47 protein-coding genes and 2 tRNA genes (2 of these 49 cut by a window edge) are annotated in these 57671 nt (G+C 47.6%); 23 read left to right on the top strand and 26 right to left on the bottom strand.

Annotated features, from left to right (window positions below; all coding sequences use genetic code 11):
• The 5 genes from BM099_RS00500 to rhlP form a co-directional block, all read right to left on the bottom strand.
• Window positions 1-469, bottom strand: partial view of a Tle-like phospholipase domain-containing protein gene (locus tag BM099_RS00500; RefSeq protein ID WP_090723041.1) — the 5' portion only. It extends 260 nt beyond the left edge of the window; the window shows 469 of its 729 coding nt (coding positions 1-469); it begins with the start codon at window positions 467-469; the stop codon falls past the left edge of the window.
• 801 nt (window positions 470-1270) lie between these two features.
• On the bottom strand, window positions 1271-3028 hold the full coding sequence (locus BM099_RS00490; RefSeq protein WP_090723036.1) for a S8 family peptidase: 1758 nt from the start codon (window positions 3026-3028) through the stop codon (window positions 1271-1273).
• Between the two features lie 681 nt (window positions 3029-3709).
• On the bottom strand, window positions 3710-4126 hold the full coding sequence (locus BM099_RS00485; RefSeq protein WP_090723033.1) for a YybH family protein: 417 nt from the start codon (window positions 4124-4126) through the stop codon (window positions 3710-3712).
• Window positions 4127-4185: 59 nt separating this feature from the next.
• Window positions 4186-4779, bottom strand: a complete 594-nt coding sequence (rrtA, locus tag BM099_RS00480) for a rhombosortase (protein ID WP_090723031.1) — start codon at window positions 4777-4779, stop codon at window positions 4186-4188.
• Between the two features lie 7 nt (window positions 4780-4786).
• Entirely contained in the window at window positions 4787-5620 is an 834-nt protein-coding gene (gene rhlP / locus BM099_RS00475) for a rhombotarget lipoprotein (protein WP_090723029.1), read from the bottom strand.
• A gap of 499 nt (window positions 5621-6119) precedes the next feature.
• Here rhlP and BM099_RS20760 point away from each other — a divergent pair, with 499 nt between their 5' ends.
• Window positions 6120-6248: a hypothetical protein gene (locus BM099_RS20760; RefSeq protein WP_269750461.1), complete on the top strand. Its 129-nt coding sequence runs from the start codon at window positions 6120-6122 to the stop codon at window positions 6246-6248.
• Between the two features lie 226 nt (window positions 6249-6474).
• Here the strand turns inward: BM099_RS20760 and BM099_RS00470 are convergent.
• The 3 genes from BM099_RS00470 to znuA form a co-directional block, all read right to left on the bottom strand.
• Window positions 6475-6561, bottom strand: a tRNA-Leu gene (locus BM099_RS00470).
• 86 nt (window positions 6562-6647) lie between these two features.
• Window positions 6648-6734: transfer RNA gene (locus BM099_RS00465), tRNA-Leu, on the bottom strand.
• 110 nt (window positions 6735-6844) lie between these two features.
• The gene (znuA, locus tag BM099_RS00460) at window positions 6845-7780 is read right to left on the bottom strand and encodes a zinc ABC transporter substrate-binding protein ZnuA (RefSeq protein WP_090723027.1); all 936 of its coding nucleotides are present in this window, start codon (window positions 7778-7780) and stop codon (window positions 6845-6847) included.
• 99 nt (window positions 7781-7879) lie between these two features.
• Here znuA and BM099_RS00455 point away from each other — a divergent pair, with 99 nt between their 5' ends.
• From BM099_RS00455 to BM099_RS00440, 4 genes are read left to right on the top strand one after another with little or no spacing between them, the layout of a single operon-like run.
• Window positions 7880-8374 carry a Fur family transcriptional regulator gene (locus BM099_RS00455; RefSeq protein ID WP_090723025.1) on the top strand — a complete coding sequence of 165 codons (495 nt, stop codon included), beginning with the start codon at window positions 7880-7882 and terminating at the stop codon, window positions 8372-8374.
• Window positions 8371-9183 carry a zinc ABC transporter ATP-binding protein ZnuC gene (gene znuC, locus BM099_RS00450; RefSeq protein ID WP_090723022.1) on the top strand — a complete coding sequence of 271 codons (813 nt, stop codon included), beginning with the start codon at window positions 8371-8373 and terminating at the stop codon, window positions 9181-9183. The genes BM099_RS00455 and znuC overlap by 4 nt, the downstream gene beginning before the upstream one ends.
• On the top strand, window positions 9184-9984 hold the full coding sequence (gene znuB / locus BM099_RS00445) for a zinc ABC transporter permease subunit ZnuB (RefSeq protein WP_090723019.1): 801 nt from the start codon (window positions 9184-9186) through the stop codon (window positions 9982-9984).
• Window positions 9984-11357, top strand: a complete 1374-nt coding sequence (locus tag BM099_RS00440) for an MATE family efflux transporter (RefSeq protein WP_090723018.1) — start codon at window positions 9984-9986, stop codon at window positions 11355-11357. The genes znuB and BM099_RS00440 overlap by 1 nt, the downstream gene beginning before the upstream one ends.
• Before the next feature lie 32 nt (window positions 11358-11389).
• On the opposite strand, the gene BM099_RS00435 is transcribed toward BM099_RS00440, so the two are convergent.
• The 3 genes from BM099_RS00435 to prlC all read right to left on the bottom strand — a co-directional run bounded on the left by BM099_RS00435 (window position 11390) and on the right by prlC (window position 14498).
• Window positions 11390-11983 (bottom strand): DNA-3-methyladenine glycosylase I, encoded by a 594-nt coding sequence (locus tag BM099_RS00435; protein ID WP_090723016.1) that lies wholly within the window; start codon window positions 11981-11983, stop codon window positions 11390-11392.
• 46 nt (window positions 11984-12029) lie between these two features.
• Window positions 12030-12287, bottom strand: a complete 258-nt coding sequence (locus tag BM099_RS00430; protein ID WP_090723013.1) for a YheV family putative zinc ribbon protein — start codon at window positions 12285-12287, stop codon at window positions 12030-12032.
• 180 nt (window positions 12288-12467) lie between these two features.
• Entirely contained in the window at window positions 12468-14498 is a 2031-nt protein-coding gene (gene prlC, locus BM099_RS00425) for an oligopeptidase A (protein WP_090723010.1), read from the bottom strand.
• Between the two features lie 170 nt (window positions 14499-14668).
• Between prlC and BM099_RS00420 the strand changes: the two genes are divergently transcribed.
• Window positions 14669-15211, top strand: a complete 543-nt coding sequence (locus BM099_RS00420; RefSeq protein WP_090723008.1) for a gamma carbonic anhydrase family protein — start codon at window positions 14669-14671, stop codon at window positions 15209-15211.
• 159 nt (window positions 15212-15370) lie between these two features.
• On the opposite strand, the gene BM099_RS00410 is transcribed toward BM099_RS00420, so the two are convergent.
• On the bottom strand, window positions 15371-15658 hold the full coding sequence (locus BM099_RS00410; protein ID WP_090723003.1) for a hypothetical protein: 288 nt from the start codon (window positions 15656-15658) through the stop codon (window positions 15371-15373).
• A 230-nt stretch (window positions 15659-15888) separates the two neighbouring features.
• Here BM099_RS00410 and BM099_RS00405 point away from each other — a divergent pair, with 230 nt between their 5' ends.
• Window positions 15889-16935, top strand: a complete 1047-nt coding sequence (locus BM099_RS00405; RefSeq protein ID WP_090723000.1) for an NAD(P)H-dependent flavin oxidoreductase — start codon at window positions 15889-15891, stop codon at window positions 16933-16935.
• A 197-nt stretch (window positions 16936-17132) separates the two neighbouring features.
• On the opposite strand, the gene BM099_RS00400 is transcribed toward BM099_RS00405, so the two are convergent.
• Both BM099_RS00400 and BM099_RS00395 read right to left on the bottom strand, forming a co-directional pair.
• Complete coding sequence (locus tag BM099_RS00400) at window positions 17133-17435, bottom strand: hypothetical protein (RefSeq protein WP_090722998.1); 303 nt, start codon at window positions 17433-17435, stop codon at window positions 17133-17135.
• Between the two features lie 127 nt (window positions 17436-17562).
• Window positions 17563-18804 (bottom strand): cytochrome-c peroxidase, encoded by a 1242-nt coding sequence (locus tag BM099_RS00395; protein WP_232348933.1) that lies wholly within the window; start codon window positions 18802-18804, stop codon window positions 17563-17565.
• A gap of 111 nt (window positions 18805-18915) precedes the next feature.
• On the opposite strand from BM099_RS00395, the gene BM099_RS00390 reads away from it, so the two are divergent.
• The 7 genes from BM099_RS00390 (at window position 18916) to BM099_RS00360 (ending at window position 29858) form a co-directional block, all read left to right on the top strand.
• The gene (locus tag BM099_RS00390; RefSeq protein ID WP_090722995.1) at window positions 18916-20181 is read left to right on the top strand and encodes an imelysin family protein; all 1266 of its coding nucleotides are present in this window, start codon (window positions 18916-18918) and stop codon (window positions 20179-20181) included.
• Window positions 20182-20188: 7 nt separating this feature from the next.
• The gene (locus tag BM099_RS00385) at window positions 20189-21679 is read left to right on the top strand and encodes a di-heme oxidoreductase family protein (RefSeq protein WP_090722993.1); all 1491 of its coding nucleotides are present in this window, start codon (window positions 20189-20191) and stop codon (window positions 21677-21679) included.
• The gene (locus BM099_RS00380) at window positions 21679-22818 is read left to right on the top strand and encodes an imelysin family protein (RefSeq protein ID WP_090722990.1); all 1140 of its coding nucleotides are present in this window, start codon (window positions 21679-21681) and stop codon (window positions 22816-22818) included. Before BM099_RS00385 ends, BM099_RS00380 begins: the two co-directional genes overlap by 1 nt.
• A complete protein-coding gene (locus BM099_RS00375) occupies window positions 22805-23929 on the top strand; it encodes a DUF1513 domain-containing protein (protein ID WP_090722987.1) in 1125 nt (374 codons plus the stop codon). The genes BM099_RS00380 and BM099_RS00375 overlap by 14 nt, the downstream gene beginning before the upstream one ends.
• A 141-nt stretch (window positions 23930-24070) precedes the next feature.
• Window positions 24071-27793, top strand: coding sequence for a pyruvate:ferredoxin (flavodoxin) oxidoreductase (nifJ, locus tag BM099_RS00370; RefSeq protein WP_232348883.1), 3723 nt, complete (start codon window positions 24071-24073; stop codon window positions 27791-27793).
• A complete protein-coding gene (locus tag BM099_RS00365; RefSeq protein WP_090722984.1) occupies window positions 27790-28791 on the top strand; it encodes a dihydroorotate dehydrogenase-like protein in 1002 nt (333 codons plus the stop codon). Before nifJ ends, BM099_RS00365 begins: the two co-directional genes overlap by 4 nt.
• Before the next feature lie 176 nt (window positions 28792-28967).
• A complete protein-coding gene (locus BM099_RS00360) occupies window positions 28968-29858 on the top strand; it encodes a DMT family transporter (RefSeq protein ID WP_090722980.1) in 891 nt (296 codons plus the stop codon).
• Between the two features lie 91 nt (window positions 29859-29949).
• Here the strand turns inward: BM099_RS00360 and BM099_RS00355 are convergent, their stop codons facing one another.
• From BM099_RS00355 to BM099_RS00345, 3 genes are all read right to left on the bottom strand, one after another.
• The gene (locus BM099_RS00355) at window positions 29950-30402 is read right to left on the bottom strand and encodes an Lrp/AsnC family transcriptional regulator (RefSeq protein ID WP_232348884.1); all 453 of its coding nucleotides are present in this window, start codon (window positions 30400-30402) and stop codon (window positions 29950-29952) included.
• 58 nt (window positions 30403-30460) lie between these two features.
• Complete coding sequence (locus BM099_RS00350; protein WP_090722978.1) at window positions 30461-31336, bottom strand: DUF2971 domain-containing protein; 876 nt, start codon at window positions 31334-31336, stop codon at window positions 30461-30463.
• Between the two features lie 225 nt (window positions 31337-31561).
• Window positions 31562-36325, bottom strand: a complete 4764-nt coding sequence (locus tag BM099_RS00345; RefSeq protein ID WP_090722974.1) for an NAD-glutamate dehydrogenase — start codon at window positions 36323-36325, stop codon at window positions 31562-31564.
• 477 nt (window positions 36326-36802) lie between these two features.
• Here BM099_RS00345 and BM099_RS00340 point away from each other — a divergent pair, with 477 nt between their 5' ends.
• Window positions 36803-37186 (top strand): c-type cytochrome, encoded by a 384-nt coding sequence (locus tag BM099_RS00340; RefSeq protein ID WP_090722971.1) that lies wholly within the window; start codon window positions 36803-36805, stop codon window positions 37184-37186.
• Between the two features lie 75 nt (window positions 37187-37261).
• Here the strand turns inward: BM099_RS00340 and BM099_RS00335 are convergent, their stop codons facing one another.
• From BM099_RS00335 to BM099_RS00310, 6 genes are all read right to left on the bottom strand, one after another.
• A complete protein-coding gene (locus BM099_RS00335; RefSeq protein WP_090722968.1) occupies window positions 37262-39643 on the bottom strand; it encodes a Lon protease family protein in 2382 nt (793 codons plus the stop codon).
• A 98-nt stretch (window positions 39644-39741) separates the two neighbouring features.
• Entirely contained in the window at window positions 39742-40566 is an 825-nt protein-coding gene (gene aroE / locus BM099_RS00330; protein WP_090722965.1) for a shikimate dehydrogenase, read from the bottom strand.
• A gap of 3 nt (window positions 40567-40569) precedes the next feature.
• A complete protein-coding gene (hemF, locus tag BM099_RS00325) occupies window positions 40570-41484 on the bottom strand; it encodes an oxygen-dependent coproporphyrinogen oxidase (RefSeq protein WP_090722962.1) in 915 nt (304 codons plus the stop codon).
• A gap of 30 nt (window positions 41485-41514) precedes the next feature.
• Complete coding sequence (tsaC, locus tag BM099_RS00320) at window positions 41515-42072, bottom strand: L-threonylcarbamoyladenylate synthase type 1 TsaC (RefSeq protein WP_090722959.1); 558 nt, start codon at window positions 42070-42072, stop codon at window positions 41515-41517.
• 83 nt (window positions 42073-42155) lie between these two features.
• Window positions 42156-43304, bottom strand: a complete 1149-nt coding sequence (dprA, locus tag BM099_RS00315) for a DNA-processing protein DprA (protein WP_198064084.1) — start codon at window positions 43302-43304, stop codon at window positions 42156-42158.
• A 13-nt stretch (window positions 43305-43317) separates the two neighbouring features.
• Complete coding sequence (locus tag BM099_RS00310) at window positions 43318-44358, bottom strand: LysM peptidoglycan-binding domain-containing protein (protein ID WP_090722956.1); 1041 nt, start codon at window positions 44356-44358, stop codon at window positions 43318-43320.
• A 160-nt stretch (window positions 44359-44518) separates the two neighbouring features.
• Here BM099_RS00310 and def point away from each other — a divergent pair, with 160 nt between their 5' ends.
• The 5 genes from def to BM099_RS00285 all read left to right on the top strand — a co-directional run bounded on the left by def (window position 44519) and on the right by BM099_RS00285 (window position 50244).
• A complete protein-coding gene (gene def / locus BM099_RS00305; protein ID WP_090722953.1) occupies window positions 44519-45031 on the top strand; it encodes a peptide deformylase in 513 nt (170 codons plus the stop codon).
• A gap of 66 nt (window positions 45032-45097) precedes the next feature.
• Window positions 45098-46090 carry a methionyl-tRNA formyltransferase gene (fmt, locus tag BM099_RS00300; RefSeq protein WP_090722951.1) on the top strand — a complete coding sequence of 331 codons (993 nt, stop codon included), beginning with the start codon at window positions 45098-45100 and terminating at the stop codon, window positions 46088-46090.
• Window positions 46087-47391, top strand: coding sequence for a 16S rRNA (cytosine(967)-C(5))-methyltransferase RsmB (gene rsmB / locus BM099_RS00295; protein ID WP_198064085.1), 1305 nt, complete (start codon window positions 46087-46089; stop codon window positions 47389-47391). Before fmt ends, rsmB begins: the two co-directional genes overlap by 4 nt.
• A gap of 12 nt (window positions 47392-47403) precedes the next feature.
• Window positions 47404-48780: a Trk system potassium transporter TrkA gene (trkA, locus tag BM099_RS00290; protein ID WP_090722948.1), complete on the top strand. Its 1377-nt coding sequence runs from the start codon at window positions 47404-47406 to the stop codon at window positions 48778-48780.
• Window positions 48781-48795: 15 nt separating this feature from the next.
• Window positions 48796-50244 carry a TrkH family potassium uptake protein gene (locus BM099_RS00285; RefSeq protein ID WP_090722946.1) on the top strand — a complete coding sequence of 483 codons (1449 nt, stop codon included), beginning with the start codon at window positions 48796-48798 and terminating at the stop codon, window positions 50242-50244.
• A gap of 2 nt (window positions 50245-50246) precedes the next feature.
• Here BM099_RS00285 and BM099_RS00280 read toward each other — a convergent pair whose 3' ends face one another.
• Window positions 50247-51143: a lysophospholipid acyltransferase family protein gene (locus BM099_RS00280; RefSeq protein ID WP_090722944.1), complete on the bottom strand. Its 897-nt coding sequence runs from the start codon at window positions 51141-51143 to the stop codon at window positions 50247-50249.
• A gap of 223 nt (window positions 51144-51366) precedes the next feature.
• On the opposite strand from BM099_RS00280, the gene glyQ reads away from it, so the two are divergent.
• The 3 genes from glyQ to BM099_RS00265 all read left to right on the top strand — a co-directional run bounded on the left by glyQ (window position 51367) and on the right by BM099_RS00265 (window position 55415).
• Window positions 51367-52344, top strand: coding sequence for a glycine--tRNA ligase subunit alpha (gene glyQ, locus BM099_RS00275; RefSeq protein ID WP_090722941.1), 978 nt, complete (start codon window positions 51367-51369; stop codon window positions 52342-52344).
• Window positions 52344-54395 (top strand): glycine--tRNA ligase subunit beta, encoded by a 2052-nt coding sequence (gene glyS, locus BM099_RS00270; protein ID WP_090722939.1) that lies wholly within the window; start codon window positions 52344-52346, stop codon window positions 54393-54395. Before glyQ ends, glyS begins: the two co-directional genes overlap by 1 nt.
• Before the next feature lie 618 nt (window positions 54396-55013).
• On the top strand, window positions 55014-55415 hold the full coding sequence (locus tag BM099_RS00265; protein WP_090722936.1) for a Rap1a/Tai family immunity protein: 402 nt from the start codon (window positions 55014-55016) through the stop codon (window positions 55413-55415).
• An 11-nt stretch (window positions 55416-55426) separates the two neighbouring features.
• Here BM099_RS00265 and BM099_RS00260 read toward each other — a convergent pair whose 3' ends face one another.
• Both BM099_RS00260 and BM099_RS00255 read right to left on the bottom strand, forming a co-directional pair.
• Window positions 55427-56827, bottom strand: a complete 1401-nt coding sequence (locus BM099_RS00260; RefSeq protein ID WP_090722935.1) for an efflux transporter outer membrane subunit — start codon at window positions 56825-56827, stop codon at window positions 55427-55429.
• A gap of 3 nt (window positions 56828-56830) precedes the next feature.
• Window positions 56831-57671, bottom strand: partial view of an efflux RND transporter permease subunit gene (locus tag BM099_RS00255; RefSeq protein WP_090722932.1) — the 3' portion only. Its footprint extends 2330 nt past the window's final position; the window shows 841 of its 3171 coding nt (coding positions 2331-3171); its start codon lies off the right edge, out of view; it ends in the stop codon at window positions 56831-56833.

Raw genomic sequence — 57671 nt, 5'->3', positions numbered from 1 at the left:
AAACTCGTGGGGATGGATCAAATGCGAAAGCTTTAACGCCAAGACGTACCGATACACTCAGTGCCAAACCACCACCGAGAGAATGTCCTGTAGCAACCACATCTTTATTACGATGCTCAATAAGATATTTCCTTATAGCCTTTCTCGCTTGACGATATTGAAAATTAAAAGGTGGGACCGATAAATTTGCCCAGAGATAATCGTTCTTGCTATCTGTACCTCGAAAAGCAAATACAACTTTATTTGTACCTACTTTTTCATAAATATTGTAAGCCAAGCCTGATATCTTGTGCACTTTTGCTGGCTTATCGGTTAGTTTTCCATTTAGATCTACTTGCTGCCATCCAAGTTTATTCAAATCAAAACGAACACGTTTAGCCTTTTTTTTATATGCATTTGCAGACATCATTGCATAAATTGCGAGATCTCCAGCGACTTCCGCTGTCATCGATTGAATCTTTTTCTTCATTGATATCTTCTATGTATAGTTAATGTTCAAGGTCCAACATTTTATTAGAGTTATTTAGATTAGCCCTACCTGAAGCTGTGAGTTATCGTTTTAATCTTCGATACCTCTAACGATACTGTCGGATTCATCATCTCTAAAAAAACACAGCCCTTCCTGGTTTATTATTAATCCCTGAGCGACTATGTATTCGCTCACTTTTATCGATTCAAACACGCTTAAATTCATTCAGATATTGGCTATTAGGCTTACTCTGGTCGAAAGCCGCCTGAGCCTTCCATCAATACCTCATTTCTCCCTGGCTAGCGATTATGTCGATATTATTTACCAGGCAGTACATTAAACACTAAGCGTTCATTTTCTTTTTGCGCTAAGTGTCAAACGCTCTAATCCTTTGTCGCCTTCAAGACTGTACTTTGTGCCGTGCTGAATTTGGCGGTTAACTTTTAACTGCCGTGCGCGTTGACCGAAGCGTTCAGGTTCGGTCCCTAAGTAATTTTCGTCAGGCGGTTTTTTTTGTATATTTTTTTATTATTAATATTGTTTTGGAGACCATTTCAAAGCTTCTTTTTCGCCGCGACTGACACCGCGCCCAAAATCAAATGAACTAGCAGTTTAAATTTTACCTCAGCATGATCCGTATTCTCTGAATTAATTAAAGCCTGAATTTCTGGACTTAGTTGTGAGATTGCGTAACACATGCAGACAGTATTGTTGCTAGAAAACAAATTGATAGGAAAGTGATGGCTGTCATATGTAGCTCTCCCTTTCTTTTTAAGCCTACACTTGAGAAAACCATATGTATCAGTTTTCACTTGCTATTTTCAGCATCCTCCCGGCTTTAGATATTTCTGTTTGAAGTAGTAATTGTTGTTCCAGAATATCCGGTGTTATTCGGGTTTTTGATAAAGCAGCAAGATTCGCTGCAATTGCTGATGCAATTGCTACTGAATACGAGGTTCCAGTCATTCTTGCTAATTTCCCACCGTGATCAAAGGTCATTACGGATCCAGGCGCATAAAAATCGACACCCTTGCCATAGTTAGAATACCCTGCAGGTGCGCCTTCGTTCTCCGCGCCGACAAACACTACTCCAGGTATTTTTGCATGCTCCATCTTTTCTCTCTCATTACCTGCGGCAACCAGGACTAACGAATTTTTGGCCGCTTGAGCAAGGCTTCTTTTCACAATGTCTGAGATTGGCCCTAACGGAATGACTATGACTTCAGGTTTGGCTGCAATAGCGCGATTTATTGCTTCAAGTATTTTTGCTTCTGTTCCACCACCGCTTCCATCGAGTGCTTTTACTACTTTCACGTTTGCTGAAGGTGCTAATGTTGCTATAACAGACGCAACGCTTTCGGTATGTGGAAGTAAGCTATCATTCACATCTCGATCCTGCTCAGATAATGGCGCCACTCGGCTTCCGAACGGAGCTAGCTTATCAAATGCACCAAGTACGAGAATTAAATCTGGTTTCCTTGCAGAATCCATATGCTGAATTACCTGAGAAAGCTGGCTAGCACCCATTGCACTGATCAAAGGATCTGAAAGAATGCCGGCTTCAAGTTCGGTGAACCCTGGGTATGCGGTGGACACTAATGATTGCGAAGATGTCGTCGCTTCTATGTCAATGTTCGACCGGGCATCAGCCTCAAGAGCAGACACCATTCCATAAATTTTATTTTTTTCTTCATCACTTTGAATTGAATCACTTAAAAATCTCAAATGTGTGATTGCTTGTGCATAATCTTCGCTAACTGACGACAGGTAGGCAGCCAGCTTCTGCAATTCTGGACGCTTGGTGTAACGATGTACTAAATGCTTGATACTATCATAGGCATTTTTTGCTTCTTGTTGGACTGATGCATCATTTCCACTAGATGCTTTAATAGCAATTTCTGCTGCGTTTTTGCGGATCATCCAGAATGTACGAAAGTCTGTTGGTTCGAGAGCAGAGTAAAAAGAATCTTCTTCTGCATAATGGGCTTGCACGAAACGCATTGCTATTTCTTCAGCTATTGTTTGCGCTTTACCCTCAATAGGTATGGCAAAACCATAGGCGTTGTTTGATGCAAAACTGGAAGAGGCAAGACCAATAAATTTATCTCCCTGTTTTTCGAGCAACAAAGCAATTGAAAGCGCCCCTTTATGCTGTGAGTCGATGCTTAAAAGGCTATTCAAACCTTTAGTTTCTACCTTTGATCCAGCGAACTCGATAGCTATATCTAATGCTTTTGGTTGTCCTGAGGCTTGCAATAAAGATGGCGCTGGCTGGGATACACGAGTCAACGCCTGTATACCATATGCATCAACAGCAGTAACCGCTGCTTCATTAATAAACGCTACATTTCGCCCGTGTTCCGCAATACGTCCGATAATGCCAACTGCAACGGCATCGGCAAGTCCTAATGCGTCGCTTTCCGGAATCCCGTGTACTAGAATTTGGCTGAGTTTTTCAGGCACTTCGATCGATCGATTAGAATCCCATACCCAATGCCCCCAACCCACGGCAGCCGCGAGAATGAAGACGAAAGATACAATTTGTAGGAATAATGTCATATTCAGACCTGGTGATTATCTTAGAAATAATTCCGTTCACGTTCCGATAAAATTGAATTTCAACGTAATTAAAACTAACGCGGCCAATAAGCGTTACTTTGGCTTAATTACTTGAGAAAGCTCAAACAACTCACTTCTCTACTTACAACGAGCAATACAAGTTCCGTGCCAGCAGTCATCATTACCTAATGAGTTGAAATAAATGGAAATATCCAATATGACCTGATTATTCACTCACCTAAGCGGGTCAAAATTCACCCACCATCTTCAGTAAATAATCACAACAGCGTAATCTTTTTACGGGCAATCAAAGGGTTACTGTTCGGCTGAGCCGGGGTATAAACAACCCGCATATCGATAAAACGATCATTGCCTAAAACCAAACCTTTATTTGTCGCCCCAATATAGTCTGCAAGGTCTTGCGACACTTGGCGCAAACAGGGTTTTCTGTCCAAAGATAAAGATATAACAGATACTCAGGTGCATGAACTAGCAAAACAGATTTAATGATGATTTTCAGGCTGGAAAATATGCTGATGTATATCAGCCGATAAAACCCCACACCCTTTGTGATAGTCCAATGTTAAAAAGACTGGACTCAATACGTGCACTAACACTCTTTATTAAAGTATTTCAGTGAGCCCAAAAAAGCGCCCTCGTTAAGGATCGAGGGTCTGGCACTTACGGCTCACCCATTATTAAAGCAGGCACCCCTTTTTCAAAGTCAATCGGCATGGAAACATGCTCATGCACGACGAACCACTCGCCGCTTAACTTTTGAAAACAAACAGTCGTACGACACCAGGGCTGTTCATCTGGATTAGCTATTTTGCTGCCGCTAACCTTTGAATAGAAATGCATAAAAGCCAGATCGTTGCCTGCATATAATTTAACTTTTCTTCTGCTTACTTTCGGTGACTTTCCAAAATACGGAAAGCAGGAATTCCATAACGCTTTATATTTCTCACATCCAACCAGTTGAGTTCCTATATCAAATACTTCTACGTTTTCGATATAGTCTTTTGCTAGTGAACCTGAATCGCAATTCGCTACTGATTTATCCCATTGTGAAGTTAAGTGAATAATTTCAATATTCATTTTCAAACCTATATTTGTCTAATGAAAGTGATTACTGACTGCAGGATGTCGCTTTTCCTTTATTTACTTATTGATTTAAGTTCAGGTTTGTCTTTCCCTCGCCAATACACCATACAAATCAAGGCTGTGACAGTACCAAAAAATGCACCTATCAGATGAGCCTCGGTTATCACTGACATATCGCCAACCAGACTTTCATAACCAAGGTGTGAACGTATCGCCTCAACCAATACTTTCAGCCATATAATGACCAAGCCTGCCCAAAATACCTTGTCTCCATCACTGGCCAGGCGCACCGAGAAATAGGCCACTAGTGCGTGTAGCAGACCTGACAGGCCGTTATACCAACCGAGACTTGGGTAGATATATAATAAAGTTACGCTGATTAGCGCCGCAAAAATAAAACTATACAGCAACAGTTCGCCTGATTTTATCCTCAGAAAAAACGTGAAGTAGATAATGATTGCCGCCGCAATATTTAGAGCGAAATGAAAGCTGTTGGTGTGCACTAAATGGCCGGTCCAGATTCGCCAAATCTCTCCAGATAATAGTTGCTGTCGGTCGAGCTCCAACACCTCCCGATAGCTCTGGAGTAGCCAAAGACAAAAAACAAACGCACTCGCACCCAGAACTTTGCCCCTTGCCGCCCGCATAAGACCGCTACCTTTTAGCCATCCTTAAAATTGCCAGTCCGGCCAAGATCAACAAAAATGGCCATTGAATTCCGCCACCCCCGCCATATCCCTGACTGTGTGTTATCTGCACACTCTTATCCTCTTTTATCTTTTCCTTGAATCGGTCAAGTTCGACGGCCAGATTATTTGTCATGTCTGCCACAGCTAATTCGAAGCCCTTTTCTCTCACTCCTCTGTTCACCTGATCCACTTCCACCAACGAAGAGGATTGTTGAACATCACTGACGCCTGGCGCACGGAACAGCATTTTTCTGGAATTGACATCGAATACAGCGGTATCGACAAAAGTAGTCGCCTGATTCTGGTTTCCCTTTATGAAATAAGCGCCAACAATGGTCCAGTACAAGACGGAGCTTTTCGTTTCCGAGGTAACGGCGACCTGGTCATAGGATACCAACGCAACTATGTCTAAACCGTATAACCGCGCTATCTGCCCCACGCCCTCAAACCCTTTAGAGGAGCGCATGTAGGTTTCTGGAACAATGGTTATTTCTTTTACGTAATCCAGTCCAACAAATTTCTGTTTAACCACTTCAAGCAGTTGGGTTTTTTTGGCTTCTGGCAGCGAAAAAGATGTACCTTTCTCCGACGGAACAAACGCCAAACCAACGGTAAGCGGAAGACGCAGATGCGGTGTGGTTTCATCATGCTTTGGAGGGACCTGACCATCTGGATACAGATAATCGACGAGACTACTGGAAACGCCTCTACGCCCCTCCAGCCCAAAATATGATGCACATGAGGTTAAAAACAAGGCGATAACCGCAAAGAAGCACACTTTACTAATCAGGGTTTTCATAGATTCTCCTTAGCAAAAATATTTGCAGCGCCTAAGCCTCAAACAGCTTTACCAAGTCCGCCTGCTTTGACTTGATACTTATTCAGTCTTCTCCCCCAGCCACTGCAGTCGCGGTACGCAGGAAGACAACCAACCAAAAAAGAAGAAGACCTATTAATTGCTACAATACCACTCATCCCTAATATTATGGTATCGATTTAAGTGTCAGATCTCTGTATTTATGCAGCGTCAATTACGCAGCTAAAGGTAGGCTAAATGGACGCTTCAGCAACAAAACAGATCAGAGGAATATTTCCAGAAAAACCACAAATCCAAATATGACAAAAAATGCCATATTTGGCGTAATTCATGTCACTTTATTTTATTTCACTGATTTAACCAACCGCTAAATAATTCCATAAAATACATTAAAAACAATTAGTTAAATATATATTTCAAAAGCTGGCACTGTCATTGCTATATCTATAGTAATTAAACAAAGATACGTGGAGATACAACAATGACAGATTCACATGTAGAACAAGGCGTTGAAGTAATCGGTGTAGTTCCATCAATTCTGATGGTGGTGGGAGGCTTGGCTATCGCTATTTTGCCCGCCATTGTGCAGGTTGTTATTTTAATGAAATAGACACCCTGCCCACCCATTTTTTGCCGGGGCCGCCCCGGCTTTTTCACGTCTGCTATTTGTATGAGCCAGGTATACAAGCGCGATATAAGTAAGGCAAAAAAAGAAATAAGGCAGCAGCGGCTATTCACGCAAAAGAGATATAGATAACAAAGAAGATGAAAGAAGAATTAGGGGTTGGAAGTGGCTCGTTAAATGAAACGCTTATGGGACATAAAGGTTAACCGATTGGTGCAGATGGGGAGACTCGAACTCCCACGCCCGTGAAGGCACTAGCACCTGAAGCTAGCGTGTCTACCAATTCCACCACATCTGCATCGGTCGTATTTAACCTGTGTACGTTTAAAGAGGGTACACTCTGAGGATTTTTACTTTCAGCACCCGCCCTGAAGAAACAGGACGTGGTGCAGATGGGGAGACTCGAACTCCCACGCCCGTGAAGGCACTAGCACCTGAAGCTAGCGTGTCTACCAATTCCACCACATCTGCTCGAAAGTGGGCGGTATTATATAGACCGAATTTCTGTTTGGGAAGCCGTTTTGCCGTAATTTGGAAAATTCAGCACCGACAACACTTTTAGACCGACAGCCAGACCAGCTTCAACTCTGTAAACACGCTTTAAACGCTTCTGCAAAGTCAGCGAGAAATGCTAAATAAGCCCCTTTTCCAGGCTCTATTTTTTGCCCCAGCGGATCGAGCTCAGCCGTACGAATAGAGGTTCCCGAAGTAATGGTTTTTAATACCGCGGCATTGAACTGCGGCTCACTGAACACACACACTGCTTTACTTTGAATGACGGCCTCACGTAGCTCTATTATGTGCTTTGCGCCTGCCTTGCGGGAAGGATCAACGGTGACTGCATCCAATTGCAACAGATTATAATGCTCAACAAAACCACTGTAAGCATCATGAAAGACGACAAATCCCCGCTGACTCAACGGCGCTAATTCTGTCATTATGCGCTTATCCTGTTGCAACAGCGCCTCAGCAAACTCTGCATAATTTTTGTCGAGTATTTGTTGCTGTTCAGGTGCCGCGTTAACCGCTGCATCACGGATGACTTCGGCTATTTCCAGTGCATGCAGTGGATCGAGCCAGATATGCGGATCTGAATCACCATGATGATGGTCTTCATGCTGCTCTTTGTGTTGCTGACTGCTGGCTAACAGATTATCAGAGGCATCCTGATGTTGTGATTCATGCACATGCGCATGCTCACTATCGGATTCCAATAATTGCACCACCCTTGCATCGGTTAAACGTAATGTTTTTTCCAGAAACCGCTCTAACCCGGGTCCTACCCAGAAGATGAGATCCGCCTGCTTCACTTTGCGCACATCCGAGGGGCGCAAAGAGTATTGATGCGGCGATGCGCCAGCAGGTAATAAGACATCCGGCTTAGTGACGTCTGCCAGAATTTCACTGGCAATCAGCTGTATTGGCGCAATACTGGTCAGTACTTTCAGCTCCGATGCGGCGGCAACAGGAAGAAATACGGTGAATACTAATGACAAAAGGAAACTTTGTGGACGCATGCTCTTCTTCCAGTCTAATTTGATGTTACAATATAACAAAACTAAGACTTATTGCCCATAATTTATAACCTATGACTCATTATCTATGAGCGATGACCTATGAACAATGCCGAAGTCGCTTTTCTACCCGAGCACGATCATAGTCGCTGCATTACTCAGGCGTTACAGGATGCGGCTGAGCTTTGCCGTGGCCGACAACAACGCCTGACGCCCGTGCGTGAGCTGGTACTAAAGCTCATTTGGCAAAGCCATAAACCGCTCGGTGCTTATGATATTTTACCGGCGCTGGCAGAGGCCGGTTTTAATTCGGCTCCGCCTACGGTTTACCGGGCATTAGACTTTCTTCAGGAGCAAGGGCTGGTTCACCGCATTGCCTCGCTTAACGCGTTTATCGGCTGCAGCCATCCTGAACATCATTGCAATAACAGCTTTCTGATCTGCACCCGCTGCCACAGTGCGGTTGAGCTGGAATCCGAGGCCGTGTCTAAAGCAATTAAAGCATCGGCAAATGCCGTAGGTTTTAGCGTGCTAAGCGAAATGCTGGAAGTCGCCGGCATCTGCCCGAACTGCCAACAAGAAGACAATACCCTATGAGCCATCCCGTAGACTTAGTCAGGCTCGACCAGATTAATGTCCAGTTTGGACACAACCATGTGCTGCAAGACGTCAACCTGACACTGCATAAAGATTGTATTACCACGTTGATCGGCCCCAATGGCGCCGGTAAAACCACCCTGGTACGCATAGTTCTTGGCTTGATCAGGCCCACGCGTGGCAACGTCTGGTTACAACCGAACCTACGTGTCGGTTATATGCCGCAAAAATTGCATATTGATCGCACCTTTCCGCTCACGGTAAAGCGATTTTTACAAACCACACGCGTCAAAGATGCATCACAGATGCAAACAGCACTGGACGATGTCCGTGCCGGACACCTGATGAACCACTCAATCCATGATCTTTCCGGCGGCGAAACACAACGAGTAATGCTGGCGCGGGCACTGCTGCGTGAACCCGAATTATTAGTCCTGGATGAGCCCGTGCAAGGTGTTGATATTAATGGCCAGGTAGAACTCTATGACTTGATAGCCCGCATCCGCAAACAACGTCGCTGTGGCGTACTGATGATCTCTCATGATCTGCATCTGGTGATGTCATCAACCGATCATGTGGTCTGCCTTAATCATCACATTTGCTGCTCGGGGCATCCTGAACATGTCAGTAACGACCCGTCTTTTATCGAGCTGTTCGGCAAACAGGGCGCAGCCAGCATGGCGCTGTATAACCATCGCCATAACCACAATCATGACACGCATGGCGATGTCATTGCTGACCATCCGCATCCCGAAGAAGCACAAAGAGCATTACACAAAGAAGCGCATAATAAAGAGTGTAACCACTAAATGACTTACGATTTTCTTATTTATGCCATTATCGGCGGACTGGGTGTAGCGGCAGTCGCAGGCCCTCTGGGCGCATTTGTGGTGTGGCGACGCATGGCCTATTTTGGCGATAGTCTGGCGCATTCGGCGCTCCTGGGCGTGGCACTGGGTATCTTGCTGGACCTCAACCTGAATCTGGCGGTGATCGTCTGCTGCGTATTATTAGCACTCCTGCTGGTTGCGTTACAAAAGCAACGCCTTATCGCCACCGACACCCTGCTGGGCATCATGGCACATAGCACCCTTTCTTTAGGTTTAGTCGCCATCTCCTTTGTCGACGATGTCCGGCTTGACCTTATGGATTACCTTTTTGGCGATCTGCTCGCCATCGCCCCGGCCGATCTGGTATGGATTCTTGCCGGCGGCGCAGCGGTTTTAATCACCATACGTATATTCTGGGAGCCATTACTCGCTATCACCATCAACGAAGAACTGGCACAGGTCGAAGGGATCAATGTCAGCCGCACCCGTCTCATTTTAATGGTGCTTATCGCCATTGTGATTGCCGTGGCGATGAAAATCGTCGGTATTCTGTTGATTACCTCGCTGCTGGTTATACCTGCCGCTGCCGCGCGTCGCCTGTCAACAACACCGGAGCAGATGGCCATTTACGCCTCGCTTCTGGGCTGCTTTGCTGTTTTATTAGGTATTTGGGGCTCATGGACATGGGATACTCCCGCCGGCCCCTCCGTGGTGGTTGCGGCGCTGTTTGAGTTCATGGTTATTTATCTACTACCATCCCGACAGACATCCAACGCCTGATGTCCAGGGCCGCTCACATCAATTGGACTGCTTTGCGCCCCTCCAAACGCGACCATAAAGAAGTCTGGTCGCTGGCATGGCCGATGATTCTTTCCAATATCACCGTCCCCTTGGTCGGCCTGGTCGATACGGCTGTTATCGGCCACCTGCCGGACGGCAAGCACCTCGCCGCTGTTGCTATCGGCAGCATGATCTTCTCAGTGGTTTACTGGGCCTTCGGATTTCTACGCATGGGCACCACCGGCCTGACGGCACAGGCTGTCGGCGCAAATGACGCCACCGCCAATCGCACCCTGCTGGCACAATCACTGGTGATGGCCTCGGGTATTGGCCTGTGTATTATTCTGCTGCAAGGGCCCATCATAGAGCTGGCACTGCAGTGGATAGCCGCCGAGCCATTAGTCACCGAAGAAGCTCGCCAATACGCGTCGATTCGCGTCTATGGTGCGCCCGCGGTGCTGTGTAATTTTGCATTACTCGGCTGGTTTCTCGGCAATCAGAACAGCAAAATCCCGCTCCTTTTGCTGACGGTCACTAATCTGCTGAATATGATCCTGGATATTATTGCCGTTTACGGGCTGGGGATGCATGCCGATGGTGTCGCACTGGCGACGGTATTGGCAGAATATGGCAGCTTGTTGCTCGGCTTGTACCTCTGTCGGCGCCTCTTAAGACCGATGGGCGGACAACTGCTGGCCGCATCACTCACCCGGATCAAACACTATACCGCTTTGTTTCAGGTCAACCGATATCTGTTTATCCGCACCCTTGCCCTACTCTTTTCGATGGCATTTTTTACCGCACAGGGGGCACGCCAGGGCACTGATATTCTGTCTGCGAATGCGGTATTACTCAACTTTATACTGCTGATCTCGAATGGTCTGGATGGCTTTGCCCACGCAACAGAAGCCTTAATCGGTAAACGCACCGGCCGCCAGGATATGGCTGGCTTTTATCGCACGGTCACGACTGCTGCCATCTGGTCAGTGATAACCGCCCTACTCTTTACACTGTTTTTCTGGGTCGCCGGTGGCTGGGTTATTCAGCTGCTAACCTCCATTAAAGAGGTACAGCAGCAAGCCATGATTTACCTGCCCTGGTTAATCATCTTACCCCTGATTGGCGTGTGGAGCTTTTTACTGGATGGGATTTTTATCGGGACTACGCAGGTAAAAGCGATGCAGAACACCATGCTACTCTCGGTGTTCGGTGTATTTATTCCTCTGTGGTGGTTACTCCTGCCCCTGGGTAATCATGGCCTCTGGATCGCCTATCTGAGCTTGTTTCTCGCCCGCGGTATCAGTGGTGGCTGGGTTTTCTGGCAATTGAGCCGTAAACAGCAGTGGTCAATCATACGAAAAACCGCTGCCTGAACGCGCTGAGTTTTTGCTTTCATAAAGCGCTATTAAGCCAAAGAAAATGTGGCACCCGCCTCCCGACAGGCCTGATATCGGCAACAACTCACTTCATGATCATTCACCATGCCCACCGCCTGCATATAGGCGTACATGATGGTGGGACCAACAAAGCGCATCCCCTCTTTTTTCAATGCTTTAGAGAGCTGTTTGGATATCTCTGTTTCAGCGGGTACTTCGCTGTGATCGTTCCTGCTGTTTTGAATCGGCCGGTTATCCACAAAGCTCCACAGATAACGGGCAAAACTTCCATGCGCCTGCTGTAAGCGCAGAAACTCACGCGCATTCGAGACAGATGACGCTACTTTAAGTTTATTTCGGATAATAGCAGGATCTGCCAGCATTTTTTGCTGCTCGGCATCGCCAAATGCAGCGACAACCAAAGGATCAAAATCATGATAGGTGCGGCGGTAGCCCTCGCGTTTTTCGAGAACCGTCCGCCAGCTCAGGCCTGCTTGCGCGCCTTCTAAAATCAAGAATTCAAAGAGTGTCTGATCATCTGTTTTCGGAACCCCCCACTCCTCATCATGATAAACAGCCTCTAGTTCGGTAACTCCTGTCGCCCAAAAGCAGCGCTGACACATTACCCTCTCCCTTTACACGTTTGATTAAATAAGCAGTGAGTCATGCCTAGTGCTTTTTACTCGGTTTCGGGTTTGCCATAATTTGAATAACTTGTGTATCAGGCGTATCTTCTTTTTGCTGATTCACCCGAGTTACCAGCTCAGCCTCATCCTCTGGCGAACCGTCCAGGTTTTGTCCATCGACATAATCACACTTAATACATTCACGATATTCACGAATCTCATTACGATAAACGCGAATCGTGTCCATTTCGCCACAACGAGGGCATACAGCCCCCGCCACAAAGCGTTTGATAACCGACATAATAACCTCTCTTTCTCAGGAATCCGGGAACTGAATATTAAACGATACTTTTGCACGCACCGAAGCTTTGTTTTCTGGCCAGGCAAAAACGCACGCAATAAGGGAATTTATGTTTATAAATAACCATTGAGTACGTTTCTAGCACCGCCAGCAGACAAAGGAGCCATCGTGCAAAAGTTTCTAAACATTGATGCCGGAATGTTTTAGCAATGCGTCCACTTTTGGTTCTCGCCCACGAAATGCGACAAACAGTTCCATCGGCTCTTTAGAGCCGCCGTTTTCCAAAACGGTTTTAAGGAAACGCTGGCCTGCCTCCTGATTAAAGACGCCTTGCTCTTCAAACATTGAAAATGCATCGGCGGATAACACTTCAGCCCATTTATAGCTGTAATAACCCGCCGCATAACCGCCACCAAAAATATGACTAAAGCTATGCTGAAAGCGATTGAACTCAGGGGGTGTTATCGCCGCAACCTGCTGGCGAACGCCGTTTAATAACCCTTGAATATCGGTTTTACCCGCTTCAAACTCATGATGCAGTTTTAAATCAAAAATTGAAAACTCTAACTGACGCACCATCATTAATGCAGACTGGAAGTTTTTTGCAGCCAGCATCTTATCCAGTAATTCAACCGGCAGTGTTTCGCCCGTCTGATAGTGCCCTGAGATAATCGCCAGCGCTTCAGGCTCCCAGCACCAGTTCTCCATAAACTGGCTAGGCAGCTCTACTGCATCCCACGCGACACCGCTAATACCACTCACATCCGCATATTCCATCTGCGTCAGCATGTGATGTAAGCCGTGACCAAACTCATGAAACAGCGTGGTTACCTCATTATGCGTCAGCAATGCCGGGTCCTTACCCACCGGCCCGTTAAAGTTGCATACCAGGTAAGCCGTTGGCAGCTGCAAAGCGCCATCTTGCAAACGTCGACGCGTGCGACACACATCCATCCATGCACCACCGCGCTTATTTGCACGGGCAAAAGGGTCCAGATAGAAACGCGCAATGATCTCGTCATTACGCTTAATGACAAACAGACGCGCATCCGCATGCCAGCTATCCATCTCAGCAATTTCTTCAATATCGATATCAAATAAGCGATTGGCAACCTCAAACATTCCCTGCAGAACTTTAGGAAACGGAAAGTAAGGACGCAACATCTCTTGTGATAACGAATAACGTGCTTGTTTGAGTTTCTCAGAATAGTAAGCGACATCCCAGGACTCAACACTCTCTGCAGCAAACTCCTCTTTAGCAAAGGCGCATAACTCTTTATATTCCTGACGTGCGACCTCTACGCTTTTATCTGCCAGATCATACAGGAACTGCAACACTTGCTCGGGTGTGTCGGCCATTTTAGTGGCGAGTGAGTAATCGGCATAACTGTCAAAACCGAGTAATGCCGACATCTCCTGACGCAGGGTCAGAATTTCCGTCATTACTTCTGAATTATCCCACTGGCCAGCGGTGGGTCCCTGATCAGATGCACGTGTCGCATAAGCCTCATACACTTCACGGCGCAAGGCCCTATCATCACAATGCGTAATCACCGGAAAATAGGACGGAAATTCAAGCGATAACAGATAACCCTCTTTGCCCTTGGCTTCAGCCGCTTGCCTGGCCGCCGCCAGCGACATTTCAGGCATACCTTTTAGCATCTCGGGATCAGTAATCAGCTTTTCCCAGCCCTGCGTGGCATCCAACACGTTTTCAGAAAACTTAGTGCTGAGTTCAGATAAGCGCTGGCGAATATCGGCATAACGCTGTTTTTTATCCACAGGCAGATCAATACCGGATAAACGGAAGTCGCGCAGACTATGTTCCAGGACTTTTTTCTGAGCCGTATCTAAACCGGAGGCTTGTTCCGATACCCGTCGATAAGCATTAAACAAGCCTTCATTCTGACCCATCTCCGTCCAATAGGCCGACAGCTTTGGCAGATTTTCGTTATAGGCTTCTCGCAATTCATCGCTGTTCAGTACCATGTTCAGATGTGACACAGGGGACCAGGCCTGATTAAGCGCATCATTAATCGTATCCAGCGGTGCAATCACTTTATCCCACTCAGCGCTGCTGACATCCTCAGTCAGCCTGGCAATCTGCTCACGCCCTTGTTGCAACAGCTGATCAACCGCCGGGGTAATGTCGGACGGTTTAATCTTACTAAACGGGGGTAGCAGGGCGGGTTCCAATAACGGATTGCTCATTGATCTCTCCAAATCAGGCTCTGAACGCTAGGTGAGCGTGCAAAATGCGTAACGGGTGCGGTTGTATGTGCTTATATAAGTGCTCATGTCTGTAAATAGGCAGTACAACAGAAAATAGTGATTAGTATACAATGGGGACTGATGATGGCGATGCAAGCGAGTAATAATTAATGAATATTCGATCTTTTCAGGGAATCACGCCAACGCTTGGCGATAAAGTCTTTGTAGACCCTTCAGCAGTCGTGCTGGGCGATGTAAAAATCGGCGCCGATACCTCTATCTGGCCATTGGTAGTTATTCGTGGCGATATGCACAGAATCCGCATCGGCCACTCATGTAGCATCCAGGATGGTTCTATTCTGCATATCACACACGCTGGCCCTTACAATCCAGACGGTTTCCCGCTGATCATCGGCAATCATGTCACCGTAGGCCATCAGGCGATGCTGCATGGCTGTACTATTGGTGATCGTATTCTGGTAGGGATGGGAGCCATGATTATGGATGGAGCGGTCATTGAATCAGATGTGGTTATTGGCGCCGGTAGTTTAGTCCCACCGGGCAAAACACTCGTCAGCGGTTTTCTGTATGTAGGCAGGCCCGTCAAGCAGGTGAGGGCGTTAACCGAAAAAGAGATGAGCTACTTTACCTACACAGCAGGTAATTATGTAAAACTAAAAGATCAACATCTTCAGGAAGAGTGGGCAGTATAGGCTGGCTTTCACTTTCAAAGACCGGCAAGGCGCTGCCTTCAGACAACAAAAACCGGCTAATCAGCCGGTTTAAAAAACGTGTTGCTCATAATGCTGTGCATCAACAGGCAACACCTTATTGCCTGTTGATGCTGAAGCTTTTATCAATCTATATTAATACTAAGCTTCTTTAGATTGAGCCGGTGCCACTAAACCAAAATTTGCAACAACACCGTCATGCGCGCTGTTCACATCAGCATGAGCACCATTTCCCAATTGCGCCTCGACAGAAGCACCTAAATCAGACAGTGGGCTGCTTACTGCCGTAAAACCTTGCGTTGTCACTGCATGTCCAGTAGCCAGGTTAGCTTCAACAGACTGAGCAGAAAAATCGCTTAAACTACCGGCAAATGCCTGAGAAGCAAAAAGAGCAGAAGAAAGAAGAGCAGTAGTCAGTAAAGTTTTCATGATGGTTCCCTTTAATTTAAACAGTTCAGCGTGTGTCGCTGTTTGATGGGGCTACTTTACAAACCAAACCTGAAACGAAACTGAAATAAAAAAACTATTTTTACTAATATTTTAGTTATATGTATTAATTACAAAATATAGATAACATAGAGAGTAAGGAGGCCTCGTGTGGAGTCAAAAATATTCACTGTTTGCCTGAGCTGTACGCAACATAAAGGGAAGTTAAAAATATGAATATCAAGGATTTTTTAGGTATCGAGTTACCTATTATTCAAGCACCGATGGCTGGAGTGCAGGGCAGCGAGTTAGCCATTGCCGTATCACAAGCAGGGGGGCTAGGTTCTTTGCCTTGCGCCATGCTGACACCTGAGATGATTCAAACAGAATTAACGGCCATCACAGCAACAACCAGCAAACCTTTTAATGTGAATTTCTTTTGCCACACGCCCCCTCAGGCGAATGCAGAACGCGAAGGCATTTGGCGATCAGCACTACAGCCTTATTTTGCAGAATATGCCATCAATGCTGATGATATCCCCGCAGGCCCTGGCCGGGCACCGTTCTCACACGACATCGCTGATGCAATTGAAGCATTTCGCCCGCCCATCGTGAGTTTCCATTTTGGCCTGCCTGCTCCTGATTTATTAGCACGCATAAAAGGGTGGGGCGCAAAGGTACTATCATCCGCAACGACCGTTGAAGAAGCAGTATGGCTTGAAGCGCATGGCGCAGATGCCATTATCGCCCAAGGACTGGAAGCAGGAGGCCATAGAGGGATCTTTTTATCAGAGGATTTAACCACGCAGGTCGGTACTTTTTCATTACTGCCGCAAATTGCTCAGACCGTTAATATTCCCGTAATAGCGGCTGGCGGTATAGCCGACGCTAAAGGCGTTGCCGCAGCGCTTTCGCTGGGTGCTATTGCCGCACAAATCGGTACGGCTTATTTACTTTGCCCGGAAACTAAAACAAGCCAGGTTCACCGCGCCGCACTGAAAAGCGCCTCAGCACAGCACACTGCACTGACTAACTTATTTTCCGGAAGACCCGCTCGCAGCATCGTCAACCGTGTTATTCGGGAAATTGGCCCTATGAGTAATAGCACGCCTGAGTTTCCGTTGGCCACAACCGCCATTACGGCTCTGCGTTCAAAAGCGGAAGCCAATAACTGCGCTGATTTTTCACCTCTCTGGTGTGGACAAAATGCGACCGGGTGCAAAGAGATTTCAGCTACAGATTTAACAAGAGCACTTTCGCCTGTAATGTTAGAAGGTTAAGACTTTCCTGCAGACAAAAAGAAGCCGCTGAAGCGTCCATGAAACATGAGAAAGTCAGCGGCTAAAGGTCTATCTACTTCATGATGAGAGAGCAAAAGTGTTACGGGGCTGCTTACGCCTAAAACGACAAGTTCTGGTAGCTAAAACGATGAGAGTTGTTGTTTAATTAAGGGAGGCAAAGCCTCCCGTGCGAATGATTAAAGCTGTGCCTCTGTTGATTTAGCTGGCACTTCTAAACCTGTCAACGCAAGCGTATTGCTATTTGCATGACCAGAAGCACTGGCAATGGTGTGATGGGCATCAGCAAAATGCGCTTGAGCCGAAACACCCAGATCAGAAAGTGGGCTACCAACGGGTGCAAATCCCTGAGCGCTGGCTACTTGGCCAACTGCCAGGTTAGCCTCAACAGACGGTGCAGAAAAATCACTTAAACCACCGGCAAATGCCTGTGAAGCCAAAAGAGCTGAAGAAAGAAGAGCAGTAGTCAGTAAAGTTTTCATGGTCGTTTCCTTAAATTCGTCAGCGTGTATCGCTGTTTGATGGCGCTACTTTAAAACCCGTAGCTGAAACAAAACTGAAATAAGAAAACTTTTTTTTAAAAGTTTTTAGTTATAACCTTTAATCACTTTACGGCTTAACCAAATGCTCGTATTTTTTATCCGTCAGTGTTTTAAGAAATGCCACCAGCGCATCGATACGCTTATCATCCAGCGCAGGGCCAGTTTCCAGTTCTTTACGAGAGAGTGTCTCTGGTATTTCTGGTTCACGCCATTGATCACCCGTTTCAGGATTAATCTGACGTTTTACACTACGGCTGTTGTACTTGTTATAAAACAAAATCACTGTTCGTAAGTCCTTAAAAATACCGTTATGCATATAGGGGGCAGTCACGGCAACATTGCGCAGTGTGGGGGTTTTAAATTTACCACGCTGGACTACGTCCTCTACATCAGGGTGGTTCAGCAAACCCTGATCAAGCTGTGTAACCTCATTGATCACACGTAATGCAGTGTTAGCTGGCACGCCAATGTTATGAAATTCGTAATTACTAAAGGTTTCTTCCTGTTGCTCAGGCAATGTACGCAGTTGGTGGCACAGATTACAGTTAGTGAATTGCTGGGAGAAGAACAGGGTGCGTCCTAAATCTTCCTCGGGTGTTAATTGATACTCGCCACGTAAATAACGGTCATATTTGGCATCAAATGGTGAGAAAAAATCGGTTCGTTCAAACGTAGCAATTGCATCCGTCATGGCAGCATAAGCGTCATCGGCGTGCCGAAAAATGGCCTCGCCATAGATGCCTTTAAAAGCCGCCTGGTAGTGACTGTTTTCTTGTAAGCGAGCAATGACACTGGTTTTATCCGGCATAGCCATTTCACCAGGATTGAGTGGTGGTCCTGCTGCTTGCTCTGCTAACGTGTTAGCGCGTCCATCCCAAAACTGTCCGCCTTTATAAACACCTTCTTTGGTTTGATGAAAAACAGGCGAAAACCCGGCATAACTGGCTGTGGGTGCATTTCTATCACCTAACGATTGCCCATCATCCCCTCGTGAGGCTGCTGATGCAGCTCCCGTTCCGCGATGATCCGAGAACCCCTTATCAGGAGCATGGCAGCTCGCGCATGACTCGGTTCTATTTTGTGACAAATTAACATCAAAAAATAACTGCCGGCCGAGTGATTCTTTTCGGTTTTCGATAAGCGCTGCATCCAGAGAACCCTGTGATGCTTGTACTTGGCGAGGCTCAGCATTGACGTTGCCGATAGCGACTACCACTATTCCTGGAAGTATTCCTAAAAGTACTCTTAGACGTACACCTACAACTACTACCAGACGCATCATCGAACCAGAAAGAAACACCGCCGCCATCTTCAATATAACGCTCTCCGACAGAATAAAAAATATCAACAAACACTATTTGTAATGATAACGCTTATCATTTATATTCACATCAAAATATTCTAAGCTCAGGATAAATTAATGAAAGTATTTACAAAATTAGCACTCACTATTGCACTCAGTGCAACCAATACTCTTGTATTAGCGAATAGTGCTGCCTCTGTTGTAGGCACTTATGGTGATATTGCTGAAGCCGCTTATGCCGACTCTTTATCCACAGCTAAAATACTCAAAGCGTCTATTGATGACCTGTTAACCTCGCCGACACAAGCAAACCTGGATGCCGCACAACAAGCGTGGATCAATGCTCGTGTTCCTTACCAGCAAACAGAAGCATTCCGTTTTGGTAACGTGATAGTTGATGAATGGGAAGGCAGGGTAAATGCCTGGCCTTTGGATGAAGGGCTTATCGATTATGTGAACAGTGGAAGTTACGGCACTGAATCCGATGAAAACCTCCTGTATAGGGCCAACGTGATTGCCAACCCAGTATTGAAACTTGGCAATAAAACAATTGATGCGACCCACATCACCCCGCAACTTCTTGCTGAAACATTACATGAAGTCGATGAGATTGATACGAATGTTGCGACAGGCTATCACGCCATCGAATTTTTACTCTGGGGACAGGACCTGAATGGCACAGAGAAAGGCGCCGGGGCTCGCCCAGCAACTGATTATAGTTTAACGGATTGTACTGGCGGTAATTGTGAGCGCCGTCGCGACTACCTGAGTGCTGTCACGACATTGTTGATCACTGACCTGGAAGAGATGGCCAATAACTGGAAAGAGGGTGGAGCAGCACGCAAAGACCTGGCAGCCAAAAGCGATAGTGAAGCGTTAAGAACCATCCTTAGCGGCATGGGTAGCCTCTCTTATGGAGAACTGGCTGGCGAGCGTATTAAACTTGGTTTAATGCTACACGACCCTGAAGAAGAGCATGATTGCTTCTCAGACAACACTCACAGTTCGCACTATTTCGATGCAAAAGGCATAAAGAATGTTTATCTGGGCGAATACACCCGTGTTGATGGCAGTTTAGTTAAAGGGCCGGGGTTATCAGATTTGGTCAGGGCTAAAGCAGCGGACGTTGATCAACAGTTGCGCAGCGAGTTGAATTCCACCGAAGCAGCCATGCAAGGCATGGTAGATCAGGCAAGTTTGGGTAATACTTTTGATGTACTGATTGCCAGCGGCAATACAGAAGGCAACGCGGTAGTACAGAAAGTAGTCGATACATTAACCGCTCAGACGCGCTCAATCGAGAAAGCGATGAATGCATTGGAACTGGGCAGCGTAACGTTGGAAGGTTCTGATAGCCTCGATAACCCAAGCACCGTTCAGTAATGCAGCGATGAAAAACCTCTTCTTTCTTGCGGTTAGCATAGTCGCGATTGCGGCACTAACCGCAACGCTGGCGAGCCAGCACTGGCTGTTCTCCCAGGCCTATGCCAGTGAGCAGCAGCCTGAGCCCGTATCAGAGCAAGAGGCTCTGCCAGTAACTCTGTCAGCACCCTGGAATGCCTTTTCATCTTCCTTTTTGTTACCCGCAGAGCACCTGTCATCAGACGAGCGGATGTCCTTTGCATTGGGCAGCAGCCTGTTCAGTAAAATATGGGTCTCGTCGCCCTCGTCAACCACGGCCAGCGATGGTCTTGGTCCGCTTTTTAATGCTCGCTCCTGCCACAGTTGCCATATCCGCAATGGCCGTGGTCGTCCTACGACAACACACGACAGCGCAGATGCAGCGATCTCCATGATTCTGCGCCTGAGCATTCCTGCGCAAACGCAGCAGCCTACAATGCAGGCACCAGGCCAGCAAAGCGTACTCCCCGAACCCGTGTATGGCACACAGCTACAAGACTTTTCTGTACAGGGAATTGCCGCAGAAGGCCGTATAAAAGTGCGTTATACCGAGCTTCCCGTGTCACCTTTAGCCGGTGAAAAGACCGCCACTATTTCACTGCGTACGCCTGAGTATGATATTAAACAACTAAGCTACGGCCCATTGCATCCCGATACCCGGATGTCAGCGCGGGTAGCTCCGCCTATCATCGGCCTGGGTTTACTCGAAGCCATCCCAGAGGCCGTTATTCTCGCGAGCGAAGACCCCGACGATCTCGACAACGACGGTATTTCAGGACGCGTAAACCGTGTCTGGGATATGCAGAGACAAAATCTCAGTATTGGCCGTTTTGGCTGGAAGGCAGGCCATCCGATGTTACAACAACAGAATGCTTCAGCCCTACACGCGGATATCGGTATCTCTTCCCCGATGTTCCCGGATGGATCAGGTGATTGCACAGCAGCACAAACACATTGTCAGATGCTGCCCAACGGTAATAGCACACATCTGGATAATGCTGAGGCCTCTGCGCAGATGCTCGATCTGTTTACGTTTTATACGCGTAATCTGGCAGTTCCGGGGCGACGAAATGTGAACGCACCCGAGGTAATCCGTGGCGAAAAACTGTTCACCGCTATCGGCTGCCAGCGTTGCCACACACCCGCTTATATAATTAACAATGGCTCATCCGAGTCCCCGCTGAAACAGACAATCAGCCCCTACACTGACCTGTTATTACATGACATGGGTGAAGGCTTAGCCGATAACCGTGATGAATTTCTGGCCACGGGGCGCGAATGGAGAACCGCTCCTCTATGGGGCATTGGCCTGACAAAATCTGTCAGCGGCCATACTCAGTTTTTACATGACGGGCGTGCCAGGAATTTAGCGGAGGCGATTATCTGGCACGGCGGGGAAGCAGACGCCAGTAAAAAACTTTTCATGCAACTTTCACCACAAAACAGACACGCTCTCATCTCATTTTTGGAATCACTCTAATGCAACCGAGCCATTCATTAACACCCGTTTTACTGAGTCTCTCTTTATTCCTGTTCGGCGTTGGCGTTGTTCATGCAGCACCCACTGAAGAACAGTGGAGTGAATTAAACAACGTCATTATCGGGCAACACCTGTCTCCGCGTTACCTACGTCTGGCGGATAACAGTTTAGCCATGTCAGAGCAGCTTAAGCATTTATGTGAAGCGCCAACCGATCAGCAACTAGACGCAGCACAACAGAGTTTTAACCGTGCTCAGGCCAGCTGGCAGGGCGTACAGCATATACAGTTTGGCCCGGTCACATTGCTGATGCGAAATTATTCTCTGCAATACTGGCCGGATAAAAAGAATATTGGGGCAAAACAACTCAGTGCTATTCTGGCGGCCACTGAAGCAAGCTTTGATGACGAATTTTTCCGCTCCGCCAGTATCAGCGTCAAAGGCTTCCCGGCACTTGAGCGCCTACTCTTTGCTGACGATAAGCAGATACAAGATCGCAATGCGGTTGAGTGCCGTCTGGCCAATGCTATTGCAGAACACATCTATGACACCGCTCAGGCTATCCACAGTGAATGGACAGAAGAAGCACGTTCAATCTCACTGGCGAGTAACAATACCAACACGCCGGATACTGACACTGAGGCTGAAATTGAATCTGGATTTGAGGAGTACCTCGCCTATGAAACACCCTCAGAGGCCGCGACAGAGTTTATGAAATCGCTTGTTGAGCCCATTGAAGCTATTCGTGATAACAAGCTCCTGAAACCACTCGACACATCAGCGCAGCAAAGCCGCTGGAAGAAAAGCGAATCATGGCGTAGTGGGCAATCTATCAACAATATCCAGGAAAATATTATCGCTCTGCATGAACTCTACAGTGGCACTCACCCCGTCAGTGTGAAAACTCTGTTAGAGGCATCGAATGACAGTGAGCGTGCCGCTGATATTGAAACCTCGTTTAAGATGATTACAGCGCAGTTGGCTCAGCTACCCGCCATTACCCAGATGAACATCACTGCGCAAATGCACCAACAACTCATGCAGGTTAGCGACCATCTGAAAACCTTGCAGAATCATCTGGAGCTGGCCATGCAAACGCTGAATATCCAATTAGGATTCAACAGCCGTGACGGGGATTAACCGCCGCCAGTTTTTAGGCTGGCTGGCAGCGTCTTCGGTGTTATTACAAAGCAGATCAGCGCAGGGCTATTCATCAAAAGGCTCCGAGGCATCGCAACGCTTCGCTTCTGCCAGCCAGGGAATGGATGGACAGAACTACCTGAATCTGTTTAATGGCCTTGGTAAGCAGCTGATACGTCATCCGCTGCCTTGTCGCGCCCACCAGATCGTCAGCCATCCTATTCAACCCTGGCTGTTTGCGGTGTCCCGACGCCCGGGAACATCCATCGATATACTCGATTACCAATCCGGCAAACGGGTACAACGGATTATGTGTACCGATGGGTATCACCTCTACGGACATGCTCAGATCAGTGCCGATGGCCGCTATCTGCTCACCACAGAAAAGAGCGAGCAACATGAGCAGGGTCGCATCGTTATACGTGACATCACGATAAATTTTGAAATAGTCGAAGAGTATTCATCCGCAGGTATCGGCCCGCATGAATTGCGCCTGTCGCCAGACCAGAAAACACTCGTGATTGCCAATGGTGGCATCAAAACGCGAGGCCGCGAGAAGCTTAATCTGGAATCGATGCAACCATCATTAGTTTATCTCGATTTACACACAGGCCAGCCACTTGAGCAGGTTCGCTTACCGGAGGAGTATCATCAGTCGAGCATCCGCCATCTGGATATTGCCGCGGATGGACAGATACTGATCGCCATGCAATATCAGGGCAACCCCGGTGACAGCGTCCCACTAATCGCTTATCACACGCGTGGAGAATCCATTCAGCCCTTAAGCATGCCTTCAGGCATACACAGCCGGCTGAATCAATATTGCGGCAGCGCCTGCTTTGATAGCTCTGGCAACTACGCTGCTGTGTCAGCCCCCAGAGGAAACATTATTACACTCTGGGATATGCAATCCCGGCAATTTAGTAAAGCAGTAAAAGTAAAAGACGCTTGTGGCCTAGCCAACACAGGGCGCCCCGGGGAGTTCTTAGTGAGCTCAGGAACAGGCCAGCTATACATGCTCAATGCGTTAACATCCGCCCGGCCTTCGCTACTGGCAGCTGCGGATAACATCCGATGGGATAACCATCTCTCTTTTATCCCACCCGTCTGAGTGACCCGTTTAAGCGGCCGAATTATTATGACCTATCTCAAGAGTTAATCAGATTCCACTGATATTACCCTGCTGAAAGTTCTATCCTGATCAGAAAGAGCATACAAAGCCAGGGGTTTAGTCATGTCTGATGGAGTAGGAATGTCTGATAAAGTAGGTAAGCCTGATCAGTTCCGGATGATGGACGGAAATGAGGCGGCGGCTTATATTGCATATCAGTTAAACGATGTGATCGCGATCTATCCTATTACTCCGGCATCTCCGATGGGTGAATTAAGCGATGCGTGGAGCGCCAGCGGTAAACCTAACCTATGGGGCACAGTCCCGGATGTCATTGAGCTGCAAAGCGAAGCCGGTGCTGCCGGTGCGGTTCATGGCGCGTTACAGGCAGGCGCTAAAACCTGCACCTTTACTGCCTCTCAGGGCCTGTTACTAAAAATCCCTAATATGTTTAAGATCGCAGCTGAATTAACACCGACGGTATTTCACATTGCTGCTCGCTCGGTTGCCACGCATGCGTTGTCTATTTTCTGTGATCATAGTGATGTAATGGCGGCCCGCACCACCGGGTTTGCCATGCTAGCCTCAAATTGTGTGCAGGAAGTGATGGATATGGCAACCATTGCCGAAATGGCATCACTGCAAGGGCGCGTCCCTGTTCTGCATTTCTTTGATGGGTTTCGTACCAGCCACGAAGTCAGCAAAGTCGAGATCGTTACCCCACAGATGCTGCAAGACTTAATCGACAGACCACTGATTCGTGCCTGCCGGGACAGAGCCCTATCACCAGAACATCCGGTCATACGTGGCACCTCACAAAACCCTGATCTGTTTTTTCAATCACGTGAAGCCAGCAACCCTTACTATGCGGCTTTTCCTGATGTGGTTCAGGCCGCGATGAACCGCTTCGCAACAGTGACCGGGCGCCAGTATCAATTATATGAATATGTTGGCTCACCAAACGCCGATAAAGTGATCATTCTGATGGGCTCTGGCGCTGAAACAGCCGAAGAAACCGTCAACTATCTGAATAAACAAGGTGCGCAGACGGGGCTGTTAAAAGTGCGTCTATTCCGGCCTTTTGATGCGCAGCGACTGCTGGCGGCATTACCTGATTCAGTGCAAAAAATTGCGGTGCTGGATCGCACCAAAGAGCCCGGCGCGGATGGAGAACCCCTGTATAAAGATATATCCACAGCACTGTTACAGGTGCTGCTAGACGAACGTCAGCCAGATGAGTTACCCACAGCCAGACTGCTGAAGATTATCGGCGGTCGCTTTGGGCTCTCGTCCAAAGAGTTTACCCCGGCGATGCTGAAAGCCGTTTTCGATGAGCTGGATAAGCCGCACAGTAAGAATCTTTTTACGGTCGGTATTAATGACGACCTGACACACACCAGCCTTGATTATGATCCGGCATTTACAACCGATGCGTATGCCTCCAACTTTCAGGCACTCTTTTATGGACTCGGTGCTGATGGTACGGTCAGTGCGAATAAAAACAGTATAAAAATTATCGGCGAACAGGATGGATTTTATGCACAGGGACATTTTGTTTATGACTCGAAAAAATCCGGTGCGATAACCGTTTCACATCTCAGATTTGGTGCCGAGCCGATTCATTCAGCTTATGAAATCCAGGCGAACCACGCAAATTTCATTGGATGCCACCAAACAGACTTCTTAAAGCTATACCCTATGCTGGATAAGGCTGCACAGGGCGCTGTCTTTCTGCTCAACACCACCGCGCCAGCCTCACAAGCCTGGGAAACGTTTCCGGCCGCTGTTCAGCAGCAGATTATCGATAAGCAAATAGCCGTTTATGTTATCGATGCTTATAAAGTCGCCAGTGAATCCAAACTAGGCACGCGTATCAACACCATCATGCAAACCTGCTTTTTTGCTATTTCAGGCATTCTGCCGCATGACGAAGCGATTGCGCAGATAAAAAAAGCAGTAGAAAAAACCTACGGGCACCACAGCAAATCGATTGTCGATCTTAATATACGGGCTATCGATGCAACACTCGCACAACTGCACTTACTCGATATACCCCGACAAATCAGCAGTCGTATCCCGATGCATGAAGTACACACCGAAAACGCCAGCGACTTCGTTAAGCAATTAACCGCAAAACTGATCGCCGGTTTGGGTAACGAGGTTGCTGTCAGTCAGATACCTCAGGATGGCACCTGGCCAACGGGAACCGCTCGTTATGAAAAACGCGATCTCGCGCATCAGATACCGCAATGGGAAGAGGATCTATGCACCCATTGCGGCAAGTGCGTTTTAGTCTGCCCGCATAGCGTAATACGCTCTAAAGCCTTTGCACCTGAATTACTTGAGAATGCTCCGCCACACTTTAAAGCTGTGCCTATTAAAGGCGCTAAAGAGTTCCCTGGAGGCACGCTGATGACTTATCAGATATCGCCACAAGATTGCACTGGTTGCACCCTGTGTGTCGATATCTGCCCGATAAAAGACAAAACCAATGTGAGCCGTAAAGCCCTCAACATGGTGCCGAAAGAACACACTCTGGAACAGGAAAAAGCCAACTGGGCCTTCTTTGAACAACTGCCTGAGTTTGATCGCAAAGGGCTGAAAGCCGGCACCATCAAAGGTGCGATGCTGATGCAGCCATTATTTGAGTTCAGCGGTGCCTGCTCTGGTTGTGGCGAGACCTCCTACATCCGCCTGGCCAGCCAGCTGTTTGGTGAACGTATGCTGGTTGCCAATGCGACCGGTTGCTCATCCATTTATGGAGGCAACTTACCCACAACGCCATGGACCACGAATAGTCAGGGTAGGGGACCTGCATGGAATAACTCACTGTTTGAAGATAATGCCGAATTCGGTTTGGGCATGCGGGCAGCGGTGGATAAACAGAATGAGTACGCTCGCGAACTACTGTTACGCTTAAAACCTCAGCTCGGTGTAAAGTCTCAGCTCAACATGGCACTGGTCGATGCTATTTTAAACGCGGTTGAGCATGACGAATCCGATATAGAAGAGCAACGCCAGCGGGTAAGCCAACTCAAAGAGCAACTGTCCGGCCTTTCTGAACCCGATGCAGAAGAACTGATCCACATTGCGGATCAGCTATGCCGTAAAAGCATCTGGATCATCGGCGGCGATGGCTGGGCCTACGACATTGGCTACGGCGGTTTAGATCACGTACTCGCCTCCAATCGAAATGTGAACATTCTGGTGCTGGATACCGAAGTCTATTCCAACACCGGTGGCCAAACATCAAAAGCGACACCCTTAGCGGCTGTTGCCAAGTTTTCGGCAGCGGGTAAGTCCGTCGCTAAAAAAGATCTCGCGCGTCTGGCCATGGACTATGGGCATGTGTATGTCGCGCATGTCGCCTATGCCAGCAAAGATGTACAAACATTGCGTACTTTTATCGAAGCTGAGTCATATGATGGCCCTTCGTTAATAATCGCTTACTCACCGTGTATTGCCCATGGTTACGACCTTAAGGACAATCACCAGCATCAAAAGCTAGCCGTAGAGAGCGGCCATTGGCCACTGTTTCGTTATGATCCGCGACGGGCAGCAGAGGGTAAGAACCCTCTCAAGCTGGATTCAGCTGAGCCCTCAATTCCGTATGCGAAATTTGCCTTACTGGAGTCCCGTTTCAGCATGCTTTACCGCACTCATCCTGAAGAAGCGGCCTTGTTACTCGAACGTGCTCAGCATGAGGTCAGTGAGCGTTATAAACGCTACCAGCAGCTGGCTGACATGGATTGGCAAGCGGCTGCTATTCCTCAATCCATAACCGAAACCATAGCAGAACCCAGAGCAGAACCCAGAGCAGAACCCATAGCCGATAAAGGCAATTCAGAGAGGACGCCATTATGAGCAAGCTTACCAGTCACTATCTGGGCATGACGTTAAAAAGCCCGCTTGTAGCATCGGCCTCACCACTCACGTCCAGTCTGAAAAGCGCCTTGGCACTCGAAGAAGCCGGCATAGCAGCCATCGTTATGCATAGCTTATTTGAAGAGCACTGCCAGCAGGATAATGATCTGATTCATAAAATCCTTCACGACCAGGATATCGGTCACTTCGAAGCTGATGGCTACCTGCCGTCTCCCATTATGAAAAAATTAAAAACCACAGAAGAGCGTTATCTGGAAACACTGCAATCATTAAAACAGGCGCTGTCCATCCCGGTAATCGCCAGCCTTAACGGCGTATCGCTGGAGGGCTGGGAGGAGCATGCCGCTAATATGCAGCAAGCGGGCGCTGATGCTCTGGAGCTGAATATCTATTATGTCGCCGCCAATCTCAAAGAGAGTGCAAACCACGTTGAAAATCGTTATGTCGAGATTGTCCGCCGCGTCAGAGCCGCCATCAATATTCCGCTCGCGGTGAAAATTTCTTCGCAGTTCAGCAGTCCGGTACATTTTGTGGATAAACTGAAAATAGCAGGCGCTGATGCGATTGTTATCTTTAACCGTTTTTACCAACCTGATATCAATCTGGAAACCCTCGATGTTGATAGCCATATTCAGCTTTCCACCTCCTCAGAGCTGCTCGAAAGGTTACGCTGGACCGCTATTATCAAGCATCAGGTTGCTATCGATATTGCTGTTACAGGCGGAATACACAGCACTGAAGACGTTCTCAAGGCATCTTTGGCAGGTGCAGACATTACTCAACTCTGCAGTGTGCTGCTACACAACGGCCTGGGTGTTATTAGCGAACTCAACCAAGGCATCGGTCAGTGGCTGGACGCCAATGAATATGAATCACTGGCGCAACTTAAAGGCAGCATGTCATACGCCCATACGCCGGATCCGAGCCGCTATGAGCGCAGTAATTATCTGGATCTGTTGGATGGCTGGGGTCGCTAAAAAGATAACATTAGCCTCACAAATAACACAAACTTTCGAAAGCAAAGCAAAGACCTCTTTAAACCTTTATATAAAAGCCTTGTTGCTTTGTTTTCGATAGCTAACTTCTTTCTCAATAGCACCACTGACGATTACAATAGCGCCATTATTGATCATCTATCGGATGCTTGTTTGTTATGACCACTCTAAAACCCTCGCATGTACTATTGATTCTGGTCGCGGCTATATGGGGCTTCGCCTTTGTTGCCCAAAGCACCGGTATGCAACACCTTGGCCCCCACAGCTTCAACGCGGCGCGTTTTTTATTGGGAGCACTGTCACTTGTTCCTCTATGGTTTATTTTAGGTAAACATAAATTACCCTTGAACAAAGACTTGTTCATTGGTGGGTTAGTGGCAGGTAGCGTGATGTTTGCAGGTTTTAGCTTTCAACAGGTGGGGTTGCAGCACACCACCGCAGGTAATGCGGGCTTTATCACCGGTATGTACATTGTCATGGTGCCTATCGCCGGCATAGCACTAGGCCATGCAACTAATATGAAAACCTGGGTTGGTGTTATTCTGGCGCTGGCAGGACTGTACGCGCTCTCCGTTTCGGATGATTTCAGCATCAATAAAGGCGATGCCCAAGTGCTCGTCGGTGCATTTTTCTGGACGGCACATGTGCTTATTCTTGGCTGGCTTTGTCGCAAGGTAGACGCCATTAGCCTATCGATTGTGCAATTTTTGGTAGCCACTGTGTTAGCCACCGTCATGATGTTTATGCTTGAAGAACCAACAATGGTGCAGTTTGAGCTGGCGCTACTGCCTTTACTTTACGCGGGTGTCGCCTCCAGCGGTATCGCCTTTACTCTACAGATCATTGCTCAACGCCAGGTCGCACCGAGCGTCACCGCTCTTATTTTGTCCACAGAAGCGGTTTTTGCAGTGATTGGAGGCTGGTTACTACTCAACGAGCAACTCACCAGCAATCAGTTTACAGGCTGTGGATTAATGCTACTGGGGATGTTAATTAGCCAATGGCCGGAACGAAAACCTAAACTAGCCATGGAGCAAGGTGCCGTTTAGCTCAAGATGCCGTTTAGCGCGGGTGGCAAGGGCTCTTTAGTCGACGTGCTTAATTATAAGCTTAATTAATGAGCCGATTTTAAAAGCTGGGTTAAACAGCTGAGTCAAAAAAAGTGTCCGGTAGGGCGCGATGCACCGGCGTCGAAAGAATCATCATGGTATTGGTGTCGCTCATGTCGCCGAACTGCTCCAGTATTTCATCAAGTCTGGCCATTGACGCGGTGGCCATTTTGATAACAAATGCCTGCTCACCGGTTGTGTTGTAGCATTCGATAATATCCGGGATCGTCAGTAACAGCTCTTTAAACTGGCGCTCCATCGCGCGAAATACTTTACATTGCACAATCGCCACGACCGGCAGTCCCAGCTTATCCATATCAACCGATACGCAATAACCGCTGATAACACCTTCCTGCTCCAATTTTCGTATTCGCTCAGCAACAGCAGGCGCTGACAGATGCACCTGTTTTCCCAGTTCCGCATAAGATATACGCGCATTTTTTTGCAAGGCTTTTAAAATACGGCGATTAATATTGTCGATCATAAAAGAGCCTCAGCCTTGCTCGTCATAAAAGCCTCAGCCTCGCTCGTCATAAAATGCCTCAACGTTGTCTGTAAGGGATCTGACAATAGCCAATGCCTCGTTTAGGCGCTACACCTTCCTTCGCCAGATACATCGACAATGAGTTCATCGACAAACTGATATTGGGGGTAGGGCCCAGAAAAATATGCTGTATCTGTAGCTTGTCTGCCTTCGGGGCCACCAACGAAAACTCAAAGAAGGGCACCAGCATAGAAGTACCTTCCCGATAGTGGACAGAGGGGTCTTTGAAGTCGGTAACAACCGGCGAAACAATGCGCCACTCCTCCTCCTCTTGAAAAGAGGGGTGCTTCAGAATCGCCGCAATACGTAACAGATCACTTTCGACCTGCTCAAACACCTCGGCGAAGACAATATCATCCCGGCAGCCGTGCATTCCACAAAATTCTGCCGCAAGATCTTCAACAAAATCAACTATTTGATGAATAAGTTGTCGCTGTTGTTTACGGTCATAAATACACTTCCCTACCATAAATGACTGCTGACGGGCGCAGCTGATTATCTGCTTAGGGTCAAAACCAATACTCACACCTTTTCCCAGCTCACTGTAGCCACGCCATTGGCTGAGCAGATTACCATTCGCCCGGAAAGATCCCGCAAACAACATGTGTCCGTTCGTTACCCGACCGGCAATCCAATCAAGGAACTGATTCAGCAGTTTTGGATTGGGGTGGCCCAGAACAATACGTTCATTCACCTCTTCTCTGATCAGCGTCACCATATGATTCAACTCTGCAGAGTCGTTCATATAACGAATATCACTGGCCCATAAAGATCCACTCCCTACGATACCCAGCAACCCGGAAAATGAGGTGTAATGGTAGATAGTTTCATTAGGTATATCGGAATATAGTTTTTGGGTGATTTCGCTAACCATCGGCTGACCTGTTTTATTCGTGCGCTCTCGACTCTTTTGTAACTTTCTCTGAATTTTTTTTCACGGTAACACCTTATAACATTAGCACATTTCAGACAAAAAAAAGGGGCGCATGTTGCCATGCCCCCCTGGATATACCTTTGGATATACGTCTGGATACAACCCATCTGCACCCCGAAAGGTTCAAGCATTAAAGGTGTACTCAATACACTTCCTGCAGTTTCATCAGAATTTTTTAGACAGCTCCGTCAGCTCACGAATAACCACCGTGAATGTCGCACTATCGGCAACGGCCGTCGAACGCAGTTCTTCAAGCACATGCTCCCAGCGTTTCAGTCCCTGCGAATTCTTATCTAACCAGCTTTGTGCCAACGCCTGGCCGGTCAGTTCACTGTCACTGCTCAATACCGAACGTGTCAGGCGACTTTGCTGAGTATTCAGGTCCTCATTGAAACCTTCACGCGCCAGCAACTGCCAATGGTTCTGCGGATCAATCTGACGAATGCGCTCGCTGACCCAATCCAGCTGCAGCCGCTCGCCTAACCAGAAATCAACTTCTGCGGTATTAAGAAGAGGCTGTTTAACCTGATCTGATACCTCGCTGATTGCCAGGGCAGCATAGAGTCGCTCTGCAGAGGTGATCATCGACGCCAGATCTTCAGGAATACCCTCATCGATCAGGCTTTGCCTTTTACCTAACCAGGCCGTTTTTAAGTCACCAGACAACAGCTCAGTAAAGGAGGCGCTGATCTCAGCAACCGCAGGCTTGAAGCGATCAATTACTTCCTGCAGTTGAAAGCAGCCACGGTTGCACACATTGCGCAATAACCAATAGCTGGCACGACGCATCAAGCGCAACATATCCACCATCATGCGTTGCTGTAACTGTGTCGAAACGAGATTATCTAATGCTTCTATCTGTTCCCAGATCTCACGCAGTTGGAAGACATCACGCGCCACCAGATAAGCTACAGCAACCTGATCAGCAGACTGACCAGCGGTTTCCATCATGCGGTTGGTAAAGGTGATCCCCATGTGGTTAACCATCGCATTGGCAACCTGGGTTGCGATAATTTCCTTCTTCAGCTGATGTTCTTGCACCGCTTCAGGGAAGCGCTTGACTAACTGTTCAGGGAACGCTTCTTTAATCTCATTTTTAACGTAAGGATCGTCGGTTATCCAGCTCTGAGTCAGCAGCTCTTTAAGCTCTGCTTTGGTGTAAGAGATTAATACCGACAATTCAGGGCGTGTCAGACTCTGATGATTCTTCTGACGTTGCAGCAATGCTTCTGCATCAGGCAAGAACTCAAGCGCACGATCCAGGCGACCCTCACGCTCAAGACGATCCATCAAGCGGGCATACTCATCCTGCGATTTACCGGCATGCTCAAGCGCTAAACTGAGCGCTCTTGCCTGACGGTCATTACTTTTCAGCACTTGTACAGCCACCGCATCGGTCATTTCACGTAACAAGTCATTACGTTGTTTCACTGTCAGATCGCCATCGACAATGCATTTATTGAGAAGAATTTTAATATTCACCTCATGGTCGGAGCAGTCAACCCCACCCGCATTATCGATAAAGTCGGTATTACAAGAACCGCCATTCAGACAGAACTCGATACGACCCCGCTGTGTGAAGCCCAGATTTCCGCCTTCACCCAAGACCTTGCAACGCAACTCATTCCCATTCACACGCAACGCATCGTTGGCCTTATCTCCCACATCTGCATGGTTTTCCAGGCTCGATTTCACATAGGTACCGATACCTCCATTCCAAAGCAGATCTACCGGTGCTTTGAGTAAAGCCGAGATCAGATCGTTCGGAGAGAGCTTATCTTCGTTAATATCGAAGCGCTGCTTCATCTCAGGCGTCAGCGTGATCGATTTTGCAGAGCGCAGGAAGAGGCCGCCCCCTTTTGAAATCAATGAAGTGTCATAATCTTCCCAGCCCGAACGTGGCAGAGCAAACATGCGCTGGCGTTCAATAAAAGTGCTCGCTTCATCAGGTGTCGGATCAATAAAGATATGCATGTGGTTAAATGCTGCCACCAGGCGGATCTTATCCGACAACAGCATACCGTTACCAAATACATCACCTGCCATATCCCCGATACCGATAACGGTGAAAGGATCGGTCTGAGTATTGATGCCTTTCTCACGAAAGTGCAGCTTAACCGACTCCCATGCTCCTTTCGCCGTGATTCCCATCCCTTTGTGGTCATACCCCTGGCTTCCGCCGGAAGCAAAAGCATCACCCATCCAGAAGCCGTAGGACTCGGCAATCTCATTGGCTATATCAGAGAATGTAGCGGTGCCTTTATCGGCCGCAACGACCAGATAAGGGTCATCACCGTCATGGCGTACCACATTTTCCGGTGGAATAACTTCGCCACCTTTTAAGTTATCAGCGACATCCAGCAGGCCACGGATAAAGATCTTATAGCTGGCGATACCTTCCGCCAGGATTTCGTCACGCGTACCGCCCTGCGGCAGACGTTTGGCAACAAACCCGCCTTTTGCCCCGACAGGTACAATGACCGCATTTTTTACCTGCTGAGCTTTTACCAAACCGAGCACTTCTGTACGGTAGTCTTCCAGGCGATCTGACCAGCGTAATCCACCACGGGCAACCTTACCGCCGCGCAGGTGAACACCCTCAACCCGTGGCGAGTAGACAAACATCTCGAACATCGGCCGTGGTTTAGGGATAGCCGCAATAAGGTGCGGGTTGAGTTTAAATGACTGATATTCTTTAGGCTCACCCTTTTCATTTAACTGGAAAAAGTTGGTGCGCAGTGTGGCTTTTATCAGCTCAAGAAAGCCTCTGAGGATTTTATCGTCGTTAAGGTTATCAACCTTATCCAACGCATCCAGAATACTGTTTTCTATACGCCCGAGCACCGCCTGTACTTTACCGCGTCCCTGTCGGGATGGCTCAAAGCGGGCGCGGAACAAAGCCACCAGCAAGCGTGTGGCCTGCGTATGACGCGTCATCGTTTCAGCAATGTAAGCCTGACTGAAACCAAATCGAATCTGTTTGTTATAACGTGCATAAGCGCGCAACATGGCCACTTCACGCCAATTAAGACCGGCACTCAGCACCAGACGGTTGAACTCATCATTGTCAGCCAGACCTTGCCAGATAGCGGCAAATGCCTGCTGGAAAATGTCTTTAACCTGATCCAGTTCAATCGGCGCTGAACCCCCGCGATGTGACAAAGAAAAATCATGTATCCAATACGATTTCCCGTTAACGCAGCTGACCACATACGGATGCTCTCCGACGACACGTAAGCCGAGATTCTCCAGTACAGGAATAACATCAGAGAGAATCAGTGGGTTTTCCGCAGTAAACAGCTTAAAGCGCAATACCGAGCGCGACTGCTCCAGAAGCCGGTAGAAGCTCATGCTTAGCGGCTGTGCGGAAAGCGCTTCCATTTTTTCGATATCATGAACGGCATGCAGTGTCGTAAAGTGATCACGATAAGCGGCCGGGAACGATTCACGATAAATGTTACTGCGGGTTGTGCCCAGCTCTTCACCAAAGGCTTCAATCAACGCACTCTGCAGATCATCACTCCATGAACGCGACAGTTCCTGCACTTCTGCTTCTAATTGCTCAAGATCCGGGGCCATCTGGCCTGGATTCACTCGCAAGACAAAATGTGTACGTGCCAATACAGACTCACTGAACGAGTTTGTAAATTCTATATCCTGTGCGTTAAACACTTTCCCCAATAAGTTCTGCACATTCAAACGCAGCGCAGTACTAAACAGGTCACGCGGCGCGTAATACAGGCAAGAGAAAAACTTACCGCTCTGATCGGCACGCACCAGTAAGCAAGCACGACGTCGTTCCTGCAGATAAAAGATTTTCAACGCAATGTTATACAGCTCTTCTTCTGATGCCAGAAACAGCTCATCACGCGGCAGATCGATCAGCACCTGTTCTAATGATTTCCCGCTGTGTCCGTGAGGATTAAACCCGGACCGTGCCAGAACGCGTTCAACCTTTTGACGGATCATCGGGATACGCTTAGGCCTTTCGCGGTAGACTGGCGAGGTATATAACCCGAGAAAACGGGTCGCACCGATACATTCATTCTTCTCATTGAAACGGCTGATAATCACCAAATCCAAATACGCAGGACGGTGTACCCGCGAGCGTTCGCCGTGGCGGACAAGACGCAATGGCAGATCTGAAGCTTCGGTTTTATCCAGATGAATTAAATTGGGTAACGTTAAAACGCCCATGCCCGAGTTTTTCTCTACCAGCATACCATCGGCATGAAACTCAATCTGATCGCTGGCTAAAAATGTAAAGTGATCTTCGAGTAACCACTCGGTAAACGCTTTTTCCTGCTCATAACCGCCAGCAGCCAAGCCAGCCACACATTCAGCAGCGCGCGCTTTCATCGGCAGGAAGTCTTTGACCGAAGCAGAAACAGCGGCCATCGAGGTCATCAACTCTGCTTGCAAACCTTTTAAAAGCTCGGGCTCAGTATGGCGATCCACTTCGAGATAAATATAGGACTCGGACGTACCTTCTCCGGCAGTAGCCAGCTCTTTGAGCACTTCACCTTCACGATGAACCCAGAGCACAATATTCTGGATAACATGAATACCAATCCCCTGACGATTCAGCTCCATACGGACCGAATCAACAATAAAAGGAGAATCCGTAGCAAGAATTTGTACCACGGTATGGTTACTATGCCAGCCATGCTGCTCAAGATCAGGGTTAAACACCCGCACTTTAGCGTATGACGTATTTAAATGTTTAAGGAAAGACCAGGAAGATAATGTCGCACCATAAATGGCTTCCATCGGGCGTCGCGCAATTTCGTCTTCAGGGGCATAAGTGAAAAAAAGATCAGCAAACTGTCCAACTTCAGCAGACTGCGCGTCTCCGAGTCTTTTGTGGAGTAGTTCCTTTAATTTGACCAGGGTTTTGTTATTTTTTTTATTAGCTATCTCGTTGTCCATTGAGTGTGAGCTCCGCTATTCGCTTATCGGGATAAATGGCATCAGTAAAAAATGGCATCGATGTAAATCATTACTCGTATTATCAGATCTAGCTGCTTTCAGTATGATATGCCCTGAAATGACGCACATCCAACTTTAGTCGACTCTTTCATAGGTTTCTGCAAAATTTTCCCACAATGACGCAATTTTGATACTTCATGGCGCTATTCGCTCCACCCTTACCGGGGCCCCCCGTGCCACAAGCGTTAACCCTAATAGAACAACATGCTGATACTCAAAATAACCGCCGATACTACGAGGCGCTTTTAAAAGTGTTACACGAATATGTTTTTTAGATCATTAAGCCTATTTTTACGCTCATCTGCTAATGCATAAAAGTACTTAGGTCTTATAGAACCGGTGCTTTTGTAGAAGAGCCGAACAAAAGCCTTACTCAATATACTGTCTTTACCGTGTTATTGAGAGGGGGGACACCTTATGAAAGCAAAATTACTATCGTCTTTAGTCGTATGTGGTGCATTGGCAGCACCGCTATCTGTTCAGGCAGAAGAGGGCGGAATGACGGAAGCAGGTCGACAGATCTTTAACCATAACTGCACCGCATGCCACTCACTTGAGCCCAGTAAAAATACTTTCGGACCAAGCTTGATTGGTGTAGTAGGGCGCCAGGCAGCGTCAATGCCACGCTTTTCTTATTCTGATGCAATGAAAGCCTCTGGCCTCACGTGGACAGAAGATAATCTGCGCAAATGGATTTCAGATAATGAAGCACTGGTTCCGGGTACGAGAATGCGCCATGTTTCAATCACCGATCAAGCTCAGCAGGATTACCTGATCAGTTTTTTACGCTCGTTAAAATAGTTCTGCATACGCTAGTGTGCCAGATAATAAGTCAGCCGGGCATGTCCCGGCAGACTTATATCTGTTATTGAAATGCTACTTGCCGGAAATCGTCGCTTTATATAGCTCTTTGAGACGCTTTACTACCTGATTATTAATACTGCGCTGCGTGAAGCTCCCGTCATTTTTACGCTGTCCGACAGAACGCCCCATGAGAATTTGTAAGCATTCATCAACCGTTGCAACGGCATAAATACGAAAATCACCTTGCGCCACCGCCTGCACGACTGTCTTTTTCAACATCAGGTTACGCACATTAGCACGAGGAATAATCACGCCTTGTTTACCGGTTAAGCCACGTGTTTCGCATAATTTAAAGAAGCCCTCAATTTTCTCGTTAACGCCACCAATCGCCTGCACTTCGCCATATTGGTTGATCGAACCGGTCAGGGCATATTGCTGAAAGATAGGTATATGAGTCAGCGCAGATATCAGCGTGCATATCTCTGCCAATGAAGCACTATCGCCGTCGATATAACCATAAGACTGTTCCAGTGCGATACTCGCTGACAGGGTTAATGGGAAATCCTGCGCATACTGATGACCTAAATAACCGGAAAGAATTAAAACGCCTTTTGAGTGTATCGACTGGCCTAGCTGCACTTCACGTTCTATATCAACAATACCGCGATTACCCGGATGCACTGTGGCGGTTATCCTTGCAGGGGTACCAAATGAAACGTCGCCCACCTGTAATACCGTTAGGCCATTACTTTTACCGACCGCTTCACCGTCGCTGTCGATTAATACCGTTTCATTGAGAATACTTTCAAGTATTTTCTGCGCGAGACGTCCGGTACGTTTCTCCTTAGCATCCAGCGCCGTCTCTACATGTTTAGCATTGATCAGTTCTTCTCCGGCAGTTTTCCGCCGAAAGTCGGCTTCACACAGCAAGTCAACCAACTCCCCTATATGCGCAGAGAGCAGGTCCTGATCTCCCGACAGACGAGAACTTTGCTCAACCAAGCGCGCCACCGCTTCGCGCGTCAACGGCGCAAGGTTTTCTTCGCCCGCCAGTGTTTTCATCAAACGCGCATAGTTTCTGATAGTCGCAGGGGCACGCTCAACATCTTCATCAAAATCTACCACCACACGAAACATCTTTTCAAAGTCCTGATCCATCTCCTGTAACAAGTAATAGGTATCGCGACCACCAATCAACACCACTTTAAGATGCAGGCGAACCGGGGCAGGGCTTAAGGTAATGGTACTGAAACCCGAGAATTCACTCATCGGATTCTCTATACGTATCTCATGGGCTTTCAGAGCCCGCTTAAGTGCTCCATAAACAAAGGGTTGCTCCAACAGTTTTTCGGCTTCCATCACCAGATAGCCGCCATTGGCTTTATGCAAAGCACCGGGACGAATCATCTGAAAATTGGTAACCAGCGCCCCCATATCATTATTGTACTCAACCCGACCAAATAAGTTCTCATAGCTGGGATGTGCTTCAAAAATGACCGGAGATCCTTTAGTTTTACTGTTATCCACCAGTAAATTGACGCCAAACTGCTCATCCAGCAAGGTACGCCGGCCGTTTTCTGTGCGCGCCTCTATCAGTTTTTCATCATTAATCAGCTCGGCACAATTTTTTACAATATGAGATTCAAGCTGATTAAAGTAATCTGGTAGAAAATTGATATTATTATATTTTTCTTTGGCTGCCTGAATAAGCGGAGAGACTGTTTGGCGTGCTGTCTCACGATCCAGCACCTTCATTCTTTCCGCCGCTTCACGTCGCCATTGGGGAAGCCCTGTCAAACTCTCGGTCAGGTAGTCTTCAAGCTCAGAGATGTTTTTTGAAAAGGTATCGCGTGTCTCTTCGGGTAATTGTGAGAACGCCGCTTCATCCATCGCCTGACCATCAGCAACCGGCGTAAATCCCACAGTGCCGGCATCCTGATAGACAGCAATGCTCTGTTCACGGGCGCGCTTTTCAACGTTATCGATAGCCTGATCATAATAGCGATTAAAATCGCGCTCAATTTTGCTTTTTTTACGTTGATAGGCAGGGTTTTCGAAAACCGCTGGCAACTCAGTCATGATGCTTTCAATCATGCGTTTGTTATCACGCCGTAACTGAGTGGCTTTGCCTGCCTGTAACTCAACTGCAACGGGATAGCGATCATCCAGTAAGTTATTCAGATAACACCAGTCTCTCGGCTTCTTTTCCTTTTTGGCGATGCCCTTCAGGCTCTCCATGGCAAAAGAGAAACGCCCGGTATGCGGATTACCCATCACAAATAAGTTATAGCCGGGACGCCGCATGCCAACACCGAACCCCATCGCTTCAATGGCACGCTCCTGACCAAAGAAACCATTAAAATTTTCCAGTGTTTCAGTTGTTCTGAAGGGAAGAATGTCGGTATCACAAACTTTGTACAGGGCTTCGGGGGGGAGGGACTTGAGCTTTTCCATCGGTACATCCTGAGCCGGAGAGTTTATAAACCTTATAAACCCTGATCGGCCAGTATGCAAGAAAACGCTGCAAATAAGCGAGCGTTAACGCTTCTAAATCAATGATTTAATATTTGGCTCCGCAGCTGATTAATCAAGCCTGCAGTGTCTGGGCGAACACCCCGCCAGATATAAAAAGACTCAGCTGCCTGCTCTACCAGCATGCCCAGTCCGTCAAGCTGCTGATAAGCACCCTGCTGCTCAGCCCAGCGATTGAATGGGGTTTGGCTGGCGCCGTACATCATGTCATAGCACCAGGTTTTCGTATGCACCATCCCTTCTGGCAAGGTCGGCATTTCGCCCTGCAGGCTCGCAGCAGTGCCATTAATAATCAGATCAAAAGGCCCTTCAAGGGCCTCAAAGGCCGAGGCACTGACATGTCCATAGGGAGCAAACAGTTCGGCCAGCGTTTCTGCCTTTGAGAGTGTCCGATTAGCGATAACCACTTCTCGCGGATTCTGCTCCAATACCGGCCTGATCACCCCGCGCACAGCACCACCCGCACCTAGAATCAGGACACGTTTACCCGCCATGTCATAACCATAATTGTCCTGGATATCGCGCACCATACCCACACCGTCGGTATTCTCACCACACAGTTGCCCCTGATCATTCAGATAAAGAGTGTTCACAGCACCGGCCAATTGAGCACGCTCAGAGCAAATATCAGCCATCTTCCAGGCATCTTCTTTGAAGGGTACAGTGACATTCAGTCCTTTGCCGCCGTCAGCAAGAAACGCGTCAACGCTTGCCGCAAACTTATCCACAGGGGCGCAGATAGCTTCATACGTCAGTGACTGTGAGGTTTGCTGCGCAAACTCAGTGTGAATCGCGGGTGATTTTGAATGCGATATAGGATTACCAAAAACAGCATAGCGATCCATTGATTATACCTCGAGCCAATTCTGTGGCTGCAGATAGCGTGTGTAAAGCTCGGCTTCTTCGCTGCCCGCTTCTGGTTTCCAGTCATATCCCCAGCGTACTTCAGGCGGTAATGACATTAAGATCGACTCTGTGCGGCCACCTGACTGCAAACCGAATAAGGTTCCACGATCATAAACAAGGTTAAATTCAACATATCGGCCACGACGATGCAGCTGGAAGTCACGCTGTTTTTCACCATAAGGCGTTCCGTCTCTGCGCTGAATGATGGGCACATATGCGGGAAGATAGGCATTTCCTATTGATTGCATCAGCGCAAAACTTTTGTCAAACCCGAGCTCGTTGAGATCGTCAAAGAATAAACCACCCACACCACGCGGCTCATCACGATGCTTTAGATAAAAGTAATCATCGCACCAGGTTTTAAAGCGAGGGTAGATATCATCTCCAAAAGGATCACAGGCGGCCTTGGCCGTCATATGCCAGTGACGGCAATCATCATCATTCCCATAATAAGGTGTCATATCAAAACCACCACCGAACCACCACACCGGATCTTCACCCTCTTTTTCCGCAATAAAAAAACGCACATTGGCATGCGAGGTAGGTATGTAGGGATTTTTTGGGTGCATCACCAGAGAGACACCCATCGCTTCAAAGGTACGGCCTGCCAATTCAGGGCGATGCGCCGTTGCCGACGCGGGGAGGGCATCGCCAAAGACATGTGAAAAATTGACACCGCCTTTTTCAAAGATCCCGCCATCAACAATAACACGGGTACGACCACCGCCACCTTGCGGTCTATCCCAACTGTCTTCGATGAACTTTTGTTGACCATCGGCCGCTTCTAATTCCTGACAGATACGATCCTGAAGGTCTAATAAGTAACTTTTTACTGCGTTAATATCGGGTGCGGACATAGCCTGTCAGTCTCCAGTGTCAGTCGAATATTATGAACGGACTACGCGGCTATCACGCAGATCCTGTATCGTTGTGGGTTGTGCCAAATCACCCAGTTTTCCTGGCAGGCAATAATCCAGTTTTGTACCGAAGTAAGTATTCACTCTTAATAGAGTCCTTGCAGGCTCAGCACTTGAAGGATTAGCAGACGTTGACACAATCGGCCGACCGAACGCGTTGCAGAGTGAAATAACGCCTGGATGAGCACTTACCCTAACCGCTACTGATGGATGTTTGCCTTTTATCCACGACGGAATAATATTATCAGGATCAGGAAGCAACCAGGTGTTTGGCCCAGGCCAGCTTGCCTCTAAGCGCTCCAGATGTTCAGGTGCCAATCCTCGCAATAAAGGCGCTATCTGTGCCATGCTGGCGGCCACTAGAATAACGCCTTTATGTACGGGACGCCGCTTGAGTGCTAATAATCGCCGAACGGCTGTTTCATTATAAGGGTCGCATCCCAAACCCCATACCGCCTCGGTCGGATAGGCAATCACTCCCCCGGCATCTAATGCTCTGGCAGCCTGTGAATAATGCCACTGGTTCATGCAGGAAACTCTTTGGATTAAAGCCGGAAAACTACCTGTTTCGTCTCCGAGTTGCAACTCTACCTATGTACATCAACGCTACATCAACGGATACGCCGATAGCCTCCGCCGACCGATTCCAGCCACCCCAAAAGCTCCAATTCTACTAAACCGGACTGCAGAGAGGACTGCAAACTATTGTCAATCAGACCTAATCTGGGGACGATCTCTTCTAATAATGTTAACGAAAAATCGACCGCATTCAGAATTTTATTTTGATTGACCGATAAATTATTCTGAACATCGCTTGGTTCTGCATGCTGCGACACCTCTCTGAGGACACCGAGCATGACAGATAATTCTTCCAGCATATGCTCGACAGATTCGACCAGAACAGCCCCTTCGCGGATTAATGAATGACAACCACGACTCCCGGGATGATCAATTGATCCGGGTAAGGCAAAAACTTCTCTGCCTTGATTCATGGCCATTCTCGCCGTAATAAGGGAGCCACTCTTTAACGCAGCCTCTACAACCAGAACACCGGTAGATAAACCACTAATAATCCGATTCCTGCGCGGAAAGTGCGCCGCTAAGGGCCCGCTTCCTGGCAGGAGTTCGGTCACCAGTGCACCGCCCGTGTCTAGAACTTTTTCAGCAAGTTTTTTGTGGCGCACCGGATAAATACGATCGCTGCCGGTACCCATCACCGCCACCGTAGGCAGTTGCAGATCAACGGCTGCCTGATGAGCAGCGCCATCAATCCCTAAAGCGAGTCCACTGGATACCACAAAGCCTGCTGAAGAAAGAGCGCGGGAGAACTGATAAGCATGCCGCAGCCCGGCAGCGCTGGCATTTCGACTACCCACAATCGAGACCATGGGTAAATGCATTGCATCCATATTACCTTGCACAAACAATATAACGGGGTGATCAGGAGCTTCACGCAGCAGGGCAGGATAGGCGTCGCTGTCGGACAATAAACATTCGACGTTTATTCTCTGTAGTTTTTCTAAAAATTGATTGGTTGAATCCCACAGATCACCGCGTTGCATCACATAACTCTGTAGCTGTGTAATCTGCAGACGGTTAAGTCGAGGAAAGGGAAGTGTATCGCAAGTTAAATGATTTTCGCTGTGACCCGCTACCAGTCGCTCAGGTGTCCATTTCCCTCGGAAAAGTTTACCCAGTGTCGCCGGTCCAATACCGGGCAACTGACTGATAGCGATCCAGTCCTTTGGATCGCTAGGCATATCATTCTCTTATTTAATAAGATTCGAAATCAGGTGAAACAACAGAATCGCCAATAGACAACACATTGGTGGCTGTCATGACTAACCCATAGCTCACTTTCTCAAAGGTTTTAAAGATCATTAACGTGCCTGCCTCTTCAGCAGGGAGCGTTATCTTTTCTTTAGTAAGTGGGTCAGTAATTGTCTCACCACGGGTTGATACAACAAACACGTGTCCCGACTTCAAGCCTTCACGGTTGCCCTTATTAATGGCTACTGCATCATAGCGGCCAATCTTAGTGACACCACGTAACACCGCCAGAATTTCCCCTTTAACTTCTACAGGGGCCGCCGCCGGATAGAATACCGACTGAATTCGAGACTCAGGTGAAGGGATAACCCGATCCATTACACGCACTTCTTCGCGGGATTTAATGAGATCCAGGCTGGTAATATCATCGTTCAATGCCGTAATGCGAGCTTCAGCTACTTTTAATAACTCATATCCCAATAGTTCCTTAGTATCAGGATCTATATATTCCTTAGCAGGACGATAGACATTCTGCTCGATATGCCCCTGATCGATCTCACCGCGTGCATAAATCCTGTCACCTGCACCGGCAATAATGCGCGCATTACGACCGCCCAAAACATAAGGTGTCTGCCTAAGCAGCTCGTCATCGAGTACTACATTGTCGCTAAGGAAAGCATACAGATCCTTCAATGGAATAGCAGGAATAGCGTTATCAAGCTTAGAAACGCGGGCACGAGGCTGCATTCTGTCATCTTTTAAACGCAATTTTGGCTGACCATTTACCCATGTCAGGTAAAGAACGTCTCCAGGATAGATCCAATGCGGGTCATCAATCTGCGGATTAACATCCCATAGCTCAGGCCAACGCCATGGCTTTTTCAAAAAATGTCCGGAGATATCCCAAAGAGTATCTCCCTTCACAACCACATATTCTTGCGGATGGTTTTCTTGTAGCTGTATCTGATCAGCCCTTGCTTGTACTTGAATTGGCGTTGACAGAGCAAGCCATGAAGCCAAACATATACCCAACAGTTTTTTCATCTCAGTTCCCTTGCTGAGTGCCCGGAATACTCCATTGCACATCTAATAAACAACGGTAAACGACAAATGCATCGTAGCGCTATATCAGTATAATAGGTTAATTGATGTTTTGTGCCGAATATGGCGCTTCTCTATAACTTTCTGAAGAATATGTGATTTTATGGCCCTGTTAACCGTTCTTGAATTCCCTGATCCCCGCCTGCGTACCATCGCAGAACCTGTTGAGCACGTTGACGATGAGCTGCGCAGCATCATCGATGACATGTTTGAAACCATGTACGACGCCCCTGGTATTGGTTTGGCGGCCACTCAGGTCAACATTCATCGTCAAATCATTACTATTGATGTATCAGAAGATAATAATGAACCATTAGTATTGATTAATCCCTCTTTCGAAGTTATTTCTGGTGAACTAGAAGAGATGCAGGAAGGCTGCTTATCCGTTCCCGGTTTTTACGAAGAGGTCAAACGCCCAAACCATATCCGGGTAAAAGCACTTGATCGAAATGGAGAGAGTTTCGAAATGGAGGCGAATGACTTACTCGCCGTGTGTATTCAGCATGAAATAGACCACCTCAATGGCAAACTGTTTGTCGATTACCTCTCCACACTGAAACGAAACCGCATTCGCTCCAAGCTAGAGAAAATACATAAACTTGAACAAGTGAACTAAGCTTATTCAATACTGATTATCAACAGGTTTGCGTTATGCAAGCCTGTTTTTGTTTATGGATACCACATGACAACACCATTAAGAATAATCTTCGCTGGCACGCCCGACTTCGCAGCAAGCAGTTTAGCCGCACTTATCAACAGTGAGCATCAGGTTATTGCCGTTTACACGCAACCGGATCGTCCTGCTGGCCGAGGCCGCAAACTAAAAGCCAGCCCGGTAAAGTCGCTTGCCACAAGCAATGATATCCCGGTTTTTCAGCCGCAAAGCCTCAAAGGCAGCACTGAGCAGGCAGAGTTGGCTGCACTTAACGCAGATCTAATGGTAGTTGTCGCCTATGGTTTACTCTTACCAAAAGCGGTATTAGACATACCCAGACATGGATGTATTAATGTTCATGCATCGCTACTGCCTCGCTGGCGTGGCGCCGCACCGATACATCGCTCACTGCTGGCAGGGGATGCAGAAACCGGCATTACCATCATGCAGATGGACGAAGGACTTGATACAGGAGATATGCTTTATAAAAGCAGCTGTGACATCCAACCTGACGATACCAGTGGCAGCCTACATGACCGCTTAGCTGAAATAGGGGCCACGGCATTAATCGAGACTCTTCGCATCATCCAGATGGACCAACTCAACCCCATCAAACAGAATGATGCGGATGCCTGTTATGCACATAAGCTAGCAAAGCAGGAAGGTCTGATTGACTGGTCTGATAATGCAGAAGACATTTGCAGACAAATACGCGGGCTTTCACCCTGGCCCATTGCTTACACAATACTTGAATCCAATACCTTACGAATATTAAAAGCATCGCCATTCACTGAAGCGTCACCAGTCACTACCACCGAAACCACGCCTGGCACTATTCTCGAAACACGCAAAGATAGCCTCCTTGTGGCATGCGGTAACGGCACAGCATTGGCGATAGAACGATTGCAACTGCCAGGAGGAAAGCCTTTGCTTACTCGCGATGTGCTTAATTCCCGTAAAGAGCTTTTTTCGGTCGGCGTGATTTTAGGTGAGAACTTAGGCAAGAGTTTAATAAAATGATTAATGTACGCGGCCTTGCCGCTTTAGCCATAGCCCCGTTACTAGAAGACAAGGGGTCGCTAAAACAGACGCTGACGGAATCACTTCTACGCTGTGACGATAAGGACAGGGCGCTTTTAAGGCAGCTCTGTTATGGCACAACAAGAAATTACCCAAAGCTCCAGCTGATTGCTGACGCTTTACTTGAAAGGCCCATTCGTAAGTCAGACACGCATATACGTGCTTTACTTTTAGTGGGGCTTTATCAGTTACTGGAAATGCGTATTCCGGCACACGCAGCAATTAGCGAGACAGTTGAAGCCACTCATCAGCTCGAGGCAGCAAGAGCCAGTGGTTTACTCAATGCCATCCTTCGACGCTTCAGCCGGGAAAAAGACCAAATCATTGAGTCTTTATATGACGAACAAGTATTTCTCTTCAACCACCCTAACTGGTTTATTGAAAAACTAAAACATAACTGGCCTGAATTTTGGCAAGAAATTTTAACCCAAAATAACGTTCAAGCGCCGATGACAGTGCGCGTTAATCAACTACATGTTTCACGTGAAACATATCTCTCACGATTAGAAAGCGCAGGCATTAGCGCAATGCCTTGCGCGTACTCCATGCAAGGCATCACGCTGAATTCAGCAGTCGATGTACACGAACTGCCGGGGTTTGCCGAAGGCGATGTGAGCGTCCAGGATGAAGCGGCGCAACTGAGCAGCTCTCTTCTTGCTGCACAAGAGGGCGATAAAATTCTGGACGCTTGCGCAGCCCCAGGAGGAAAACTTTGTCACTTACTGGAATCAAGCCCAAACATTACGGTTGATGCGCTGGAGATATCCGCGAAGCGCGCGGACAGAATTAATGAAAATCTTCAACGATTAAAGCTCAACGCAAGAATCATTATTGCGGATGCAACATCAACAGAATGGTGGGATCAAAAAGAATATGACAAAATTCTTGTTGATGCACCTTGTAGCGCCACCGGTGTTATTCGTCGTAATCCGGACATCAAAATCCTGCGTAAAGCGGAAGAGATACATCAATTATCTAATCTGCAACTAAAAATACTTAATAATTTATGGCATATGCTGAAAAGGGGTGGGACACTGGTTTACGCAACCTGCTCAATTTTTCCGCAGGAAAATGAACGACTCATAGAGCGCTTCATAAAAGAAAATAGTGACGCGATCCATAAACCCATAGACGCAAGCTGGGGTCTTGAACGTCCCTTTGGCAAACAGCTATTCCCACAGCCAAACGGGCATGATGGTTTCTTTTATGCAACGCTGAAAAAAGCTACCGATCCAACTTAGCGGAATCAACGGATGAAAATAGTTATTCTTGGGGCTGGCCAGGTTGGCGGCACCCTGGCAGAAAACCTGGCAAACGAAGCGAATGACATCACTATTATTGATACCGACATCAATAGACTTCGCGAACTGCAGGACAGGCTAGACATCCGAACCGTTGAAGGTAGCGCGTCATATCCAAGCGCGCTGGCACGAGCCGGCGCTCAAGATGCAGACATGTTGATCGCAGTAACGAACAGCGATGAAGTTAATATGATCGCGTGTCAGATTGGCCAGACGTTATTTAATATTCCCACAAAAATTGCCCGTGTTCGTGCGCATGACTATCTGAAACAAGACAAACTTCTGTTCAATAAAGATGCGCTGCCTATCGATGTACTTATCAGCCCAGAGCAACTGGTCACTCAGCATATCAAACGTTTGATAGAGCAACCTGGCGCATTACAGGTATTGGATTTTGCTGATGGTAAGGCTCAACTTGTTGCAGTAAAAGCTTACTATGGCGGCCCATTGGTAGGAAGAGAAATAGCCTACCTACGGACACATATGCCAGCAGTAGATACACGCGTTGCTGCAATATTCCGACAAGGAAAACCCATCATCCCTCAAGGAAGCACTGTCATCGAAGCGGATGACGAAGTGTTTTTCATCGCCGCTAAAAAAGATATCCGTGCGGTAATGAGTGAGTTGCGCCGACTAGACAACCCTTATAAACGCATCATGATTGCGGGTGGAGGCAACATTGGCGCTAGATTGGCGAGTAATATCGAAGCAAACTTTCGCGTCAAAATAATTGAGCGAAGCATGCCGCGGTGTAATCAGCTAGCCAGAACATTAAACAACACCATAGTTTTGAATGGCAGCGCCTCGGACAAAGAGCTACTGCTGGAAGAAAACATAGAAGACACTGATGTTTTCTGCGCACTGACAAATGATGACGAAGCCAACATAATGGCATCCATGCTGGCAAAACGGCTGGGTGCAAGAACTGTCATGACGCTTATCAACAACCCTGCTTATGTAGATCTTGTTCAGGGAGGCGTCATTGATATCGCCATCTCACCTCAGCAAACCACCATTGGTGCTTTGCTGACACATGTAAGACGCGGCGATGTTGCCGCCGTTCACTCCTTAAGACGCGGCGCAGCGGAAGCATTAGAAGCCGTTGCACATGGCGATAAGCGAAGCTCCAAAGTGGTTGGCCGGACCATTGAAGATATAGACCTACCTCCCGGAACAACCATAGGTGCAATCGTACGCCACGATGAAGTACTCATCGCACATGATGATGTTGTCGTCGAAAACGGTGATCATGTAATTTTGTTCCTGGTAGATAAACGACGAATCGGTGAAGTAGAGCGGCTATTCCAAGTCGGTCTTGCATTCTTTTAACCCTGAGATCTGGCTATGCACTATCGCGTTATACTAAGAATTCTGGGCATACTCCTCATGGTGTTTAGTATCACAATGCTGCCACCCATCGGAGTGTCTATCTTTTATGATGACGGCCATGATTACGCCTTCGTTGGCGCATTTGCCATCACACTAATAACCGGATTCTTGATCTGGCTACCTGTTTATCGCGTGAGACAAGATCTACGAACACGGGATGGTTTTTTAATTACTGTCTTATTCTGGGTGGTGCTAGGCCTGTTCGGAGCCGTGCCGTTAATGCTCTCAGAAAGCCCACACCTAACGGTGGCAGATGCCGTATTTGAATCACTCTCTGGGCTAACGACGACCGGTGCAACCGTCATGACCGGCATAGACATTCTGCCCAAGTCTATTCTTTATTATCGGCAACAGCTGCAGTGGTTAGGCGGCATGGGTATTATCGTCCTTGCTGTCGCCATACTTCCGATGCTAGGTATCGGGGGAATGCAGCTGTATCGCGCCGAAACACCAGGCCCGGTTAAGGACAACAAACTGACACCTCGCATTACTGAAACAGCAAAAGCGCTTTGGTATATCTATTTATCACTGACGGTTGCCTGCGCCTTAGGATATTGGGCGGCGGGAATGACCTTGTTTGATGCGATAGGGCATAGTTTTTCGACAGTCGCCATCGGTGGATTTTCCACACACGATGCCAGTATGGGGTATTTTGATAGCGCTACTATCGAGGCGATCTGCACATTTTTCATGGTCATATCGGCGGTCAACTTCAGTCTTCACTTCTTTGCATGGCGACAGAAATCAATATTACATTACTTCCAGGATCCGGAATTCCAATTCTACGTTGGCATATTGGCAGCCGTTAGCATGATCACAATGTTTGCTCTGATCGGCACTGAAACATACGCTCCGGTTGAGTCAATGCGAAAGTCCATATTCATGGTTGTCTCAATTGCCACTACAACAGGATTCTCAACAGCCGACTTTGCCCACTGGCCAGCGATGCTTCCCTTTATGCTGTTCGTTGCGGCATTTGCAGGGGGTTGTGCCGGATCAACAGGTGGAGGTATGAAGGTCATTCGCGTACTTCTGATCCTAAAACAGGGCCACAGGGAGATTATGAGGTTGGTACACCCCAATGCTGTAATCCCTGTAAAACTGGGCAACAAACCTATTTCAGACAGAGTGCTTGAAGCCGTATGGGGATTCTTTTCGGTCTATTTGATTGTATTTATCATTATGCTGATTGCACTACTGGGGACAGGGCTTGATCAGGTTACCGCCTGGTCAGCTGTAGGTGCTGCGCTAAACAATCTCGGCCCAGGGCTTGGAGACGTGGCCGTCCATTATGGCAACCTCAACGAAACGGCTAAATGGATTTTATGTTTCGCAATGCTACTAGGGCGCTTAGAGGTGTTTACACTGTTGGTATTATTTACGCCGGCCTTCTGGAAGCGCTAAAACTAACGATTCCGGTAAGGACTCACAAGACCTTCAGGTTGATGATTAAAGCGCTTATATTCCCACTGATACTGCGCTGGCAAAGCACGCACACAACGCTCTACAGAGCGATTCATGCCTGCAACTGCTAGCGTCAGATCCTTATCATAAATAGAAGGATCTGCTTCAACAAAATGCAGAGTAAACCCTGCTGCGTTTTCCAATCGTTCAGCATATCCACAAATAACCCGGGCCCCCGTTTGCCTGACCAGTTGTGGCAGCAGCTTCATACTATAGGCGGACTGGCCAAAAAAAGGGGAGTATACACCACCGCTAGCAGGTTCCTGATCAGGTAATATTCCAACCATCTCTCCACGTTTTAAAGCCTTCATCACAATTCTGACACCCGATGAATCAGCGGGAGCAAGCTTAGTCCCTAATCGGGCACGCATTTTTTTTATCATATCATCCATCAATTTTAATTTTGGAGGACGATACATTGCCGTTAACGTATAACGTTCTGATAGGTAGAGGTTAAGTACTTCCCAGTTCCCCAAATGCGGCGCGATCATGATAACGCCCGAACCATGGCGTAAACTCTCATCAACCAGCTCTGCGTTATTAACCTCTTTAATCATTTTCAGAGTGCGGGCAGGCGGCCACATCCAGGACATCCCCATTTCTGAAAATGTTTTTCCTGTTTCGATAAGGCTCTCTTTTATCAGTCTGCTTTTTTGTTCAGTTGTTAGCTCGGGAAAACATAGCTCTATATTAGTTTTTGTAATTCTTCCTAAGTCAGAATCCTGGTTTTTTTCTGCGCGTTTGCCGATGAATGCACCTATTGATTGCGCCCATTTAAGAGGCAATAAAGACATCAGCCCCAGAACTGCAATCGCAACAACAGCTTTTATTTGCTTCATCAGACGACCTCAAAATAAAAATATCATTATATATAATTAAGATAAAAAGAATTTCATAAATAGGATTTTCAAATAATTTTTATATTTTTAACTATCTGAATAAAAATAGTACATAAAAAAAACGGCATGTTTCGTGTTTTCGGCCACACCTGTTTAGTTTTGAAAAGGAAAAAGAAAGTCAATGGTGTATAATTTAGCGCTATTTTTTCACTCTCTTTCATAAATGGTGGTTCCCGTGACGGACAATGTGACTCCGGATGTAAGTACGTTCCAGGGCTTGATCCTGGCACTTCAAACCTATTGGGCCGAGCAGGGCTGTGTCATTATTCAACCGCTGGATATGGAAGTAGGCGCAGGGACATTTCATCCCGCCACCTTCCTGCGCGCAATTGGTCCTGAGACATGGCGTTCGGCTTATGTTCAACCCAGCCGCAGACCAACCGACGGCCGCTACGGTGAGAACCCAAACCGCCTGCAGCATTACTATCAGTTTCAGGTAGCCCTGAAGCCCTCCCCAGACAATATTCAGGAACTTTATCTTGAATCCCTGCAAAGAGTGGGTGTAGATCCACTCGTGCACGACGTCCGTTTCGTAGAAGATAACTGGGAGTCACCCACATTAGGCGCATGGGGATTAGGTTGGGAGATTTGGCTTAACGGAATGGAAGTATCTCAATTTACCTACTTTCAACAGGCAGGCGGTCTTGAATGCTACCCAGTAACGGGGGAGATCACTTACGGTCTTGAGCGTATTGCTATGTACTTGCAAAACGTCGATAGCGTGTATGATCTCATTTGGGCAAAAAGCCCGGATGGCAGCGTAGTAACCTACGGTGATGTATTCCACCAAAATGAAGTGGAGCAATCAACGTATAACTTTGAGCATGCAGACGTACCGAAGTTGTTCGAGAATTTTGATCATTACGAAGCAGAATGCAACAAACTTTTAGCGGTGAATCTTCCACTTCCGGCGTACGAACAAGTCCTTAAAGCTTCACACACGTTTAACCTGCTTGATGCTCGCCACGCCATTTCAGTTACTGAGCGCCAACGCTACATTCTACGAGTGCGCACATTAGCTCGCGGCGTAGCTCAAGGTTATTTTGAGACACGTAAAGCATTAGGCTTTCCATTAGCGCCAGAAGCATTACGTAACGAAGTACTCGCCGCACACATGGCTGAAAACAAGGAGGAAAAGTAATGAGCACCCGTGATTTCCTTGTAGAGCTCGGAACTGAAGAGTTACCACCCAAAGCCCTGAAAAGCCTTTCCGCTGCTTTTACCAAAGGTATCGTAGATGCACTCTCTAAAGCCAATATAAGCTTTGAGGGTGTGACATCGTATGCCGCACCACGCCGTTTAGCCGTAAAGATTTCTGCGGTCAGCAGCCAACAACCGGATAGCGATATAGAAAAGCGGGGGCCCTCGTGCAAGGCTCCTCAGAAAGCCATTGATGGATTTGCGCGCTCATGCGGTATCGAGTCTTCAGCGTTACAAGTGCTAGAGACAGACAAAGGCGACTACTATGTTTATCGCACAACAGAGAAGGGCGCAGATACTGTTTCGCTGCTACCCACCTTTGTACAGGACGCAATCAACGCACTGCCTATCCCCAAACGTATGCGCTGGGGCGCAAGCCGAATTGAGTTCGTAAGACCTTCTAAATGGCTGGTGATGCTGTTTGGCGATGAAGTGGTTCCGGCAACCATTCTGGGACTGACTTCAGGTCGCAAAACCCGCGGTCACCGTTTCCATTATAATCACGACATTGAGCTAATGGCCGCTTCTGAATATGAAGACAAATTGCTATCACCAGGTTTTGTGATAGCAGACTTTGCCATCCGCCGCGCAAAAATAGAAACACAAGTGATTGCCGCCGGTACAAAACTAGGTGGCGCTGCAGAAATTGATTCTGAATTGCTTGATGAAGTGACGGCACTGAATGAATGGCCAGTGGCTTTGACTGGCCGTTTTGAAGAACGCTTTCTGGATGTGCCCGCAGAAGCACTGATCCTCTCCATGAAAGAAAATCAGAAATACTTTCATGCAGTCGATACGAACAACAAGTTATTACCTTACTTCATCACAGTAGCCAACATTAAATCCAAAGACCCGCAGCAAGTGATCGAAGGGAACGAAAAGGTTATTCGACCACGTTTGGCAGACGCTGCCTTCTTCTTTGAAACCGACAAAAAAACCACACTGGAATCCCGCGTTGAAAAACTTTCAAGCGTTGTTTTTCAGAACCAACTCGGCACTGTATACGATAAAGCAACACGCATCTCTGAACTCGCGGGCTACATCGCCGGGCAACTCGGAACAGACGTCAGCCACGCCAAACGGGCCGGCTACTTAGCCAAAGGCGACTTACTGAGCGATATGGTATTTGAATTCACAGACCTGCAAGGCCTGATGGGATATCACTACGCACTGCATGACGGCGAACCTGAAGAAGTAGCATCAGCTATTAACGAACAGTACCTTCCTAAATTTGCCGGTGACGACCTGCCGCAAAGCGACGCAGGAATCGCCGTAGCGCTGGCGGATCGCCTGGATACACTGACCGGCTTGTTCGGCATCAAGCAGCCGCCTACGGGCTCTAAAGATCCGTTCGCATTACGCCGCGCCTCTTTGGGTACGTTACGCATTCTCATCGAGAACAAGCTGAGTCTTGACCTTAAAGACCTGGTTACAAAAGCTGTTTCATTACATGCAAACCTACCAGCCGCCGATACGGCAGCAGCGCAAGTGACTGACTTTATGCTGGAGCGCCTACGTGCATGGTATGAAGATAAGGGCGTATCAATCGATAGCTACCTCGCCGTCGTTGCGGTTCGGCCAACCCAGCCACTTGATTTTGATAAGCGCGTTAATGCGGTTAATAGCTTTAAAATGTTGCCTCAGGCGGCCTCACTTGCAGCGGCAAATAAACGTGTTTCAAACATACTGTCAAAAAATAAAACTAATGCAAACCTCACTGTAGATGCATCACTATTAAGTCAGGCTGAAGAGATCACTCTTCACAATAGCGTAGAGGCACTGCAGAAACGCGCACAGCCATTCTTCGATGCGGGTGACTACACATCTGCACTTGCTGAATTAGCATCGTTACAAAGTGATGTTGATGCTTTCTTTGACAGCGTCATGGTGATGGCTGAGGAAGAAAACGTGCGCAACAACCGCATCGCTCTTTTGTCAAACCTGCGTGGTTTGTTCTTAAGAACAGCTGACATCTCACTGCTGAATAGTTAAGCCTCTGTTGCTTACATACAAAACCGGCCTAAGGGCCGGTTTTTTTTCATCTATATGCACTCGTGTTTCACGTGGAACATTACATAAAAGCCGAAGCACTCAACAACCTCATATGAAATAAATCCACACATAATTATCATTCCTCAAATATTACACGATGCGTTAACTGACGCCTTGGTAGGGAAAAGCAAGACCCCATACTGAGGAAGAATTTTCAGAAAGCTTGTAACTGAAGTACCCGTGCTTATGCCCATTTCAGAAATAATAATGCCCGACGGGTAAGGTCGTGGCGATACCAGGTTTAGGCCAGGGGTCATCTCTGTTAGCAAAATAATGAAGGCGGGGGGAATACTAAGTGAAGAGGCCAAGCATAGGGAACAAGCTGCCAATATTGGCGGTGGTACTTCATACGATCAGCACTTTACAGCACATTGATCGTTGAATTTATGATATAAATCAAAATCACAAGTCTAGGTCATGAGCAGTTTTTTAGTTAATATCATGATGGACTCTCAATCAGGCTCATGCGGTCAGCAAGACAGGCTCTGCATATCCTGCATATACGCGAATAATAAAAAGTGAATCAAACCATTATCCGAACCATGCCCAGGGGTAAAAATGAAAAATTTAGCGCATATCTTTACAATAATAGCTTGTCTGTTCTCACCAGCTTTATTTGCCGAAAACACTAACAATGATGGTTTAGATAATGCTTACATTGCCGGTTTTTTGGCTGGAGCCCAATTAACCGACAATGTAATTGTTAAACAATTTGATAGCTATACCGACAATGAGGAGCCATCAGACTTTTTCAAGAGGGCATTCAAAACTCGCGTGGGTAAGCGCCAGCCTAGTGTCCCAGCCACATATTATGCCGGCTTCTGTTTACCCCAGAACACGTCAGAAGAAGTCATCATTGATGCTATTTTGACAGAAGTCGAAAATGCAAGCAGCAGCCAGGATTTAGAGAAAGCCAGCGCTGTTTATCTGGCACTACGAAATCTCTATCCCTGTCAGTAGTCACAGTTAAGTTATAAGACATTAATACCTCCCCCAAATGTTTTATAAATACCCACCAAGCGGGTAAAGGTTTGTTGTTCCAGCTGCGCTTGTTGATCACGGCTGCGCAGTAGTTCACGCTCGGCATCTAATAGATCGAGAAACTCACCGCTTCCTGCGTTGTAGCGTTGGCGGGCAATACGAACTGCTTTATGGCTGGCTTCACGCTGATGTGCGATCATTATTTCTTGTTGGCGGCTCAGGTTGTAGTTTTTAAGTGATAGCGACATCTCATTGAGCGCGGTAAATACACTCTGCTCAAAATCAGCTAAGGCCATACGTGAGCTGGCTTTAGCTGAATTAATGCGAGCTCTTACCGACCCTAAATCAGCCGCTTTCCAACTCAGCGTTGGCGCTACCGACCAGCTCTGGGAGCTGCTGTTTAACGAAAGCCCTGAGCCCGATAAGAAACCCAGAAAACCGCCAATGGATAAGCTGGGGTATAGGTCTGCTGTAGCAACGCCTATCTGAGCCGTACTGGCAGCAAGCGCACGCTCACTGCTAGCAACGTCTGCACGATAGCGAAGGTAGTTTTCACCTTGCACAATCGCGACTGGTTTTTGTAATTGAGGTAGCTGTTTTAGGTGCAGTGAATTTTTACTATCATCTAAAGCAAGCTGTCCAGGGCGTTGCGCAAGTAAAGAGGAGAGAGCCGCATCGGCTGTTTGTAGCTGGCTCTCGTAGGCAGGAATGTTTGCTTTTACTTCGTAAAGTTGGGCATCCATTCGTGCCAGTTCAAGTTCTGATGCCATACCGGCATCTAAACGCGCAAGAACGATAGCTCTGCTCTGCTCGAGGTTACTCAGATTCTCCTGGGCGACCTTTAAGCGCAATTGCGCTCCTCGATAGTCACCGTAGCTGATGGCCACCTGACTGATGATCTGCAGTTGAGCATCGTGCCATAAAATATCGGCTTGCTGCAGATTGGCTTGGGCCGCTTCACTGGCGCGTTGGATTTTGCCAAACAGATCAATATCCCAGGATAGGCTGATCCCCGTGCTATAACCGCGGGTAACGATGTCATCATCACTCGGGTCTAACGTGCTGTTCTCATAGGCTTGATAGCCGGAATCGATAGTGCCTGTTGGCAAGCCATTATTATCCGCATCACGGAAGTCCAAATAAGCGCGTCCCACATTCGCGCGCGCTTGAGTGATTGTGCGGTTTTCGACTAATGCTTTATCGATCAGTTGATTAAGCACCTGATCATCAAAAGCTTGCCACCAGTTAAGCGCCAGATTCGAGTGCTGGTAAGGGCTGCTAAAAGGCACGTCCTTTACTTGTTCAGGTACCTGGTAATCCGGGCCCACGGCACACGCAGTCAGTGTGCCGGCCATCAAGACAAGGGCCGCTAGTTTGAAAGGTACTTTCATGCTTTACACTCCTGCCTTTTGCTTGGACTCAATAGCAGCAGTAGCGTTTGCGTTAGTGTCACGCTTTGCCAGCGCGTAATAAAACAATGGCGTTAAAATGAGGCCGAACACAGTGACACCAATCATGCCTGAGAACACGGCTACGCCCATCGCCTGGCGCATCTCAGAACCTGCACCGCTGGAGAAAACCATAGGAACTACACCCATGATGAAGGCAATAGAGGTCATCAGAATAGGGCGCAATCGTAATCGTCCTGCTTCTAAAATCGCCTCGAGTCGATTCATGCCGTGACCTTGCAGATCTCGTGCAAATTCGACGATCAATATGGCATTCTTGGTCGCTAATCCCACTAACACTACTAAGCCAATTTGCGTGAAGATATTATTATCACCGCCGTAAATGAGTACCCCCGTAAGTGCTGATAACAGTGTCATTGGAATAATCAGGATGATGGCCATTGGTAAACTCAGGCTTTCGTACTGAGCGGCTAACACCATGAACACTAACAAGATGACCAATGGGTAAATAAACATGCCGGCATTACCTGCCAAAATCTGCTGATAGGTTAGCTCCGTCCACTCATAAGTCATGCCGTTAGGCAAAGTATCCGCTAGGATCTTCTCAATAGCCGCTTGCGCTTCACCGCTGCTAAAGCCGGGAGCCGGACCACCATTCAGCTCGGCAGTGGTAAAGCCGTTGTAGTGCATCACACGGTCTGGGCCTGCGGTATTAGTCACGTTAATGAAGGAGCCCAGCGGGATCATATCGCCGTTTTCGTTGCGGACTTTTAGTTGGTTGATTTGCTGAGGTGTTTGTCTGAATTGCTCATCCGCTTGTACGTTT

Origin of the sequence: Neptunomonas qingdaonensis, from assembly GCF_900113275.1 — a bacterium.
In the GTDB taxonomy this organism is placed as follows: domain Bacteria; phylum Pseudomonadota; class Gammaproteobacteria; order Pseudomonadales; family Balneatricaceae; genus Neptunomonas; species Neptunomonas qingdaonensis.
The sequence above is the reverse complement of the archived record's forward strand: the minus strand, read 5'-3'. Positions and strand labels throughout refer to the sequence as shown.

What these genes read in the sequence shown, in the direction of transcription:
- BM099_RS00490 (WP_090723036.1), bottom strand. Translation starts at nt 3,028, where the DNA reads ATGACATTATTCCTACAAATTGTATCTTTCGTCTTCATTCTCGCGGCT.
- BM099_RS00485 (WP_090723033.1), bottom strand. Translation starts at nt 4,126, where the DNA reads ATGAATATTGAAATTATTCACTTAACTTCACAATGGGATAAATCAGTA.
- rrtA (WP_090723031.1), bottom strand. Translation starts at nt 4,779, where the DNA reads ATGCGGGCGGCAAGGGGCAAAGTTCTGGGTGCGAGTGCGTTTGTTTTT.
- rhlP (WP_090723029.1), bottom strand. Translation starts at nt 5,620, where the DNA reads ATGAAAACCCTGATTAGTAAAGTGTGCTTCTTTGCGGTTATCGCCTTG.
- BM099_RS20760 (WP_269750461.1), top strand. Translation starts at nt 6,120, where the DNA reads ATGACAGATTCACATGTAGAACAAGGCGTTGAAGTAATCGGTGTAGTT.
- znuA (WP_090723027.1), bottom strand. Translation starts at nt 7,780, where the DNA reads ATGCGTCCACAAAGTTTCCTTTTGTCATTAGTATTCACCGTATTTCTT.
- BM099_RS00455 (WP_090723025.1), top strand. Translation starts at nt 7,880, where the DNA reads ATGAACAATGCCGAAGTCGCTTTTCTACCCGAGCACGATCATAGTCGC.
- znuC (WP_090723022.1), top strand. Translation starts at nt 8,371, where the DNA reads ATGAGCCATCCCGTAGACTTAGTCAGGCTCGACCAGATTAATGTCCAG.
- znuB (WP_090723019.1), top strand. Translation starts at nt 9,184, where the DNA reads ATGACTTACGATTTTCTTATTTATGCCATTATCGGCGGACTGGGTGTA.
- BM099_RS00440 (WP_090723018.1), top strand. Translation starts at nt 9,984, where the DNA reads ATGTCCAGGGCCGCTCACATCAATTGGACTGCTTTGCGCCCCTCCAAA.
- BM099_RS00435 (WP_090723016.1), bottom strand. Translation starts at nt 11,983, where the DNA reads ATGTGTCAGCGCTGCTTTTGGGCGACAGGAGTTACCGAACTAGAGGCT.
- BM099_RS00430 (WP_090723013.1), bottom strand. Translation starts at nt 12,287, where the DNA reads ATGTCGGTTATCAAACGCTTTGTGGCGGGGGCTGTATGCCCTCGTTGT.
- prlC (WP_090723010.1), bottom strand. Translation starts at nt 14,498, where the DNA reads ATGAGCAATCCGTTATTGGAACCCGCCCTGCTACCCCCGTTTAGTAAG.
- BM099_RS00420 (WP_090723008.1), top strand. Translation starts at nt 14,669, where the DNA reads ATGAATATTCGATCTTTTCAGGGAATCACGCCAACGCTTGGCGATAAA.
- BM099_RS00410 (WP_090723003.1), bottom strand. Translation starts at nt 15,658, where the DNA reads ATGAAAACTTTACTGACTACTGCTCTTCTTTCTTCTGCTCTTTTTGCT.
- BM099_RS00405 (WP_090723000.1), top strand. Translation starts at nt 15,889, where the DNA reads ATGAATATCAAGGATTTTTTAGGTATCGAGTTACCTATTATTCAAGCA.
- BM099_RS00400 (WP_090722998.1), bottom strand. Translation starts at nt 17,435, where the DNA reads ATGAAAACTTTACTGACTACTGCTCTTCTTTCTTCAGCTCTTTTGGCT.
- BM099_RS00395 (WP_232348933.1), bottom strand. Translation starts at nt 18,804, where the DNA reads ATGGCGGCGGTGTTTCTTTCTGGTTCGATGATGCGTCTGGTAGTAGTT.
- BM099_RS00390 (WP_090722995.1), top strand. Translation starts at nt 18,916, where the DNA reads ATGAAAGTATTTACAAAATTAGCACTCACTATTGCACTCAGTGCAACC.
- BM099_RS00385 (WP_090722993.1), top strand. Translation starts at nt 20,189, where the DNA reads ATGAAAAACCTCTTCTTTCTTGCGGTTAGCATAGTCGCGATTGCGGCA.
- BM099_RS00380 (WP_090722990.1), top strand. Translation starts at nt 21,679, where the DNA reads ATGCAACCGAGCCATTCATTAACACCCGTTTTACTGAGTCTCTCTTTA.
- nifJ (WP_232348883.1), top strand. Translation starts at nt 24,071, where the DNA reads ATGTCTGATAAAGTAGGTAAGCCTGATCAGTTCCGGATGATGGACGGA.
- BM099_RS00365 (WP_090722984.1), top strand. Translation starts at nt 27,790, where the DNA reads ATGAGCAAGCTTACCAGTCACTATCTGGGCATGACGTTAAAAAGCCCG.
- BM099_RS00360 (WP_090722980.1), top strand. Translation starts at nt 28,968, where the DNA reads ATGACCACTCTAAAACCCTCGCATGTACTATTGATTCTGGTCGCGGCT.
- BM099_RS00355 (WP_232348884.1), bottom strand. Translation starts at nt 30,402, where the DNA reads ATGATCGACAATATTAATCGCCGTATTTTAAAAGCCTTGCAAAAAAAT.
- BM099_RS00350 (WP_090722978.1), bottom strand. Translation starts at nt 31,336, where the DNA reads ATGGTTAGCGAAATCACCCAAAAACTATATTCCGATATACCTAATGAA.
- BM099_RS00345 (WP_090722974.1), bottom strand. Translation starts at nt 36,325, where the DNA reads ATGGACAACGAGATAGCTAATAAAAAAAATAACAAAACCCTGGTCAAA.
- BM099_RS00340 (WP_090722971.1), top strand. Translation starts at nt 36,803, where the DNA reads ATGAAAGCAAAATTACTATCGTCTTTAGTCGTATGTGGTGCATTGGCA.
- BM099_RS00335 (WP_090722968.1), bottom strand. Translation starts at nt 39,643, where the DNA reads ATGGAAAAGCTCAAGTCCCTCCCCCCCGAAGCCCTGTACAAAGTTTGT.
- aroE (WP_090722965.1), bottom strand. Translation starts at nt 40,566, where the DNA reads ATGGATCGCTATGCTGTTTTTGGTAATCCTATATCGCATTCAAAATCA.
- hemF (WP_090722962.1), bottom strand. Translation starts at nt 41,484, where the DNA reads ATGTCCGCACCCGATATTAACGCAGTAAAAAGTTACTTATTAGACCTT.
- tsaC (WP_090722959.1), bottom strand. Translation starts at nt 42,072, where the DNA reads ATGAACCAGTGGCATTATTCACAGGCTGCCAGAGCATTAGATGCCGGG.
- dprA (WP_198064084.1), bottom strand. Translation starts at nt 43,304, where the DNA reads ATGCCTAGCGATCCAAAGGACTGGATCGCTATCAGTCAGTTGCCCGGT.
- BM099_RS00310 (WP_090722956.1), bottom strand. Translation starts at nt 44,358, where the DNA reads ATGAAAAAACTGTTGGGTATATGTTTGGCTTCATGGCTTGCTCTGTCA.
- def (WP_090722953.1), top strand. Translation starts at nt 44,519, where the DNA reads ATGGCCCTGTTAACCGTTCTTGAATTCCCTGATCCCCGCCTGCGTACC.
- fmt (WP_090722951.1), top strand. Translation starts at nt 45,098, where the DNA reads ATGACAACACCATTAAGAATAATCTTCGCTGGCACGCCCGACTTCGCA.
- rsmB (WP_198064085.1), top strand. Translation starts at nt 46,087, where the DNA reads ATGATTAATGTACGCGGCCTTGCCGCTTTAGCCATAGCCCCGTTACTA.
- trkA (WP_090722948.1), top strand. Translation starts at nt 47,404, where the DNA reads ATGAAAATAGTTATTCTTGGGGCTGGCCAGGTTGGCGGCACCCTGGCA.
- BM099_RS00285 (WP_090722946.1), top strand. Translation starts at nt 48,796, where the DNA reads ATGCACTATCGCGTTATACTAAGAATTCTGGGCATACTCCTCATGGTG.
- BM099_RS00280 (WP_090722944.1), bottom strand. Translation starts at nt 51,143, where the DNA reads ATGAAGCAAATAAAAGCTGTTGTTGCGATTGCAGTTCTGGGGCTGATG.
- glyQ (WP_090722941.1), top strand. Translation starts at nt 51,367, where the DNA reads ATGGTGGTTCCCGTGACGGACAATGTGACTCCGGATGTAAGTACGTTC.
- glyS (WP_090722939.1), top strand. Translation starts at nt 52,344, where the DNA reads ATGAGCACCCGTGATTTCCTTGTAGAGCTCGGAACTGAAGAGTTACCA.
- BM099_RS00265 (WP_090722936.1), top strand. Translation starts at nt 55,014, where the DNA reads ATGAAAAATTTAGCGCATATCTTTACAATAATAGCTTGTCTGTTCTCA.
- BM099_RS00260 (WP_090722935.1), bottom strand. Translation starts at nt 56,827, where the DNA reads ATGAAAGTACCTTTCAAACTAGCGGCCCTTGTCTTGATGGCCGGCACA.